The organism is Dyadobacter soli (assembly GCF_900101885.1).
Taxonomy (GTDB): Bacteria; Bacteroidota; Bacteroidia; order Cytophagales; family Spirosomataceae; genus Dyadobacter; species Dyadobacter soli.
The window spans coordinates 55,657-113,327 of sequence record NZ_FNAN01000018.1 but is presented as its reverse complement, the minus strand read 5'-3'; the positions used below and the strand labels follow the sequence as shown (position 1 = coordinate 113,327).

General features: G+C 49.9%; 52 protein-coding genes and 1 riboswitch (2 of these 53 only partly in view). Of the genes, 29 read left to right on the top strand and 23 right to left on the bottom strand.

The window, feature by feature from the left end; genetic code table 11:
* The 3 genes in view from uxaC to BLQ88_RS26930 are tightly spaced (at most 17 nt apart) and all read right to left on the bottom strand, a layout consistent with a single transcriptional unit that may run on beyond the window.
* Positions 1–90, bottom strand: the beginning of a protein-coding gene (uxaC, locus tag BLQ88_RS26940; protein WP_090156111.1) for a glucuronate isomerase. Its footprint begins 1,338 nt before the window's first position; only the first 90 of its 1,428 coding nucleotides appear in the window; the start codon lies at positions 88–90; the stop codon falls past the left edge of the window.
* A 17-nt stretch (positions 91–107) separates the two neighbouring features.
* The gene (gene uxuA, locus BLQ88_RS26935; RefSeq protein WP_090156110.1) at positions 108–1,295 is read right to left on the bottom strand and encodes a mannonate dehydratase; all 1,188 of its coding nucleotides are present in this window, start codon (positions 1,293–1,295) and stop codon (positions 108–110) included.
* A gap of 14 nt (positions 1,296–1,309) precedes the next feature.
* Positions 1,310–1,921: an RNA polymerase sigma-70 factor gene (locus BLQ88_RS26930; RefSeq protein ID WP_090156109.1), complete on the bottom strand. Its 612-nt coding sequence runs from the start codon at positions 1,919–1,921 to the stop codon at positions 1,310–1,312.
* A gap of 281 nt (positions 1,922–2,202) precedes the next feature.
* On the opposite strand from BLQ88_RS26930, the gene BLQ88_RS26925 reads away from it, so the two are divergent.
* Entirely contained in the window at positions 2,203–3,225 is a 1,023-nt protein-coding gene (locus tag BLQ88_RS26925; RefSeq protein ID WP_090156108.1) for a LacI family DNA-binding transcriptional regulator, read from the top strand.
* 25 nt (positions 3,226–3,250) lie between these two features.
* On the opposite strand, the gene BLQ88_RS26920 is transcribed toward BLQ88_RS26925, so the two are convergent.
* Positions 3,251–4,531, bottom strand: a complete 1,281-nt coding sequence (locus tag BLQ88_RS26920) for a DUF349 domain-containing protein (RefSeq protein ID WP_090156107.1) — start codon at positions 4,529–4,531, stop codon at positions 3,251–3,253.
* Between the two features lie 72 nt (positions 4,532–4,603).
* Here BLQ88_RS26920 and ettA point away from each other — a divergent pair, with 72 nt between their 5' ends.
* The 5 genes from ettA to BLQ88_RS26895 all read left to right on the top strand — a co-directional run bounded on the left by ettA (position 4,604) and on the right by BLQ88_RS26895 (position 12,594).
* Positions 4,604–6,271, top strand: coding sequence for an energy-dependent translational throttle protein EttA (gene ettA, locus BLQ88_RS26915; RefSeq protein ID WP_090156106.1), 1,668 nt, complete (start codon positions 4,604–4,606; stop codon positions 6,269–6,271).
* Positions 6,272–6,636: 365 nt separating this feature from the next.
* Positions 6,637–8,904, top strand: a complete 2,268-nt coding sequence (locus tag BLQ88_RS26910; RefSeq protein ID WP_090156105.1) for a T9SS type A sorting domain-containing protein — start codon at positions 6,637–6,639, stop codon at positions 8,902–8,904.
* A gap of 71 nt (positions 8,905–8,975) precedes the next feature.
* A complete protein-coding gene (locus tag BLQ88_RS26905; protein WP_090156104.1) occupies positions 8,976–10,358 on the top strand; it encodes a UDP-N-acetylmuramate--L-alanine ligase in 1,383 nt (460 codons plus the stop codon).
* Between the two features lie 42 nt (positions 10,359–10,400).
* On the top strand, positions 10,401–10,997 hold the full coding sequence (locus BLQ88_RS26900) for an LOG family protein (RefSeq protein WP_090156103.1): 597 nt from the start codon (positions 10,401–10,403) through the stop codon (positions 10,995–10,997).
* Positions 10,998–11,013: 16 nt separating this feature from the next.
* Positions 11,014–12,594, top strand: a complete 1,581-nt coding sequence (locus BLQ88_RS26895; RefSeq protein ID WP_090156102.1) for an OmpA family protein — start codon at positions 11,014–11,016, stop codon at positions 12,592–12,594.
* Here the strand turns inward: BLQ88_RS26895 and BLQ88_RS26890 are convergent.
* The 5 genes from BLQ88_RS26890 to BLQ88_RS26870 form a co-directional block, all read right to left on the bottom strand.
* A complete protein-coding gene (locus BLQ88_RS26890) occupies positions 12,575–13,774 on the bottom strand; it encodes an acyltransferase family protein (RefSeq protein WP_090156101.1) in 1,200 nt (399 codons plus the stop codon). The genes BLQ88_RS26895 and BLQ88_RS26890 overlap by 20 nt on opposite strands.
* 89 nt (positions 13,775–13,863) lie before the next feature.
* Entirely contained in the window at positions 13,864–15,039 is a 1,176-nt protein-coding gene (locus BLQ88_RS26885) for a helix-turn-helix domain-containing protein (RefSeq protein WP_229212884.1), read from the bottom strand.
* A 74-nt stretch (positions 15,040–15,113) separates the two neighbouring features.
* Positions 15,114–15,725: a cytochrome c oxidase subunit 3 gene (locus BLQ88_RS26880; RefSeq protein ID WP_090156100.1), complete on the bottom strand. Its 612-nt coding sequence runs from the start codon at positions 15,723–15,725 to the stop codon at positions 15,114–15,116.
* 89 nt (positions 15,726–15,814) lie between these two features.
* Positions 15,815–16,624 (bottom strand): 4-(cytidine 5'-diphospho)-2-C-methyl-D-erythritol kinase, encoded by an 810-nt coding sequence (gene ispE / locus BLQ88_RS26875; RefSeq protein ID WP_090156099.1) that lies wholly within the window; start codon positions 16,622–16,624, stop codon positions 15,815–15,817.
* A 24-nt stretch (positions 16,625–16,648) separates the two neighbouring features.
* Positions 16,649–18,112: a M20/M25/M40 family metallo-hydrolase gene (locus BLQ88_RS26870; RefSeq protein ID WP_090156098.1), complete on the bottom strand. Its 1,464-nt coding sequence runs from the start codon at positions 18,110–18,112 to the stop codon at positions 16,649–16,651.
* A gap of 306 nt (positions 18,113–18,418) precedes the next feature.
* Between BLQ88_RS26870 and BLQ88_RS26865 the strand changes: the two genes are divergently transcribed.
* Positions 18,419–19,906: a xylulokinase gene (locus BLQ88_RS26865; RefSeq protein WP_090156097.1), complete on the top strand. Its 1,488-nt coding sequence runs from the start codon at positions 18,419–18,421 to the stop codon at positions 19,904–19,906.
* 84 nt (positions 19,907–19,990) lie between these two features.
* Here the strand turns inward: BLQ88_RS26865 and BLQ88_RS26860 are convergent, their stop codons facing one another.
* Positions 19,991–20,335, bottom strand: coding sequence for a single-stranded DNA-binding protein (locus BLQ88_RS26860; protein WP_090156096.1), 345 nt, complete (start codon positions 20,333–20,335; stop codon positions 19,991–19,993).
* Positions 20,336–20,582: 247 nt separating this feature from the next.
* On the opposite strand from BLQ88_RS26860, the gene BLQ88_RS26855 reads away from it, so the two are divergent.
* Together BLQ88_RS26855 and BLQ88_RS26850 are read left to right on the top strand one after the other, a co-directional pair.
* Complete coding sequence (locus tag BLQ88_RS26855) at positions 20,583–20,939, top strand: hypothetical protein (protein WP_090156198.1); 357 nt, start codon at positions 20,583–20,585, stop codon at positions 20,937–20,939.
* A gap of 30 nt (positions 20,940–20,969) precedes the next feature.
* Entirely contained in the window at positions 20,970–21,845 is an 876-nt protein-coding gene (locus tag BLQ88_RS26850; protein ID WP_090156095.1) for an aldo/keto reductase, read from the top strand.
* A gap of 45 nt (positions 21,846–21,890) precedes the next feature.
* Here BLQ88_RS26850 and BLQ88_RS26845 read toward each other — a convergent pair whose 3' ends face one another.
* Positions 21,891–22,475 carry a hypothetical protein gene (locus BLQ88_RS26845; protein WP_090156094.1) on the bottom strand — a complete coding sequence of 195 codons (585 nt, stop codon included), beginning with the start codon at positions 22,473–22,475 and terminating at the stop codon, positions 21,891–21,893.
* Positions 22,476–22,607: 132 nt separating this feature from the next.
* On the opposite strand from BLQ88_RS26845, the gene prfA reads away from it, so the two are divergent.
* Complete coding sequence (gene prfA / locus BLQ88_RS26840; protein WP_090156093.1) at positions 22,608–23,681, top strand: peptide chain release factor 1; 1,074 nt, start codon at positions 22,608–22,610, stop codon at positions 23,679–23,681.
* A gap of 16 nt (positions 23,682–23,697) precedes the next feature.
* Here prfA and BLQ88_RS26835 read toward each other — a convergent pair whose 3' ends face one another.
* The 3 genes from BLQ88_RS26835 to BLQ88_RS26825 all read right to left on the bottom strand — a co-directional run bounded on the left by BLQ88_RS26835 (position 23,698) and on the right by BLQ88_RS26825 (position 24,828).
* A complete protein-coding gene (locus BLQ88_RS26835) occupies positions 23,698–23,928 on the bottom strand; it encodes a hypothetical protein (protein WP_090156092.1) in 231 nt (76 codons plus the stop codon).
* On the bottom strand, positions 23,925–24,104 hold the full coding sequence (locus tag BLQ88_RS26830; protein WP_229212890.1) for a type II toxin-antitoxin system HicA family toxin: 180 nt from the start codon (positions 24,102–24,104) through the stop codon (positions 23,925–23,927). The genes BLQ88_RS26835 and BLQ88_RS26830 overlap by 4 nt, the downstream gene beginning before the upstream one ends.
* Before the next feature lie 121 nt (positions 24,105–24,225).
* Entirely contained in the window at positions 24,226–24,828 is a 603-nt protein-coding gene (locus BLQ88_RS26825) for a thioredoxin family protein (protein WP_090156090.1), read from the bottom strand.
* A 69-nt stretch (positions 24,829–24,897) separates the two neighbouring features.
* On the opposite strand from BLQ88_RS26825, the gene BLQ88_RS37610 reads away from it, so the two are divergent.
* Positions 24,898–24,996 carry a glyoxalase superfamily protein gene (locus tag BLQ88_RS37610; protein WP_374754775.1) on the top strand — a complete coding sequence of 33 codons (99 nt, stop codon included), beginning with the start codon at positions 24,898–24,900 and terminating at the stop codon, positions 24,994–24,996.
* Here BLQ88_RS37610 and BLQ88_RS26820 read toward each other — a convergent pair.
* Complete coding sequence (locus BLQ88_RS26820) at positions 24,993–25,913, bottom strand: DMT family transporter (RefSeq protein ID WP_229212883.1); 921 nt, start codon at positions 25,911–25,913, stop codon at positions 24,993–24,995. The genes BLQ88_RS37610 and BLQ88_RS26820 overlap by 4 nt on opposite strands.
* Positions 25,914–25,978: 65 nt before the next feature.
* Positions 25,979–26,177, top strand: a riboswitch (cobalamin riboswitch).
* Between BLQ88_RS26820 and BLQ88_RS26815 the strand changes: the two genes are divergently transcribed.
* Both BLQ88_RS26815 and BLQ88_RS26810 read left to right on the top strand, forming a co-directional pair.
* Entirely contained in the window at positions 26,168–28,150 is a 1,983-nt protein-coding gene (locus BLQ88_RS26815; protein ID WP_229212882.1) for a TonB-dependent receptor plug domain-containing protein, read from the top strand. It overlaps the preceding riboswitch by 10 nt.
* Positions 28,151–28,160: 10 nt before the next feature.
* Positions 28,161–29,240, top strand: coding sequence for a DUF5074 domain-containing protein (locus BLQ88_RS26810; RefSeq protein WP_229212881.1), 1,080 nt, complete (start codon positions 28,161–28,163; stop codon positions 29,238–29,240).
* 57 nt (positions 29,241–29,297) lie between these two features.
* Here BLQ88_RS26810 and BLQ88_RS26805 read toward each other — a convergent pair whose 3' ends face one another.
* From BLQ88_RS26805 to BLQ88_RS26775, 7 genes are all read right to left on the bottom strand, one after another.
* Entirely contained in the window at positions 29,298–29,921 is a 624-nt protein-coding gene (locus BLQ88_RS26805; RefSeq protein ID WP_090156088.1) for a thioredoxin family protein, read from the bottom strand.
* Positions 29,922–29,927: 6 nt separating this feature from the next.
* Complete coding sequence (locus BLQ88_RS26800; protein WP_090156087.1) at positions 29,928–30,410, bottom strand: TlpA family protein disulfide reductase; 483 nt, start codon at positions 30,408–30,410, stop codon at positions 29,928–29,930.
* A gap of 119 nt (positions 30,411–30,529) precedes the next feature.
* Positions 30,530–31,270: a tetratricopeptide repeat protein gene (locus tag BLQ88_RS26795; RefSeq protein WP_229212880.1), complete on the bottom strand. Its 741-nt coding sequence runs from the start codon at positions 31,268–31,270 to the stop codon at positions 30,530–30,532.
* A gap of 68 nt (positions 31,271–31,338) precedes the next feature.
* Complete coding sequence (locus tag BLQ88_RS26790; RefSeq protein ID WP_090156086.1) at positions 31,339–32,676, bottom strand: DEAD/DEAH box helicase; 1,338 nt, start codon at positions 32,674–32,676, stop codon at positions 31,339–31,341.
* 37 nt (positions 32,677–32,713) lie between these two features.
* Positions 32,714–33,709: a class 1 fructose-bisphosphatase gene (gene fbp / locus BLQ88_RS26785; protein WP_090156085.1), complete on the bottom strand. Its 996-nt coding sequence runs from the start codon at positions 33,707–33,709 to the stop codon at positions 32,714–32,716.
* Between the two features lie 265 nt (positions 33,710–33,974).
* On the bottom strand, positions 33,975–36,617 hold the full coding sequence (locus BLQ88_RS26780; protein ID WP_090156084.1) for a valine--tRNA ligase: 2,643 nt from the start codon (positions 36,615–36,617) through the stop codon (positions 33,975–33,977).
* 76 nt (positions 36,618–36,693) lie between these two features.
* Entirely contained in the window at positions 36,694–38,532 is a 1,839-nt protein-coding gene (locus BLQ88_RS26775) for a sensor histidine kinase (RefSeq protein ID WP_090156083.1), read from the bottom strand.
* A gap of 170 nt (positions 38,533–38,702) precedes the next feature.
* On the opposite strand from BLQ88_RS26775, the gene BLQ88_RS26770 reads away from it, so the two are divergent.
* The 16 genes from BLQ88_RS26770 to BLQ88_RS26695 all read left to right on the top strand — a co-directional run bounded on the left by BLQ88_RS26770 (position 38,703) and on the right by BLQ88_RS26695 (position 56,703).
* On the top strand, positions 38,703–39,545 hold the full coding sequence (locus tag BLQ88_RS26770; protein ID WP_229212879.1) for a T9SS type A sorting domain-containing protein: 843 nt from the start codon (positions 38,703–38,705) through the stop codon (positions 39,543–39,545).
* A gap of 154 nt (positions 39,546–39,699) precedes the next feature.
* The gene (locus BLQ88_RS26765; RefSeq protein ID WP_090156081.1) at positions 39,700–40,272 is read left to right on the top strand and encodes an adenylate kinase; all 573 of its coding nucleotides are present in this window, start codon (positions 39,700–39,702) and stop codon (positions 40,270–40,272) included.
* Positions 40,273–40,295: 23 nt separating this feature from the next.
* The gene (obgE, locus tag BLQ88_RS26760; RefSeq protein ID WP_090156080.1) at positions 40,296–41,303 is read left to right on the top strand and encodes a GTPase ObgE; all 1,008 of its coding nucleotides are present in this window, start codon (positions 40,296–40,298) and stop codon (positions 41,301–41,303) included.
* 76 nt (positions 41,304–41,379) lie between these two features.
* Complete coding sequence (locus BLQ88_RS26755) at positions 41,380–44,565, top strand: T9SS type A sorting domain-containing protein (protein WP_090156079.1); 3,186 nt, start codon at positions 41,380–41,382, stop codon at positions 44,563–44,565.
* Positions 44,566–44,954: 389 nt separating this feature from the next.
* On the top strand, positions 44,955–46,982 hold the full coding sequence (locus tag BLQ88_RS26750; protein WP_229212878.1) for a T9SS type A sorting domain-containing protein: 2,028 nt from the start codon (positions 44,955–44,957) through the stop codon (positions 46,980–46,982).
* A 198-nt stretch (positions 46,983–47,180) separates the two neighbouring features.
* Entirely contained in the window at positions 47,181–47,555 is a 375-nt protein-coding gene (locus BLQ88_RS26745; RefSeq protein ID WP_090156077.1) for an NADH-quinone oxidoreductase subunit A, read from the top strand.
* A 27-nt stretch (positions 47,556–47,582) separates the two neighbouring features.
* Positions 47,583–48,125: an NADH-quinone oxidoreductase subunit B gene (locus tag BLQ88_RS26740; RefSeq protein ID WP_015813533.1), complete on the top strand. Its 543-nt coding sequence runs from the start codon at positions 47,583–47,585 to the stop codon at positions 48,123–48,125.
* A 6-nt stretch (positions 48,126–48,131) separates the two neighbouring features.
* Entirely contained in the window at positions 48,132–48,632 is a 501-nt protein-coding gene (locus BLQ88_RS26735) for an NADH-quinone oxidoreductase subunit C (RefSeq protein WP_090156076.1), read from the top strand.
* Positions 48,633–48,649: 17 nt separating this feature from the next.
* Entirely contained in the window at positions 48,650–49,876 is a 1,227-nt protein-coding gene (gene nuoD / locus BLQ88_RS26730; RefSeq protein ID WP_090156075.1) for an NADH dehydrogenase (quinone) subunit D, read from the top strand.
* A gap of 24 nt (positions 49,877–49,900) precedes the next feature.
* A complete protein-coding gene (locus tag BLQ88_RS26725; RefSeq protein ID WP_090156074.1) occupies positions 49,901–50,398 on the top strand; it encodes an NADH-quinone oxidoreductase subunit NuoE family protein in 498 nt (165 codons plus the stop codon).
* Positions 50,399–50,428: 30 nt separating this feature from the next.
* Positions 50,429–51,769, top strand: coding sequence for an NADH-quinone oxidoreductase subunit NuoF (gene nuoF, locus BLQ88_RS26720; RefSeq protein ID WP_090156073.1), 1,341 nt, complete (start codon positions 50,429–50,431; stop codon positions 51,767–51,769).
* Positions 51,770–51,813: 44 nt separating this feature from the next.
* The gene (locus BLQ88_RS26715) at positions 51,814–53,286 is read left to right on the top strand and encodes an ArnT family glycosyltransferase (RefSeq protein WP_090156072.1); all 1,473 of its coding nucleotides are present in this window, start codon (positions 51,814–51,816) and stop codon (positions 53,284–53,286) included.
* Positions 53,287–53,303: 17 nt separating this feature from the next.
* A complete protein-coding gene (locus BLQ88_RS26710; protein ID WP_090156071.1) occupies positions 53,304–54,419 on the top strand; it encodes an NADH-quinone oxidoreductase subunit G in 1,116 nt (371 codons plus the stop codon).
* Between the two features lie 38 nt (positions 54,420–54,457).
* The gene (gene nuoH, locus BLQ88_RS26705) at positions 54,458–55,537 is read left to right on the top strand and encodes an NADH-quinone oxidoreductase subunit NuoH (protein ID WP_090156070.1); all 1,080 of its coding nucleotides are present in this window, start codon (positions 54,458–54,460) and stop codon (positions 55,535–55,537) included.
* Positions 55,538–55,555: 18 nt separating this feature from the next.
* A complete protein-coding gene (locus BLQ88_RS26700) occupies positions 55,556–56,149 on the top strand; it encodes a NuoI/complex I 23 kDa subunit family protein (RefSeq protein ID WP_090156069.1) in 594 nt (197 codons plus the stop codon).
* Between the two features lie 35 nt (positions 56,150–56,184).
* The gene (locus BLQ88_RS26695; protein ID WP_090156068.1) at positions 56,185–56,703 is read left to right on the top strand and encodes an NADH-quinone oxidoreductase subunit J family protein; all 519 of its coding nucleotides are present in this window, start codon (positions 56,185–56,187) and stop codon (positions 56,701–56,703) included.
* A 124-nt stretch (positions 56,704–56,827) separates the two neighbouring features.
* Here the strand turns inward: BLQ88_RS26695 and gcvP are convergent, their stop codons facing one another.
* A protein-coding gene (gene gcvP / locus BLQ88_RS26690; RefSeq protein ID WP_090156067.1) for an aminomethyl-transferring glycine dehydrogenase crosses the window boundary here: on the bottom strand, positions 56,828–57,671 show its 3' portion. 2,054 nt of this gene lie beyond the right edge of the window; 844 of the gene's 2,898 nt are visible here — the last part of the coding sequence; its start codon lies beyond the right edge, outside the window; its stop codon occupies positions 56,828–56,830.

Below are 57,671 nucleotides of genomic sequence, written 5' to 3'. Positions count from 1 at the left end.
ATCATGGTAAAGGATACGCGCGGTTTCCGAACGGAGGAGAAAATCTTCGGAAATGAAGGTCTTTTGTACAGCGGTGCTAATCGTTTCCATTCTCTTTCTTGTTACAATCACAAACTTCTTTCAATGCCGTATTCGAGTCCGCGCAACTCGGCAAGCCCGCGCAGGCGACCGATGGCCGTGTAACCCGGGTTGGTCCGCTTCGTAGCCGACAGATCATCGAGCATACGGTGGCCATGATCAGGACGGAAAGGCATTCTCAAATCGGTTCTACCTTCATTTTCCCGCCTTTTCTGCTCCAATACCAATGCCCGCATGACCCCGTACATATCCACGTCGCCATCGAGGTGATCGGCCTCGTAAAAGCTGCCGTCGTGCTCGCGCTTGGTGGCACGCAGGTGGATGAAATGGATCCTGTTGCCCAGCCTGTCGACCATTCCGGCGAGGTCGTTATCCGGCCGTACGCCATAAGAGCCGGTACAAAAACAAATGCCATTCGCCTGCTTGTCATATGCTTTCAAAAGCATTTCCGCATCGGTCTCCGTACTTACCACGCGTGGCAAACCGAGGATCGGGTAAGGAGGGTCGTCCGGGTGGATCGCCAATTGGATTCCCGCCTCCTCCGCCACCGGCCCGATGGCCTGGATGAACTGATACAAATGCGTGCGCAATTCGAAATCGCCGATATGCTCGTAGGTCTTCAAAACTTTCCTGAATTGCTCCACTGTAAAGCTTTCTTCCGAACCCGGCAGACCCGCGATGATATTACGGACGAGCTTTTGCTTCTCTTCCTCCGACGCCGTGTCGAGCCAAATTTTCGCAGCACGCTTCTGGTCTTCGGTATACAGCGCTCCGGCCTCCGGCCTTTCTAAAAGATAAAGATCAAAAGCGGCGAACTGCGTTGCATCGAAACGCAAACCAGTTGAACCATCTTTCATCGGCGCATCCAGATCGGTACGCGTCCAGTCGAGAATGGGCATGAAATTGTAGCAGACGGTATCGATACCGCATTGTCCCAGGTTACGGAGCGACTGCTGGTAATTCAATATATGTTTTTCAAAATCACCGGACCGCGTTTTGATCGATTCGTGCACAGGCACGCTTTCCACGACCGACCACGTAAGGCCGGCGTCTTCGATCAGCTGCTTACGCGCCTGAATTTCTGATACTTCCCAAACTTCTCCATTGGGAATGTGATGTAATGCGGTGACGATTCCGGTTGCCCCGGCCTGACGGATATCCTGCAACGAAACAGGGTCGTTAGGGCCGAACCAACGCCAGGTTTGTTCTAATGCCATTGTAATTTAATGCTCTAAGCTACCAATCTATGCTCCGGCACGCGCTCGCGCAGGACTTTCAATGCGCGGCTCATTTGCGTTTCCACTGTTTTGACGGAAATTTCCAGACGCTCCGCAATATCGCGGTAGCGCAGGCCTTCCTCTCGGCTCAAACGGAAAATGAGCTGGCACTGGCGCGGCAATGCCTGGATACAATCTTCTATATGCTCGTAAAATTCGTTGTACGACAGCTCCTCGGCGGGCGAGAAATGGTCGGCGTGGTTCATATTCCACTGCACCGATTCCAGCGAATCCCGCTCATTCTGACGGTGGATACGCAGTTTCAGGTAATCCAGCGCCTGATTGCGCACAGCTCTGTAAATGTAAGCCTGAAATGAAGTATGCACTTCAATCTGCTCACGATTTTTCCAAAGTTTAACAAATACATCGGATACCACTTCCTCCGCGATCTCCCGCGTTACCACCACGCGCATTGCATAGTTGCAAAGCGATCGGTAATGACGTGTGAACAACTCGCGGAAGGCATTATAATCACCGTTAGTCACCACTTTCCCAAACAGGGTCTCCAGTATACTTTTCTGAGAACAGGCTGATGGTAATGTACTGGTAAGTGAGTTTGTCTCCATGTAAACTGAGCTAGGTTAATTATAGAAAATTTCCTGGAATTGTAGTGGTGTTTAGCCCTTTGTCTTCGTCGATGATTTACCTAGTTTAAACACTCAGTCGCTGATACACAAAAATAATTCTTGAAAAAAAGCAATAAATTTACGCAACCGTTCCCGGAACCGTTCCCATTCCCGCAATTTTTCCCGGAACTTTGTGCGAACATCAGTGACTTTGTGCAACATTGACCGTTAGGCTATTTCCGGGAATTTTTAGCAAGATTGTACTATTTCAATATACCCCTATGAAAAAGGTTTCTATCACCATCAAAGAGATTGCAAGGCAACTCGGCATTTCCAAATCGACCGTGTCGCGGGCGTTGCGCGACAGCAGCGAGATCAGCGAAGAAACCAAGCAAAAGGTGATAGACCTCGCCGAACAACTCAACTACTACCCCAACCCGATCGCGATCAGTTTACTCAAAAACCGCACGCAGACGATCGGAGTGATCGTACCGGACATTGCCAACCGTTTTTACTCGTCGGCGATCGGCGGCGTGGAGGATATTGCATACAGCCGTGGCTACCATACGATGATCTACCAAAGCCACGAACTCCTCGAACGCGAGCGCTCGGCAACGCGCCACATTGCATCGCGCCGTGTTGACGGCCTGGTAGTAGCCATTTCGAGCCAGTCCGAGAATATCGATCACTTCGCATCCTTGCAGGAACAGGGCATTCCCGTTGTGTTCTTCGACCGCGTGAGCGATGCCATGCACACGCATAAGGTGCGCGTGGACGACTACAAGGGCGCATTCGACGCGACGGAGCATTTGATCAAGCGTGGTTGCAGGCGCATTGCGCACATTGCCGGGCCGAAACCGGTATCTATTACACGTTTCCGTTTGGAAGGTTATAAGGATGCATTGCGGAAGTACGGGATCGATTTCCAGGAAGAATGGGTGCTGCATAGCGAGATCACCCAGGCAGGCGGTACCGAGCGTACCTACCAGCTCATGGCCCTCCGCGAGCGCCCGGATGCCATTTTCGGGGCCAGCGACCGCATTACCATGGGCATTCACTGGGCATTGCGGCAGCTCGGCTACAAAATGCCCGACGACGTGGCGGTAGTGGGCTTTTGCGACATTGCCATGTCGTCACTCCTCGACCCGCCGGTGAGCTCGGTCACGCAGCCGTCGTTCGAAATGGGCCAGCAGGCTACTTCACTGCTTTTGGACCTTATTGAAAGCAAAAATACCCCGGCCGAATTCGAGACCAGGGTATTGCAATCTAATTTGGTAATTAACAAGTCGTCTATGCGACACTAGCCGGTAAGACATTAGCCTGTGAGCGTCACCCGGTAATAGCTTTCAATTTTCTTTCAAATTCAATGAGGATACGCTCTTTCATCTGAACCTTGCGTTTCTGGATATTGATGCGGCCCACGGCTTGCTTATCCTGTTCGGGATCGCCGGTGGCGGTACGGTCAAATTCCAGCTGTGCAAATTCCAGGTCGCTTTTCTCGCGTTTGGTAAGCCATTCGAGCTCGCGGTATTTGGTACGGAGCTGCTCTTCGGGGCTTTTCATGTCGAAAGCAGGGTATTTGCGGCTGATCACGCGCGCCAGGTAGCTTAGCTCGAATATCTTGTCGCACACCATCCGGAATCGTTCCGCCAGTTCCTTGTCTGCCAGCTTGAACGGGATTTTGATTTCCTTCCATTTGCTGAGCAATGCTTTCGCTTCCTGCGATGCTTCGATAATATCCGGCGATCTCAAAAGTGTTTCCGCCTGGGCCAGCAATTTCTGCTGTTCTACAATGCGCGGGTCAATGCGTACTTTCGGTTCGATGCCTTTGGCTGCATTATACTTGTCGTAGAACAGTTTCAAAAAGTGACGGTAAGCCTTATTGACTTTGAAAAAGCGTTTTGGCGGAACTTCTCCGATATTGTTCCATGCATTCCGGACATCTCTCGCTTTGGCATAGGCTTCGTCGAGATCTTTGGCGTAACTAAGCGTTTTGGTGATTTTGATCAGCTTTTCGTATTCTTCTATACGATACTGGTTCAGTTTGTTTTGCTCGTCGAAATAATCGCGGCGGCGTTGGAAGAAATCATCCAGGATTTGCTGGAATGTAGTTTCAATTTCTTCCTGGTATTCCTTGTCGACCGGACCGGTGCGAATCCATTTGGCTTTGATTTCCTGGATCTGGTCCGTAGCGGTGGCGTAATCGGTAACAGCGGCGGCAACTTTGACGTCTTCGATCAGCGCGCGTTTGATTTCCAGGTTTTTCAGCTGGTTAACTTCAATAAGGCTTTTGAGGTATTCTTCCTTCTCTTCCAGCCTTCTCAGCAATGGCACAAAATCGCCCAACGCATCAAAACTTTTCAACTTGCGTTGTAACTGGATCAGTTTGGTAAGATAGGAGCCCTTATTAAGTGCTTCATCAATTTCGCGTTCCAGCTGCTCTACTTTGTTCAGGACAATGTTAAAACGATTCTTGAAATAATCAATCGCTTCCTGTTCAGTCCTTTTTACTTCTCCAATTTGCCGGTCGGGGAAATCCAGATACCCCTTTAAAAATACTTTGCTGTCCTTAACGTAGCCGTATTCATCATTCAATGTGGCATTTTCCATTCTTTCAATTTTTTTTATCTGCTAAGTGTAGGGATATATAACGATATTTGTTACGCACAAATTAAACAAAAAATGAGTAACGAAACCATTATTTTCTCAATGTCGGGGGTTAACAAAATCATTCCTCCCAACAGACATATTATTAAAAACATTTATTTATCCTTTTTCTATGGTGCCAAAATAGGCGTCCTCGGTCTGAACGGCTCCGGTAAGTCGACGCTCCTCCGCGTCATCGCCGGCATCGACAAAGACATTCAGGGTGAGGTAGTTTTCTCTCCCGGCTACTCCGTCGGAATGCTCGAACAGGAACCGAAACTGGATCCCAATAAGACCGTTCGCGAAGTTGTAGAAGAAGGTGTACAAGAAATTGTAAATCTATTGAAAGAATTCGACGAGATCAATGAGGCGTTCGGTGCAGAAGACGCAGATTTCGACAAATTGCTGGAAAGACAAGGCGAAGTGCAGGAAAAACTCGACGCATCCGATGCCTGGAACCTGGACAACCGTCTCGAAATCGCGATGGACGCCCTCCGCTGCCCACCTTCGGATACCTTGATCTCCACACTTTCGGGTGGTGAAAAACGACGGGTCGCGTTGTGCCGCCTCCTGCTGCGCCAGCCGGATGTGCTCTTGCTCGATGAACCTACCAACCACCTCGACGCCGAGTCGGTACTGTGGCTCGAAGAGCATTTAAGACAATATAAAGGAACGGTTATCGCCGTAACCCACGACCGCTACTTCCTCGACAACGTAGCCGGCTGGATCCTCGAACTCGACCGCGGCGAAGGTATTCCGTGGAAAGGCAATTACACTTCCTGGCTGGAACAGAAGCAGGAACGCCTGAAAAAAGAAGAAAAAACCGAATCGAAACGCCAGAAAACATTGCAGCGCGAGCTGGAATGGGTGCGTTTGGCGCCAAAAGCACGTCAGGCGAAATCCAAAGCGAGGCTGGGCGCTTACGAGAGATTGCTCAGCGAGGAAGGCAAAGAGAAGGAAGAGAAATTGGAGATCTTCATCCCGTCGGGCCCCCGGCTTGGGAACAAAGTCATCGAAGCGCATAATGTATCGATGGGCTTCGGCGACCGGTTGCTGTACGAAAACCTCAGCTTCGCATTGCCTCCGAACGGCATTGTAGGGATTATCGGACCGAACGGTGCGGGTAAAACCACGTTATTCAAACTCATTACCGGCCAGCTCAAACCGCTGACTGGCCATTTCGAAGTAGGTGAGACTGTGCAACTCGCCTATGTAGATCAGGAACACGACAATCTCGATCCGAACAAAACAGTGTACCAAAGCGTATCCGACGGCAACGACTGGATCATGCTCGCGGGCAAGCAGTCGAACGCCCGTGCGTACGTGAGCCGGTTCAACTTCGGCGGCGGCGATCAGGAGAAGAAAGTGGGAACGCTTTCAGGTGGTGAACGCAACCGCGTACACCTTGCCATGACATTGAAAGAAGGCGGTAATCTGTTGCTGCTCGATGAGCCTACCAACGATTTGGACGTGAACACTCTCCGTGCATTGGAAGAAGGTCTGGAAAATTTTGCAGGCTGTGCGGTGATCATCTCCCACGACCGCTGGTTCCTCGACCGCGTCGCGACGCACATTCTCGCATTCGAAGGCGATTCGCAGGTTTACTGGTTCGAAGGCAACTTCTCCGAATACGAAGAGAACCGCCGTAAAAGGCTTGGCAACGATGCTACTCCTACCCGTATCAAATACAAAAAGCTGGCGTAGCAACTGCCGAAATTTACCGTTTACTAAGTGCTTACCTACACAGGTGAGCACTTTTTTTGTGACCGCTTGTAGAATTTATTTTTAAATTTCCTTGAAAAATAGTTTTAATGCTCTACCTTTCTAACGCATTCAAACCATCCTTTATCAAGTTGACATTACTAAATAAATTGAACTGGTAGCCTGTTCAGGCACAAAAACTAAAATTCCTCTTCTGTTTCCATCTTGATTATCAGCAGAATTCTGCAACAGGCTGTACCAATCAGGGCAGTCACTGGGCAGTCAATAAACTTCTATGTCAATTATCGAATAAATTAATGCACCCCGCATACTCTGAAAAACCATAACCGCCCACGAACAAAAACTTTATGCGCTTCAACGGTCTGCCGCTGTCAACCACTCACTTACGTTTATTAACCATCGCATTTTTCGTCGCCCTGCTTCTTGGCAGTCCACCCAGGCTCCTGGCCCAGCGCGAACTGATCCTCAACACCACAGGCTACGGTTTCGACCGAACGGCGCCGAACGGTATCCACGTCGAGCAATGGCAGTACATTCTCAAATTTGCGAACCTTAAACACAACGGAAAGGACGCGAGCCCCACGGCCATCCGGCTGCACATTCAATGGGAGCATTACGAGCCCGCCCTCGGCGATTACCAGCGCGCGAAGATGGCCCAGGCCGTAAAAGCCATTCTGGACCTCAATCCGAATATGAAAGTCGCGCTGCATTTCTCCTACCTGCGGCCGGGTTACTGGAATGACAGCTTCCTTTCGAGCGTCGACGTTGCCCAGCTCTCCAATGGGTCGCTCATGCGCGAGGCCATTTCGAATACTACCCCGTCGGTATTTTCCGAGTATGCGACCGGCCGCTTCCTGGCGTTCGTGGACGATGCGCTTGCCCAGGTACAGCAGTATTCTTCGAGGATTTTGTATGTGGCGATGGGCAACAACGGCTCCGAAGAGTTTTATATGCCCAACAAAGTCATGAACTCCGTCAACTACGCCGGCATGTTCGAAGCGAAAGCGTTGCAGGCATGGCGCACCAGGTTTCTTCCGATACGGTTTCCGGGACAAACCAATGCTACCTGGGGCCGAAACTCCTATCCTATCGCCTCCGCCCCCCAGCCAACCGACGGAAATTACAATTCTGAAATGGGCCGCGACCTGCATCGCTTCGCGGCGTGGGGTTTACTGACACTTTTCAAGGATTTTTACGAAACCGTCAAAAACCGTAATTCTTCCATTAAGGTATTGCATTTCATCTCCGACGTAGGTTCCGTACAGGGCAACAACTGGCATTTGCACAGCAGCACTCTTCCGCTGGCGCTGGAACTGTCGGATGGCATCTACCACACCGACGGCACCAGCCAATGGGACCTTTGGAAGAAAATCATGGGAATCGATGTGATTAAGGGCACTTATCCCAACAAAATAGCAGGCCTGGAATTTGATCCGACCGACCTCGGCCAGCCCAGCGGGGGGCAGGGGCTCAATGGGGGCATTCCCTACGAATGGCTTCCCCGTGCCTACAAACACGGCGCCGATTACGTGCATATCGCCATGCATTTCAGCGATATTGAAATAGCTCAACTCGCACCCACACTCGCATTGTGCCGTGAGCAATACCTTAAACCATCCTATCAGCCACCTGCACGTGCCGAAGCGGTGACGGTCAATATTTTTCCGAACGTATTTACCGGAAACTTCCTTTTTGAAACCTGGAACCAGATCGGCGGTCAGAATTTCGGCCAGTCGGACCTTCAACCCAAATCCATCCGGATGACGGACACGGGCTATTGGGAAAACATCTGGGAGAGCGGCAATTACCTTCCGTGCTCGTTTTCGGTGAATGTCAACACCGCTCCCGCCAAGGTAGTGACAGGGGCGGCCGTGACGCTCAGCATTAATTGCCAGGGGCCGGAATGCAATGCCGCCAACTACGTGTGGAGCGGAGAGGGCGCCACCAACCAAACCGGTAGCTCGATCACGATCAATGCCCCCGACACACCCGGAAACTATAACTATACTGCCAAATCCACACGCAGCGGGTGCAGCGCCAAATCCTCATCGAAAGTGTTGCAGGTGGCCCGCGCATTGCCCGTGAAACTGATCGATTTTACGGCTGTAAAAGAAGGACGGCAGGCATTACTTGCCTGGTCGACATCCGAAGAGGTGAATAGCGAAAAATTTGACGTGGAGCGGAGCACCGATGGCAAAAAATGGGTGCAAATAGGCTCGCTTCCTGCGGGCGGCGATGTATTGAATGCCATTACCCGGTACAATTTTACGGACAGCGACCCATCGGCCGGCGAAAATCTCTATCGCCTGAAAATGATCGACCGCGACCGGACTTTCGCGTATAGCAAGATCGTAAACGTGAATTTCAAAACGATATCGGTCGCCAGCACTTATCCCAACCCGGCCAGCGACAGGCTAACCATCGAAGCGGGTGAATGGGAGAATGTCAAAACGGTAACGATCATCAACACGGCCGGTCAGGTGGTTTACAGCTCCGACGAGCCCCGGAAGGAAATCGATATTCAGGGTTTGCCCTCGGGCTCGTACGTGATCGGCCTTGTACGCGGGGATGGTGCGCAGGAAAATGTCAAGTTCGTGAAGGATGCCGGGAAATAGGACACAGCCGGGATTTGCCCAAAGGCCAATTCTTGCTAACTTTCGAACGGAATCAGTTTTTAGAATTGTCAATGAGTCAATCTTCATCTTTGCATAAAATACATTTCATTTCGATTGGCGGTAGTGTGATGCACAATCTGGCCATCGAACTACATTTAAAAGGGTTCATTGTGACCGGATCGGATGATGAAATCTATGAACCATCATCCAGCCGCCTGGCGCAATACGACCTGCTTCCGCCGGTTACGGGATGGTTTCCGGAGAAAATCACCACCGACCTGGAAGCTGTGATCCTCGGAATGCATGCCCGGCAGGATAACCCCGAGCTCGCGAGAGCGAAAGAGCTGGGGATCAAAGTGTATTCGTATCCCGAATATATTTTTGAGCAAAGCCACGACAAACAACGGGTGGTAATCGCCGGTAGTCATGGCAAAACGACCATTACTTCAATGGTTCTCCATGTTTTAAAATACAATAAAAGAAATTTCAACTACCTGGTAGGCGCTCAGATCGAAGGCTTCGATAATATGGTGAAGCTTTCTGCCAATGCCCCACTGATCGTGATCGAAGGCGACGAGTACTTTACGTCACCCATCGATCCTACGCCGAAATTCATCCATTACCAGCCGCATATCGCATTGATCAGCGGCATTGCCTGGGATCATTTCAATGTTTTCCCAACCTGGGAATCGTACGTCAAGCAATTTGAACTGCTGGCGGATTCACTACCGAAAGCGGGGGCTATCATTTTCGATGAAACGGACGATATGCTGGACGTCATCGGCCAGAAAGGCCGCCCGGATGTTTCCAGCACGCCTTATAATGTACATCCGCACCGGATCGAGGACAACCGCACGATATTGATCACCGCCGAACAGGGCGAAGTGCCGGTACTCGTTTTCGGAAGTCACAATATGAAGAATATCAGCGGCGCACGCGAGGTTTGCGAGCGGCTGGGTGTGACCGACGAACAGTTCTATGACGCGATCCGCACTTTCAAAGGTGCTTCGAAAAGGCTGGAATTACTTGGAATGAATGAAACCGTAAACGTATACCGCGATTTCGCCCATGCGCCTTCCAAAGTGGAAGCTACTACGAATGCGCTGAAAGAGCAGTTTCCGCAAAGAACGCTGGTAGCCTGCGCGGAGCTTCATACGTTCAGCAGCCTTAACAAAGGATTTTTATCCCAATACCGCCGCAAGCTGAAATCGGCTGACGTGGCAATTGTGTATTTCAATCCGGTAACGCTGGAACACAAGCGGCTCGAAAGCCTGTCGGAAGAAGATATCAGAACGGCATTCAAGCGCGACGATCTGAAAGTGTTTACCAACTCGGCAGACCTGGAAGCATTCCTGAAATCGCTGACCTGGAAAGATGCCAATTTGTTGCTGATGAGCTCCGGCACATTCGGCGACACCGATCTTAAAAAACTGGCCGCGGATATTCTGGCATAACCTGCCGGAATACGCGCCCTTCAAATTATATCCGACCATCCGATGCAATCCATAGTTGTATACTGCGGTTCAAACCCGGGAAAGAAAGCGATCTATGCCGAAGCCGCCTACGAATTGGGCGCAGCGTTGGCAAAGCAGAACATCAAACTGATTTATGGCGGCGGCAATATGGGCCTGATGGGCCGTGTGGCCGATGGCGCAATGGACAATGCCGGGTTTGTGACGGGTATCATCCCTAATTTCCTGGCTAAACTGGAAGTGGCGCACAAGACATTGTCGGAACTGCATTTCGTGGAAACAATGCACGAGCGCAAAGCCAAAATGGTGTCGATGTCCGACGGCGTAATAGCATTGCCTGGCGGCTACGGCACTTTGGACGAGCTCTTCGAAATCCTGACCTGGGCACAGCTCCGCATTTTCCACGGTCCCGTCGGGCTATTGAACGTCAACGGATTTTACGATCTCTTAATGCTGCAACTCGATAAAATGGTAGAAGAAGGCTTTTTGCGTGCCGATACCCGCACGCTTTTGGTGGTTGCGGAAGATCCGGCAACGCTCCTTGAAAAAATGGAGGCCTTCCGTTTGCAAAATGCGGAAAATAAGCCGCTGGACGGGTCGTTGTATGTAGATAAAAACTAGCCATCCTGTCAGAACAATGCGTGCATTCTGCCTATTAGCCATTACGGTCGCCACATCCATCTGCGCCTACGCACAGTTGGAAAATCTCGGAAAATCGGTCAATACCGAATACAACGAAATCAGTCCGATCATCTCGCCGGACGGGAAAACGATCTATTTTTCACGGGTAAGCCATCCGCAGAACACGCACGGGCCGAAAGGCAGCCAGGATATTTGGTTTTCAGAGCTCAAAAGCGACAAATGGACGCCGGCGCGGCGTTTGCCTACACCCCTCAACAAGGAAGACTACAATAGCCTTTACAGCATCACGCCCGACGGCAACACCCTGTTAATCAAGGGATCATACAAGAACGGCACCTATGAGACGCGGGGTTTTTCAACCAGTAAAAAAACAGCCCGCGGCTGGTCCGCTCCCAACAAGCTGGATATTCCGGGTTACACCAAACTCAGCAAAGGCCAGTTCGACTGCGGTTATCTTTCCAATGACGGCAAAACCCTGGTAATGTCGTTCAGCGAGAAGAAAAACAGCAAAGTCGACGATCTGTACGTGAGTTTCAAGCAAAAGGACGGTACTTGGTCCAAACCATTGAACCTGGGCGCTGAAATCAATACCGCGGATTTTACCGAAACCACCCCATTCCTCGCGCCGGATGGCGTGACGCTCTACTTTTCCAGCGACCGGAAAGGCGGGCAGGGCAGCAACGACATTTATTACAGCAAGCGGATCGACAAGTCGTGGAAAAGATGGAGCCGTCCGGTAAACCTCGGCCCGGCCATCAATACCGAAGGTTATGATGCCTATTATACCATTTCCGCATTGGGTGATTTTGCTTATATGGTTTCTTTCAAAGATACCGAAGGCAAAGGCGACATTGTCCGCTACAACCTGCAACCCAAAACTTCACCGGCCGATTCTACCGAAGCACCGGTGGCTGCTGTTGTACCACCGTCAGACCCGGTTGTGATGATCAGCGGAAAAGTGATCGATTCCAAAACCGGCAAACCTGTCGAAGCGACGATCGTTTATGAAGACCTCGCGACCGGCGAAGAAGTGGGTACCGCTACCACCAACCCTACCACGGGCGAATACAAACTCGTGCTGCCATACGGCAACAAGTACAGCTGGCGGGCAGTTGCGCCTAATTTTATTGCCGAAGGTGAAAATATCGACCTTACCGACTCGACTAATAATGGCAATAAAGGCTTCAAAGAAATCGCCAACAAATCGTTGAAACTAATCCCGATCGAGGAAGGGCAGATCGTGCGGCTAAACAATATCTTCTTCGCCACCGGAAAAGCGACGCTTCGTGAAGAATCTTTCCCCGAACTGAACCGCATTGCCATTTCGATGGAAGAAAACAAAACGCTTGCCATCGAACTCGGCGGGCATACCGACAATACCGGTAGCGCGGAATTCAACGTGACGCTGTCGCAGGCGCGGGCCGATACCGTTCGCGAGTATCTCATCGGCAAAGGCATCGAACCCGACCGCATCGCGAGCAAGGGTTACGGTGAAACCAAGCCTGTCGCTAAAAACGATACGCCCGAAGGCCAGCAGCAGAACCGCCGTGTGGAATTCAAGATATTGAAGAAATAGGCGCCACAGTTTCTCCGGCTTTCCGTCGTTTTACTGCTTTCATCCCAAATAATACCCGCAGGACGTTGCTCCGGCGGATCAGAAAATGGTATGTACCCAGGCATACCACGAATGTGGCTACGCATAGGTACACAAACTTCACAAACCAATGCACCGGCGCATTGATCAGCGGATAAGCCAGGCAAATTATCACTGTCTGGTGCAGGATGTAAAACGGGTACACCGCCTCGTTGGCATATTTCAGGAATGGATTGGTGAATTGAAGGTAAGTGTAGCCGTATCCAAAAAACGAGAGCAGAATGCACCACGCATTGGTGGTCTTGATAATGTCGTACACCAGCCATTCCGTCGCATTCATATCCCGGTCGACGGTCCAGTAGTAGGCATACAGCGCAATCGTCAGGGTGATCCAGATGCCTAAGGTAAGGCGGCGATGCTTTTGCAGCGTTTCCCAGAAGCGGGTTTGCGTACAAAGCACAAAACCCGTCACGAATAGTGTAAAATCGTGAAAATGCTCGTTCCAATCCCTCACCAGATTATGCGTGGTCGGAAATGGCTCCGATAGTAACATACTTCCTCCAACATGCCACAGCACCGGCAGGATTATCAACGCCCAGGGATTGGCGAAGAATGCCGCTACACGCTGCGTAAAGCCGACCGAGCGGCGGAGCAAAAGCAACAACGGAAGCCCCAGCAACGAATAGCAGAAAATATACACCAGATACCACAAATGGTGCCAACTGAAACTGCCCTGCGGATAGGGTACAAACTGGAATACTGTTTTGTAAAAATCTCCGTAACCATATGTTTGCCCTTGCGTAAGCCGCTCGAAGAATATCTGCGGCGGGACGATCACGAACATGCCGAAAGCCAGCGGTATGAAAATCCGTACGAAACGTTCTTTCAGAAAAGCAGCGGGTCCACGATTTCCTAGCGCGAAATAAACGCCCGCACCGGAGATCATGAATAGCAGCGACATTCTCCATTGGCTGCTGAACCGCATCGGCCATTCAACGGCGTGTGTGACGACATTGTTTTTAATGTGCCAGTCCCAGTGATTGAAAAACATCCCGACGTGGAAAAAGATCAGGATTGCGAATGCGATGACGCGGAGCCAGTCGAGGTCGTACCGGCGGATGTTGGTGGATGCGGGATGAAATTGATCGGGCTTTGTTTCCATGACGAATAGCTTTGAGTGATGCCCAAAACTAGCGTCCCAAACTCCTCAGAAACGACCGTCCTGATCCGTTCGAAGTTCTTCCCGATAAGTCAGAACTTCTGGTTGACGTACTTTTTGCGGTATTCCGAGGGTGTCAATCCTGAAATCTTACGAAAAGCCGTATTGAATGCCGACTTTGAATTATAGCCTACCATCTGTCCTATTTCCTCAATTTTGATGTACGCATTGCCCTCGTCCGCGAGCAACCGCTGAGCCTCCTGAATGCGGTATGCACCGAGAAAATCGAAAAAACTCTGCTTCAATTCCTCATTGAGTATTTGAGACAAATGGTGTGTAGACACGCCGAGCTTTTTGGAAAGGGCCGGCAGGGAAAAGCCCGGATCGAGGAATGGCTTTTCTTCCAGCATTACCGCTTGGAGTTTGCGGAGCGTCGCGGATTGTATTTCCTCGGTTAGGGAAGATTTTTCATACTTCCGGGTGATCCGCTCAGCCGGTTCGTGGAAGAACAGCGACCTCCTTAACACTGTAAAGCTCGTAATGTAAATGATCAGGGAAATAAATGCGGCGATAATGTGGTCGCCCAGATCGTGGCGGAAGGAAATCCGGACGATAAAGAAGACCAGCACCAGGAATGTCAGTTGCAGCGACATATCCCTGAACCAGGTGAGCGAGCTCTTTTCACCGGTAAAAAAAGAAGTACCGCGATTCCGGAATGCCCTGGTAAGCGCCACGAAACTTGCGATACTGTAAATGACCATACTCGCAAAAGTAAGGTCGTTGATATGCCATTTTGGATAAAACATCCAATCGCTGCCATACCTTGTGGCTGCAATTGTTGCCATTTCAGGATGAAAAGAGCCAATGTTTGCATTGTACTTGAATGCAAGGCCTTGTGGGTATACAAGCGCGCACATGTACGCGAGGTAAATGATCGCAGGAATAAAATGCAACCATGCGCGCCTGGCAATCCGCTGGTTAACACCTGTTTGCGTGTACAGGAATGCCGTCGGGGCCATGACCAGATTCAGTGGTTCACTGAAATCCACCAGCCACAGCACGCGGAACATATAATTGGTATATCCCAGCCACACATCGCTGATAATCACCGACATCGCCAGAATCAGAATTCCCAGAAATAGGTTTGAGCGATTGCTGCCTTTCGTATGTGAGAGGAAAACGTAGGCTAAAATCAGCCCTTGCACACACCCGAGCAGAATGAACAGGGAGAAAAGGTCGGTACGGATCGGAGGTGAAGCGGGGATCATGTGATTACATCTCGGATTCCAAATATACGAATTCGGGAATGCAACTTCGGCAGGTTATCACTGTAAACCAGCTTCTAATAGAGTACAATCAGAAAGATGAACACCACCAGCCAGAGCGCGCCGGTGAAATGCCAGTAGCGGGTGAAAAGCTTAATGCGGAGGCGGTTTGGCGGGTTAACACTGTAAACAAAAGAGTCGACATAACTTCTATTCTTCACAGCCTTCCTGAACAGATAACTCAGGTACAGCACGCCACCCATCATATGAAGCAGGTGAAGGCCCGTCAGCAGGTAAATGAACCCTTCCGAAGTATTCACGCCGCTGAAAACGCCCGAATTGACCATTTCCATCCATCCGCCTGTCTGCAACATGATGAAAATAAACCCGAGCAACAGCGTAGCACCGAGAAATACCCGGTAATGCAGGAAACGTTCGTTGGTGAAAGCGAGGTTTGCTTCGTGAAGTGTAATGCTACTGAACAAAATGACGAGCGTACTCAGCCAAAACATATCCGGCAATGCAACCAGATGGGCCGTTTCTTTGTGTGCGCGTAAAAGGAAAATGACGAAGATTGAGGTAAAGAGCACCGAGCTGCCTGCAACTCCCAACCAAAGCATAAAGCCAAGCGGCTCACGACGTTTGGTGAAGGGGTTTTCGGTTTGCTTAGTTGTGTGCTTCGGACTCATCTGCCTATCATTGATATCTTCGAAAAGCGCAATTCAAAGTGAATATAACGACTAATTTACACCTTAATACATAACCCGAGGGTTAAATTTTACTTAAGAAATCCCTGCCACAGACGAAAATCGGGGAAATGGTGTTTTACATTTTGTTCCTGCCCGAAAATACCGAACAGCGTTGATCCCGAACCGCTCATGGCCGCATACTCCGCTCCAAGGCCGTATAATTTTTCTTTCACTTCCCCCAAAAGAGGATATTTTTCAAAGAGCGTTGCTTCAAAATCGTTCCGCACACGGCCTTTCCATTCTGTAATTGGCTCCCGAAGTATATTACGTAAATTTTCGCTGCTCCGTTTCGCGACTACGCCGGAATATGCTTCAACGGTCGAAATATGAATGCCCGGGTTTACGAGCACGATCCATTTTCCTGAAATATTTATGTCTATGCTATCGAACCGGTCGCCTTTTTCGAAGCAGTACATGGGTTTGTTCCGGATGAAAAACGCGCAGTCGCTGCCGATGAGCCGTGCATATTTTTCCTGCTCTTCAATGGAAATACCGAGCTCAAACAACTGGTTCAGCGCCTTGATGGTAAAAGCCGCATCCGCAGATCCTCCGCCCAGTCCCGCCCCGATCGGCACCGTTTTCAATAAATGTATTTTGACGGGAGGCAACTTAAAATTCGTCCTGAGCATTTCGTACGCTTTCGTGCAGAGGTTATTTGCCGCATTGCCGGGAATTGTGATCCCGTCGGAATGAAAGGAAAAATTCTCCGCCAAAGTAATTTCCAACGCATCCGACCAACCTACGGGATAGAAACAGGACTCGATGTTATGAAACCCGTCCGGGCGCTTTTCGACGATATTTAAACCGATATTGATTTTGGCATTCGGAAATACTAGCATTGTACTTTCAATTGCGGCAAAAGCTTACTGTTCCCAGCGCCACTCCTGTCCGATAATCAGTTCTTCTTTCAATCCTTGCGATATCAGATATTCACGGGTTTTCTGGTCCGACAATTTCTTCACCGCGATATTCTCTGCATTGGACAATGCGTAAAGGTACATGGAAGCAATGCGAACCGTATTTTCCAGCTGGTCTTTGTTTACCAGGCTGAAATCGTCGCAGTCTGCGTGATAGCATTGCAGCACATTGGGATCGAGGTGCCCGGATAGACCTGCAATCGGAACGCCTTCCAGCATAAAAGGCTGGTGGTCGCTGTGCAAGCCTGCCCGATTGGCTGTCTCATTCTTATAGTCATGATCCACAGACTGGATCGCCTGCCCGACCGTCGCAAAAAACTCCATCATTTCATCCCGCCCGAACGTGTTGGCTCCGTTCGGATCGTTGGTCATATCGAGGTTCATCATATAGGATATCTTCTCGATCGCACCGGATTTTTTCAGCTCGCTTACGAAATGTTTTGAACCTAGCAATCCCTGCTCCTCGCCCATAAACAGCACGAACTGAATGGTCCGCTCCGGTTTTACTTTCAATGCTTTGAATGCCCTGGCCACGTCCATTACCGCAAAAGACCCGATTCCATTATCAATCGCGCCGGTAGCCAGGTCCCACGAGTCGAGATGGCCACCGATAATGACTTTTTCATCCGACTTCCCTTTCAGCGTAGCGATCACATTACGGGCTTTGATCGGCTTTGAAATGTTGTGCATATCAATATGCGCCTCCAGAGGACCTTCGTCCTGGATCCATTTCCGGATCTCGTGGCCGCTTTCATTGGAAATACAAACCGCCGGAATGGAAATGATCGCACCCGTTACCGACGCTGTGCCGGTAAGCAGGATCTTACCCGGTGCGCCGTTGACCATAATCATTCCCCGCGCGCCGTATTTGATCGCCAACGCCGTCTTCTCCGACCGGTGCAGGTTCTTTTTGCCTGCTGCACCAACAAGGTTGATGTTGGCCATGGCGATTTTGCCTTTTACTTTGTCTTTCAGGGCCAGAAAATCTTCTTCCAAGCCATTGCCGACATCCACAATTTCACCTTGCAGATTGGATTCGACGGGCGAGTGCGCGAGGGAAACCACGGGAACGTCACGGAAGTTGTCACTGCTGCCAGGCGCGATGGACAGCGTAACGGTGTCGCGCATCCATGCTTCTACTTCAAACGGCTGATAAACCACATCCGTGAAGCCGTAGCTTTTCAACAGCTTGAATGCATATTCCTCCGCCTTTTCACCATTTACGCTTCCGGTAAGCCGGTGCCCGATGGTTTTGGTAGCGTCGCCAAGTGTTGTATAGGCCTTACTATTCTGCCTGATCTCCTTATCAAGACGTGAGAACTGTTTCTCCCACTTTTTGTCGACAGGACGAAACTCCGAAAACAACAGAAACAGCCCGCCAATGAGAACGACTTGTACAACTTTCTTCATAATTCCCGATAAAGGATGTCAGCAACTTGAAATTTTCCTCAAATATCGCATAGATATTTGACCTCTTGCAAGATAAACACAAAGGAGACCCTAAAATCAACCCTTTAGTTTCATCAGGTCATCAATATACCTCAATTCCGGGTGAACTGACATCACTTTCTAATCTGCATTCGGCACATTCATATTTAAGTGTAAAATTTACACTTATTATGTTTCTTTTCTTAAAGTTATTTGAACATTTTTGTACTTTTTAGCACTTATATTTAAACATTGAAGCTCTTTAAATCAAAATAATCATATTTCGCAATGTATTTCCTTGGATTCGATTTAGGCAGTTCGTCCGTCAAAGCTTGTTTGATTCACGCAGATACCGGGGCAGTTGCCGCCTCCGCATTCTATCCTGAAAGGGAAATGACCATTGCAGCTCCCAAGCCGGGCTTTGCCGAACAGCAGCCGCAGATGTGGTGGGAAAATGCATGTCTGGCTTCAAAAGCGGTTATCCAAAAAGCAAACGTGTCCCCCGACGAAGTGGGTGCCATCGGTATATCTTACCAGATGCACGGGCTCGTGGTCGTGGATGAAAACCTGAATGTCCTTCGCCCGTCCATCATCTGGTGCGACAGCCGTGCCGTCGAGGTAGGTAACCAGGCGATGGAGGCATTAGGCGAAGAATATGTACTGCCGCATTTGCTTAACTCACCTGGTAATTTCACCGCCTCCAAACTGGGTTGGGTGAAACAGAACGAGCCGGAAGTTTACGCGAAAGTCCACAAGTTCATGCTGCCCGGCGACTACCTGGCCGCGCGTATGACAGGCGAAGTGGTTACTACGCCATCCGGACTTTCCGAAGGTATATTCTGGGACTTCGTCAACCAACGCCCGGCCGATTTCCTGTTCGATCATTTCGGTTTCAGTCACGATATCCTCCCCGAAGTGCTTCCGACTTTCGCGGAGCAAGGCAAAGTTACTGCTGCCGCTGCTGCTGAGCTGGGCCTGAGGGCAGGCATTCCTGTTACTTACCGCGCCGGCGACCAGCCCAACAATGCATTTTCACTCAATGTACTCGAACCGGGCGAAGTAGCGGCAACTGCCGGAACTTCCGGGGTCGTATACGGCGTGAGCGACCAGATCAAATTCGATCCGAAATCGCGTGTCAACACATTCCTGCACGTAAACCCGATTTCTTCCGCATCGCGGTACGGCGTTCTGCTATGCGTGAACGGAACCGGAAGCCTGAACGGCTGGCTGCGCAATGCACTATTCCAGGGCAATATCTCTTATCCGGAAATGAACAACCTCGCGGCGCAAGCGCCCGTGGGATCCGATGGATTGTTCTGTTTACCGTTTGGTAACGGCGCCGAGCGAATGCTCGAAAACCAGGACCCGGGAAATACGTTCAAAGGACTGCAGTTCAGCCGCCACGGACTTAGCCACTTTACGCGCGCCGCGCAGGAGGGCATTGTTTTCGCACTTTATTATGGTATGGAAATCATGGAAACCGTGGGCGTATCTCTTAAAAACATCCGTGCAGGCGAAGCCAATATGTTCCTCAGCCCGGTTTTCAGGGAAACATTTGCCAATGTCTCCGGCGCCACCGTCGAGCTTTACAATACCGACGGCGCACAAGGTGCTGCACGGGCTGCCGGCTTCGGACTCGGTTATTACAAAAACCGCGAAGAAGCATTTACCGGTCTGACCGCATTGCGTACGATCGAGCCCGATGCAACTCATACGCAAGCAACGCGCGAGGCTTACGGCAACTGGAAAGCTACGCTCGAAAAAAGCCTTTCATAAGCAAAACATAGGCCTCATGTCGACCAAGGCATGAGGCCTGCCTTATATTCTTCTTCCCGATACATTCCTTGCCTGCGACGCGCGCTAGCCTTCTACACCCGCCGACTCCTGCCTTTTGACATACTCTTCGACCTTGTAGGCCGTCACTTCCGACCGTCTGACATTCCGGCCATCTTTGCTCACGTATTGCCGGTAACTCAGCCGTCCTTCGATAGTAACCATTTTCCCGGTCGTCAGGAACGTTTCGCAACGCTCGGCCAGTTCTCGCCACACCACTACCTGATGCCATACCGTGTTTTTGACTTCCTCCTTATTCTTGTTCAGATATCCTTCGTCCGTCGCCAGTGAAAAACTGAGCATTTTACCGCCTTCAAACTCCTTTACATTGATTTCGCGGCCTACATTTCCGATTAACTTTACCGAGTTCATTTTACAAATGTTTAGATGATAAATATTGGTACCGGACCGAAATGCGAACCGGTAATGCAAAGGTGTGATGGCCGCAAAAATGGAGCCGGTTTTTAAATGCTTATAATCGGATATAAACGTTTGTAGTCGTTTGCAAACGGATAAATGTGGGTTCTTGAACCCTGCAAGCGATTTTTACTATATTGCAACTCAGGAAAATCTATGCACACTGCCAAGCTTCAACGAGTCTGGCGCAAACGAAAAAGACATGAAGAATTGCCAGGAATGCGGTGAACCTATCATGGGCAGAATGGACAAAAAGTTCTGTTCCGACCTGTGCCGGAACAGCTTCAACAACCGCCTCAATTCGAATTCTCACAATGTTGTGCGGAACATTAATAACCAGCTACGGAAGAATCGCAGGATCCTGGAAACGCTTTGTCCGGACGATAAATCCAAAACCACCAAGAACGTTTTACTGGCCAGCGGCTTTGATTTTAACCACATTACCCATATCCGCCCGACCCTCAAAGGCAGCATTTACCACTTCGTCTACGACTACGGCTACCTGGAACTGGACAATGATTTTTATCTGATCGTTAGGGATAACCGAATGGAGAAATAGATATTTTTGCAGGAATTCAAACTACCACCGATGAAAAAAGTAAGCCTCAGCGATTCCGGCCCGAAAGTTTCGGAAGCAATTTATGGTTTTTGGAGATGGACCGATGAAGGTGCCGTCACCACCGCGCAAATTGAAAAAACGGTCAATCTCTGCCTCGATCTGGGCATCAATACATTCGACCATGCTGACGTTTACGGCGACCATACGATTGAAGAGCATTTCGGCAAAATCATTGCCAACAAGTCGTTCAAACGTGAGGACATCGTCCTGTTCAGCAAATGCGGCATCAGGCAGTCGGAGGATAAATCATTGACGTACTACGATAATTCGCGTGAGCACATTATCAACAGTATCAACGGTTCACTCAAACGGCTTAAAACCGATTATCTGGACATTTTCTTGCTGCACCAAAGCGATTTGCTCGCCGATCCGGAGGAGACAGCCATGGCATTGGCCGAAATCGTGACTTCCGGCAAGGCAAAACACATCGGCGTTGCCAATTTTACGGTGTTCCAGCACCAGTTGCTCGCGTCATACCTTCGCATTCCGATCGTTACGAACCATATCGAACTGAATTTGATGAATACGACGGCGATCGAAGACGGCCGCATTGATTTCATCAAACAGAGTTTCAGCAAACCCCTCGCATGGGCGCCGCTCGCAGGCGGTAAAATCCTGAATGGTACCGATGAAAAGGCCATTCGGTTAAGAACAAAACTGGAAGAAGTCGGTAAAAAATACGACGCCAATATCGAACAAACGGCCGTCGCCTGGCTTATGAAACTGGGCACATTACCCATTATCGGATCGCTTTCCGAAGCCCGCATCCGCAATGGAGCCAGCGCTTCGGATGTAAAACTCAGCCGGGAGGATTGGTATGATATCTATCAGGTTGTAGGGAAGTAAAAACTGGAAAGGGTATCGTTCTTAACGAATAATACCCTTTCTAAATCAATCCTTCAACTGCTTGGCATCCAGCTTTCTGATGATTTCTTTCTTGTTGAAAAGCAGCCGCCAGACGGCGAAAGTAGTGTCCTGACCGGCCATGCATTTCTTGCAAATAACGCTCTCCGCTGAAACGGGGGCGTTATAGACCAGCAGGGTGTCGTTGAGTAGTTGCAAATTATCTCCTGCCTGCGTGTTGCTTTTGGCACTGTAAGCATATGCGTCGAGTATTTCCCGTTCCTTGGCGTGCAGGTCGGGGCGCTTCACGTCGTTAGTACCGAACAATTCGACTTTAACGCCATATTCCTTTTCCAAAGCAGCAATTACCGGAATGCCGCTCAGGTCACGGCAATGTGGCAACCCGGCGTCGGGATTCTTTTCGAGTTCGCCTTTCAATGCTTTTTCAGCGATCTGCGCGATTTTCTTTCCCCATTCATCCGCTGACGATATCAGTTGCACGTTGGTAACGCGCTTGATCTGCGACGCTTTTATTTCGCGACTCAGCTCCTTGGTGTTTTCAAGTCGGCCACTTTTAAAATCGCAACCCACCAGTATGCCTGCCAGTATTGCGATACCTATTATTTTTTTCATTGTTCTAAATGTTAGTTTAATCCAGCAAACGGTATCTAGCACAGCATGCGGCCAGCCCCTTGAAACCATTCATTTAGCTAAAATGCGTATCTTTGTGCCCCGAATGCGAGATGCCAAAGATATTCAATAAAGATGATCGATAAATTAGAAGCTATAAAAGAACGGTTTGAAGAGGTTTCTCAACAAATCATACAACCGGAAGTGGTCTCCGATTCTACGCGTTATTCGAAGATCAGCAAGGAATATAAGGACCTTGGCAAGATCGTGGAGCAATATGCGCTTTATCAGAAGTTGCACAAGGACATTGCAGGCACCAAAGAACTTATAGCGACTGAAAAAGACGAAGATCTGCGTGAAATGGCCAAGGAAGAGCTCGACGACCTGGTTCCTAAACTGGCAGAGCTGGAACAGGCAATTAAAGAGCTGCTGATTCCGAAAGATCCCAATGACAGCCGTAACGTTATCCTCGAAGTTCGCGGTGGTACGGGTGGCGACGAGGCAGCTATTTTCGCCGGTGATCTTTTCAGAATGTACCAGCGCTTTTTCGAAAAAATGGGCTGGCGGTCATCCGTAATGGACTACACCGAAGGCACCAACGGTGGTTATAAAGAGATCATTTGTAAAGTCGAGGGTGAGGATGTGTATGGCAAAATGAAGTTCGAATCGGGTGTGCACCGCGTGCAGCGCGTTCCGCAGACGGAATCTCAGGGACGCATTCACACGTCGGCTGCTTCGGTAGCCGTTCTGCCGGAAGCCGAGGAAGTGGATGTGCAGATCAATATGAATGATGTTCGTGTCGATACTTTCCAATCGTCAGGTGCGGGTGGACAGTCGGTTAACACGACTTATTCCGCGGTTCGTCTGACGCATATCCCGTCCGGGCTTGTTGTGAGTTGCCAGGATGAACGTTCACAGCTTAAAAATAAAGATCGCGCATTGAGCGTACTACGCTCGCGCCTGTACGAGATCGAGTTGAAAAAGCACAACGACGCCATCAGTTCTCAGCGGAAATCCATGGTCGGCAGCGGCGACCGTTCCGACAAAATCCGGACCTACAACTACCCGCAAAGCCGCATTACCGATCACCGCATCGGATACACGGTATATAACTTGCCCGCCGTAATGGAAGGAGATATTGCGGAACTGATCGAAAAACTGCGCATTGCTGAGAATGCGGAAAGAATGCAGGAAGGGGAGGCGGTTTAAGAAACTAGCCTTCTAACTAATGAAGCGAACTTTCGGGTTTTTCAATAGGCAACCTTAATTCGATTTCATCCATATTATAACTGAAACCATCCTCGAAGAAGCTCAGATTGACCACTTCGAGGATGTTTTGTTTTAGCTCCTCCATATCATCACCCTGCGTGCCAATGAATTTGTCGGCAACGTCGCCAACGGCGCTAAACCCCTCCTCTTCCCTGATGACTTCCAGAACAATTTTTGGCTTTTTCATCTCTTATTGGTTTTTATATCTGCCTTCTTAAACAACGCTGCCAACAATCCCTTCTTCACTTCTTTCGAACCATGATAAGGAACCGACACCTGTCCCTTTTTGGTAGGATGCCGCATAATAACATGACTGCCTTCTTGCCTAACAATAAACCAATCATCATTTTTCAGTATTCTCATAAGCTCACTGCACTTCATATAAATTAGTTAAGTTAATAACAGGACACAGTTTTGAGAGCATCAAACCTGAAACTGCCGATTAATGACTATTTATAAGGAAGTTGAGTGAGTTAACTTATAGCTACTTCGCAGGGTACAAACTACCGTAAGTCTTCGCCTTATAGCTTTCGAAATCCTGCTTTTTGTGGTAATCATCCCCAAAGAATGTGATGATCTGGTGGAATTCCTTGGCTTTCAGGTACCCTGGCAGCGGCTGGATCATGTTGAATTTATCGTCCAGGAAGACGGTGGTGGGATAGCTTGGTTGGTTGTTGGTTAATGCCAATGCGATCTCGTTAATGCCCCGGCCGCCCTGGGCGAGGTATTTGAATTCTTTATCTCCAAGCTTGATTGTTCCTTTTTGCTCTGCGTCGAGCTTTACGGCGTAGAATTTCTTATTGATATAATCGGTTACGGCTTTGTCTTTGAACGTTTCGCGGTCCATCACCTTGCACCAGCCGCACCAGTCGGTGTAGACGTCGATCAGGACTTTGCGGGGCTCTTTCTGAATCTTGGCGAATGCTTCTTCGATGGTCAGCCATTGGATGCCTTCCGCAGGCTCGGCTTCTGCCAGCTTTCCTGCGCCCGGTTTTTCTTCGGGTTTGTTAGCGGTATCGGCTTTGAAACCGGTCTGCAATGTCAGCATTACCGGAAATATTATCAGCGATGACAGAAGTCGTTTCATGGTAATTTTTTAGATTTCTTCTCTTAAACAAATCTCAGCCACAAATCATTGCCTCAAAGCACAATCGACATGGAGGTCAGCAAAGTCATCCCAATTTTACGCATTTTTGACGAAACCAAAGCACAGGAGTTTTACATCGGCTGGCTTGCATTCAACGAACGGCTTTAAGCTTTTTTGGTTTTAGCCAAAGACACCAGAATGCCGCCGGTAATGATCAGCAACATACCCGTCAGCATCGAAAGCGTCGGGATAGCTTCTCCCATCAGGAAGCCGATCAATACCGAAAAAAGGATATTGGAATAGCCAACAGCGGCGACGCGCCCTGCTTTATCGTAGGTGAACGATTGCGTCAGCATTCGTTGCCCGATAAGCGCGGTAAGGCCCAATGTGAGAAATCCCAGCCATTGCCAGGCATTCTCCGGCCATTTGAATGTGCCTATCAGAAAATCCAGATGCTCCATTGGATAATAGGTACCGACCAGCATCGACAAAATGGGCATAACGATACCACTGAGCATAAAAGAAAGAATGATCGCGCGCGTATCATACACGACGCCGAGCTGCCGGATCGACAAATAGGAGACGGCCGTCAGTAATGCATTGCCTAGTCCCAACGCATTGTCGCGGAGGGAAGACGAGAGGTCGGGCCGGAAAACGAACAGAATACCCGTAAAACCCACGAATATGGCCATCCATTCCTTTCCATTGAGCGTCTCGCCGATAAGTAGCCATGAAAAGAGCGCAAGGAAAATCGGATAGGTATATTGATAGGTAGATGCGCGGCCGAGGCCGAGGGTCTGGATGGCGTAAAAGAGCATGTAAAGCGATAACGTACCCACTACTCCCCTGAAAATGAGCAGCCCCAACTTTCCACCTTCCTGCCTGAGAGGACGATTCCAGATGCTGCTGATGATAAATACTACCCCCACGATATTCCTGAAAAATACCAGTTGCACGATGTGGAATTCGCGGCCGAGCCATTTCGATATCGCAGACGTGAGCGAGAAGAAAAATGCGGCTCCCAGCATGAGGTAAATGCCTTTCAGGGAGGATGTGGTCGGAAAATTATCAGTAGAAGCGGCCAAAAGCAATCGTAATTTGGCGCAAAGATAGCGGTTATCCTACACAACAGAAAGTCGGGGGAAATGCCTAACTTTGCACCCGCTTGGTGCCATAAGCTGCTTCTAATCAGCAATTAGGCTTAATAGGGAATTCCGTGAGAACCGGAAACTGTCCCCGCAACTGTAAGTCTGCCCATTTGCGTCCCATCTTCATGCCACTGTTTACCGACGGGAAGGCACAGGACGCGAAAGACGAGCCAGGAGACCTGCCAGAGCATTTGATCGGCCCGTTTTCGGAGGAAAAGCGCAAGATCGACGCCAATCATTGCGATTTGAAAGTGTTTACCGACCGGAGATTTGTGGGATACTGGGTATTGTGGGCGAGTTTTGCACTCACATTGCCGGGTTATGCACAAAACGACTCCATTGCCCTCGAAACCGTAGTTGTGCGGGGCTTTGTACCGGAAAAATTCATGAGCGGCCTAAAAATTCAGGCCATCGACTCAGCTTCCCTCACACAGCTGAGGTTCCAGAACATCAGCGATGTTCTTTCTGCATTTACACCCATTGCATTCAGGAATTACGGCCCCGGCCAGCTTAGTACCGCCTCATTCAGAGGTACTTCCGCCAACCACACGGCTGTTTTGTGGAACGGACTCAATATCAATGCCCCTACCCTGGGTCAGACCGACTTCTCAACGATTCCCGTCGCCGGTTTTGATCAGCTCTCCATACAATACGGTTCCGCGGCCAGCATTGTGGGGTCGGATGCGGTGGGAGGAAGCATTTTACTGGGAAGTAAAGCGCCGGATAAGCCGCTTTCCGTAACCGCCGGGGCACAACGGGCGAGTTTTAACAATTACCAGGTGCAGGAAACTTTCCGCTATTTCACGCATTTGAATGAAAAATGGGAGTTTTCTGGAAAAACGGCGGTTTACAATGGCAAAATGAACAACGATTACCGGAAACCCTTGCGGCGGGGTTATCTGCTTTTGCCAACTGAAACCGCACAGAAAGGCATTGTCCAGGATTTGTTTTTCCGGGCGAAAAACGATCGGGAAATTTCCGCGCACATTTGGCTCACGGACAATAACCTCGTGCTCATTCCCGACGACGAAATGGGTCGCGAAATGACGCGTACCACGGCCTATCGCACGATGCTCCGCTACCAGGCAGGCTCGCTCGCTATGCGTACAGCCTGGGTAAGGGACATTATCGATTATGCCAAAGGCGACCTTTCCCGGCCCGACCATTCGGTAACGGATAAATTCGCTTCGAGAATTGAAAAGGACTTTATGCTAAATCTTGGAGACAATGTAAATCCTGTTTCCATCAAAGCCGGGGGCGAATGGACGCATTACCGCTCGCGCGTGCCCGGGTATGCGCAATCGCCCGTGAGCGAGAACCGCACGGACCTGTTTCTACTGACCCGCTGGCAGCCGACTGCGAGAATAATCACTTCTGTCAACCTCAGGCAAGGTTTGGTAACCGGCTACAATCCGCCGTTCACGCCTTCCGTGGGTTTGGAATATGGTTTGGTTCAAAAAATAAGGTATGATCTCAAAATCAAAGGTTCGGCCGGGCGCAGCTATCGCGTACCCACGCTGAACGAGCGCTATTGGAAAGATCTCGGGAATCCGGGTATCCGGCCGGAAACAGGCTGGAACAAGGAAATCGGCCTGGAACAGGCATTCAGAAGAGCGATTGGCGGCTCGTTGCGCACCTCAGCGACTTTTTACCATAACCGTATCAAAGACTGGACTTACTGGAACCCGTCGAGCGGCTTTCGCGTCGAGAACCTGCAACAGGTGCTGGCGCGGGGTATCGAGCTACAATTGAACTACCAGCGCCAAATCGGCTTCTGGCATACCGGCCTGGATGCCGGCTATGCATTCAACAAAAGCAGCCAGGAAAAAGCCTATGATAATTATTCTCAGGATGTTGTGGGTAAGCAACTGGTTTTCGTTCCGGAGCACACGGCGAATGTCAATATGTTCTTCCAGTATAAATTGACGCGGTTTACCACCCAGTTCCAGGCCGCCAGCAAGCGTTACTCCACTTCCGATAATATTCAATTCCTGGACGGTTACGGGCTGGTGACCCTGATCGGCGAGACGACCTTTCGGTTCGATGAGTTCAGGATGCATTTGCAGGCGCAGATCCGTAACGTTACCGACACGTTTTATCTGAATGTCAGAAATAATGCGATGCCGGGAAGAAGTTTTGCATTAAGTTTAACCTTTAGTTATGATTCCCAATAAATCAATGAAAATGAAAAAACAGTTAGCCAGTTCATTAGCAGTAGCGTTTTCTGCCGCATTGCTGTGGTCTTGTAACCAAAGCGACCCGGCTCCCAAAGGCGATTACGTAAGTGGTGTGTTTGTGTCGAATGAAGGCAATTTCCAGCAGAACAACGGTGCAGTATCCTTTTTCCCGCGTGAAAGGACTACCGCCGACCTCGATATTTTCGCCGCTGCCAATGGTACTGATCTGAAAGGCGGCGTGCAGGATTATACCGCATCCGAAAAACAGGGCATTATCCTCGTCGATAACTCTGCGGCGGGCCAGGACAGGGTACAGTTCGTTGAACGATACACTTTCAGAGATGAAGGTACCATCGGTGCACCGGACATCGAGAATCCCCGCGAAGTAGCGATCGCAGGCAGCAAGGCATATGTTTCCTGCTGGGGAACCAATGCAGATCAGAAATACTCGACCGGGTACATCGCGGTGATCGACCTTACTACTAAAAAGGTGACGAAGAAAATCAATGTTGCCAATGGTCCTGAAAACCTGGTCTATAATAATGGAAAACTTTACGTAGGAACTACGCAATGGGGTGCAGGAAACAGCCTGGCGATCATCAACACTACTTCCGACGAAGCAACATCGCCGATTTCGACACCTGGAATCGCCAATCCCGTGGGTATCGATGCAAATGGGAAGCTTTGGGTGAGCGCGGGTGATAAGGTGCTGCGCATTAATACAGAAAGCAATGCTACCGAAGCAACGATGACCATCGCTACCGGCGGCACCAAAGCAGTGGGTAACTTTGCGTTCAGCAATGATCTGAAATCTATTTTCTTCGTGCTTTCGTGGTTTGATGATGCCTTTAAGGAGCATGGTGCGACCTATAAATTCTCCATTTCCGATACGCAAATCGCGGTAGGAACACCGCTGATCCCCCGCCACTTCTCCGGCCTTGCCGTTGATCCGTCACAAGGGTTGCTTTACGGGGCTGTGAGCCCGTCGTACACGCAGGCGGGATACGCAGTGCGCTACCGCACGGACGGAAGTGTAGTCGATTCTATTAAAGTAGGCGTTATCCCAAGCGGATTCTTCTTCCAGTAATGCTAAATGTCAAACTGAGCGTACATCGCTGGTTCGCTCAGTTTGACATCATATTTTTTAAGCATTCTTCCATTTAATACCACATCCCACCGCTCTTGCCGATGGCGTGGTGACGGCTGTTTTACCTGCCAGAAGTTCATTCACTGCATTCTCCACATATTTCTGACTAGCGGCTTGCGGATCGCCCTGGTTGTTGTCGATCGCGCCGATGTAGGCTACTTTAAATTTCTCACCTTCTTTTCTTACCACAAACATGTGCGGGGTATTCGTCGCACCGAAGGCTTTGGTGATATTCTGCGTCTCATCCGACAAATACGGGAATGTATAACCCTTCGATTTAGCACGTTGCTGCATGGCCTGGAACGAGTCGCCGGGCGAAGCATTCACGTCATTCGGCTGAATGGCAATTACCGGATAGCCTTTTGCGGCATATTTTGCATTTAAGGCGATGATCCGGTCTTCGTAAGTTTTCGCTACCGGGCAGGTGTTACAGGTGAATGCGATAATGTATCCCTTTACTTCCTTCTGACCACTTAGCGACACCATTTTACCATCAATTCCCTTCAAACTGAAATCCTGAACCTCGTCGCCAACCTTGTAGCCGTCGGCCTTAAATGCGGTACCCTGAATGCAAAACGCCAGTAACAGCGCCAGAAACGATGCGGTTTTTACCTTTTTCATAAGCGTTTATAATTGATTGATAATGGATTGCAGTTCTCCTTCCTTCACGGGTTTACCAATAAATTTCCTCACCTGATTCTTCTCGTTCACGATCAGCGTCATTGGCAATGCACCCGACCATTCGGGCACCAGCTTATCGACCCAGGTATTCAGATCGGGCTCATTCAGTAAAACGACTTTCGATTTCAGTTTCCGCTGTTTCACGAACGGCTTCACTTTGTTATCCAGCGTTTTCACATCATCCATGCTCACGAGGAGCACCCTCACTTTTTTCGAAGCACCGGTTTTATTCAATGCCTCAAACTGCGGCAGCTCTTTCACGCAAGGCCCACACCAGGTCGCCCAGAAATTGACGACATTCAAAGTGTCGTCCTTTACCCGTACAAGCCGTTCCAGATCCTCGTATTTGACCACTTTTACCGACTGCGCGCGAATAGTCAGAGCCAGCAAGAAAAGCGGAATGATAAGATACCAGCGTCTTTGTTTCATGACCTAGTGCTGCACAAAAATTGTACCAATTTTTAGATAACAAAATGATTATGAGCAATATAAATAAAACAAAAAAGTCTCCCAAGCGGGAGACTTTGCAATTTCGGAACCATGCCACCTTATTTGAAAAAACCTTGCGGGTCGGGCATCTTCGCTTTTAATAGTTCAACAAAGTCGAGGTTAAGTTGACTGAAATCCAGCGTCCGGCCCTTGTGCAAATGATCCCACGACTTGTCGAGTTCGTTGAGATTGTAATGCAGCAATGCCAGGTTATACTGGCCGAGCGCGTAAGTAGAATCAATGGAAACAGCATGTTTCAGCAATTCGGCCGCCTCGTCCAACTCCTCTTTCCGGCTGGTGATTGCGAACAGTTTGAGTTCAACTGTCGACAGATCCACCAGCAGCGGTACATTGTCTCCTTGCAGGCTCACGCCCTTACTCAGCATTCTTTTCGCATCCACCCAGCTTTCGCGCTGGTACGATACAACTCCGAGCCCCCAGTAAGCTTCCACATTCTTGTCGTTCAACAGGTGGGCGAGATTGAAGCGGTAGCAGGCTGTGTCCAGAGAACCTTCCTGCAAATATTCCCACGCACGGGTCGCGAAAAAGCTGCTGGCCTCTGTGCGGCTGGAAAATGATTTGTCGCATTCACTCAGGAATTTGATCTCTTCATCAATCTGCTCCGATGTCTTGCTCACTTCCCCGAAGAGCGGGGTAACGCGCCTCTCTTTTAAATCGAGGGACTTTTTGGGGGCAACGTTTGTATCTGTGCTTGGACCCGCGCTTGCCAGATGCGTGTTTTGAGCGAAGCTCAGCACAGGTATCAAAAGGGCAAGCCAAATTACAACAGACTCTTTCATAATTGACTTTAATAGAAGAACAGGTTTCTATTGTCCAAGTTAAACGGATTTATTGGAATTGTATTGCATTACCTTCGTTTACTTCTTCCCGATGCTTGCCTGCGTCCCCTACTGGTATTCCCCGCGCCTTTCTTCGCCGGCGGATAGCTGTGTTTTTTCTCGTGAAATGCCCCTTTGAAGGTCGGATCTTCCTTCCGGCGCTGGTTATCGATTTCCCGAAGCATGTCCTGCCGCTCCTGGAAGGGCGTCTCGGCAATGTAAACATCGTCCGGGAACTCCGCCCTCGGAATTTCCATACGGATCATCGCTTCGATTTTCCGGATGTGGTATTCGTCGGCGATGGTCATAAAAGTGATCGCATTACCGATTGTATTAGCCCGACCGGTCCGGCCAATGCGGTGCACGTAATCTTCATAAATCAGCGGCACATCGAAATTGACCACATGGCTCACTTCGGTAATATCGATCCCGCGCGCTACGACGTCCGTCGCCACCATTACCCGGATATTTCCCTCGCGAAATGCTTCCATGGCATTAATGCGGGTATTCTGGCCCTTGTTTGCATGGATTACGCGTAATTCGGCTTCGGGGACTACGCGGCCCAGCAAATTCTGGTGCACGAGCCCGGCCACCTCGCGGCTGCGCGTAAACACGAGTACGCGTGTGAGGGTCTCTTTATCCTCTAATAAATAGGATAGTAAATTGATCTTGGTGCGAAAATTGGGCACCTCGTACAGCACCTGGGTTACCATTTCTGCGGCGGTAGCCTGCGGGGTAACCTCAATGCGGGTCGGGAATTCGAGGAATTCGTGGGAAAGGTTTTCGACTTTGCCGGAGAATGTCGCGGAGAAAAGCATATTCTGTCGTTTCCGCGGAATGATTTCAAGCAGCTTGCGGATTTGAGGCATAAAACCCATATCCATCATTTTATCGGCCTCGTCGAGCACCATTACATTCAGGTGCTTCACAACTATTTCTTCCTGGAAATACAAATCCATAAACCGCCCCGGGGTAGCCACGATAATGTCCACGCCTTTGCGCAATGCTTCGATCTGCGTTTTCGGGCCGACGCCGCCGTACAATACCACTGTGCGAATGTCGGTATACTTTCCGAGCTGCGTGATGGCTTCGGAAATCTGCATAGCCAGCTCGCGCGTGGGGGCCAAAATCAATGCCCGGGGATGCTGTCCCTGGGCATATTTGATGCGCATTAATAGCGGTAATGTATAAGCGGCGGTCTTGCCGGTACCGGTTTGAGCGATGCCCAGAATGTCCTGCCCGGCAAGCGCTACGGGTATTGCCTGTTCCTGAATGGGGGTTGGTTCGGTATAACCTGCTTCTTCAATTGCGTTGAGCAATTGCCGGTTGAGCTTGAACTGCTCGAATGAGTTTTGCGTCTCTTGCATTCGGCAAAGGTACGAAAACTAAAACGGTAGCCGGTTATCAGCCTTTCACAACGTCGTCCACAAGCTCGGAAGAGCCAATGTACAGCGGAGAACGCTGGTGGAACGACTGCGGCACAATGTCGAGAATGCTGCCAAAGCCGTCGCTCGCCTTACCGCCCGATTTCTCGGCGATGAATGCCAGCGGATAGCATTCATAAAGCAGCCTCAGCTTGCCTTTCGGGTCTTTTTTGGTGGATGGATAAAGGTAAATGCCGCCTTTGAGCATATTCCGGTGAAAATCGCCGACGAGCGAACCGATGTAACGCGCGCTGAAATTCCGCGACTTGCATTGTGCCACATATTGCTGCACAAACGGCGGGTAGCTGTGGTAATGCCCTTCGTTCACAGAATAGATTTTGCCATTAGCCGGCGTACCGATGCTTTTGTGTGATAAAATGAACTCCCCTAGCGAATGATCGAATGTAAAACCATTCACGCCATCGCCAGTTGAATACACGAGCATGGTCGACGAGCCATATAATATGTACCCTGCCGCTATCTGCTTGCGACCGCCTTGGAGAAAGTCCTCCATCGAAGCCGGGCCGTTAATGGGCGTTACCCTTCTGTAAATGGAGAAAATGGAGCCGATCGACACATTGACGTCGATATTCGAAGAACCGTCGAGCGGGTCCATGGCGACTACGTACTTGCCGTGGTCGTTGCCTGTGTGTATAATGTCCTCTTCTTCTTCGGAAAGGATGGCACAAACCTCCCCCCCATTCTTCAATGCACGAATGAACCGTACGTTGGCGACGATATCGAGCTTCTGCTGGTCCTCTCCCTGCACATTTTCGGTACCATTTCCACCCGCAATGTCGATCAGCCCCGCGCGGTTGATTTCCCGGTTGATGATCTTTCCGGCTAATGCAATGTCGCGCAGCAACTGCGACAATTCGCCCGTCGCGTAGGGGAACGCGCTTTGGCTGTGCATGATAAAACGGTCGAGCGTCACGCCCACCGGCACCACCAGGTCCTGTACTGTTTTCGTCGCCATAGTCAATTGAGTGTCATAAGATTGGCGGGAAATTTACACCCGGTTTTTTCCTATTTCCAAACAGTTTGAACTAATAAATTTTTTTAAAAATTAATATAATTTTATCTCCATTAATTCATGATTTAATCCTAAGGGTGAGCCATTTACGTGGTCGTCCCGTTGCACTTTTTAAATGTCGACGAGACATTAATCCGTATTCGTGCATAATAAAAAAGCACAAGACGCTCATGCCTTGTGCTTTAAAAAAGAGTTGTATTTCTGACGCTTATTTGAGTCTTGCCAATGCGTCGGTCAGTGTCGCGATCTTCGCTTCGGCGTCGGCTTGCTTCGCTTTTTCCTTTTCCACGATATCACCTTTCGCATTGGCGACGAAACGCTCGTTCGAAAGCTTTTTCATGACTGAGTCGAGGAAGCCTTTGGTGTATTCCAATTCACGGAGCAAATTTTCGCGTTCCGCCTCCACATCCAGTTCATCGGCCAGGTTTACAAAAAACTCATCCGACTTCACGCGGAACGAAGTTCCTTCCGCTTCGCCGGTCACATAGCTGATGCCTTCCACATTCGCCAGTTTTTCGATCAGCGGGGTCAATGCATTGTAGCGCTCGCTTGAATCGGTACGGATTGCCAGCGGTAATGCAGTTTTAGGGCTGATACCCTTCGAATTGCGCAGGTTGCGGATCGAAGAAACGAGTTCGAAGAGAATATCGAAGTCGTTCAGCATTGCCTGGTCAAACTCGGCGGCTTGCGGGAAATGTGCGATACAAATCGATTCCTTTTCGCCTCTTTCGATAATGTTCTGCCAGATTTCTTCCGAAATGAATGGCATGAACGGATGCAACAGGCGCATCTGGCGATCGAAGAAGTCCAATGTCGAATCGTAGGTCGAGAGGTCAATCGGCTGCTCGAAGCCCGGCTTGATCATTTCGAGGTATTGCGCGCAGAAATCGTCCCAGATCAGCTTATACACCGAATTCAATGCATCCGAAATACGGAATTTCGAGAAGTGGTCCTGTACTTCGGCCAAGGTCTGGTTCAGCTTGCTTTCAAACCATTGTACCGCCAGTTTCGAACCCTCGGGAACAGGCAGCTCGCTATCGACCGTCCATCCTTTCACCAAGCGGAATGCATTCCAGATTTTATTACCAAAATTCCGGCCCTGCTCGATCAGCTTCTCGTCGTAAGGCAAATCGTTACCTGCCTGCGAGCTGAAAAGCATGCCGGTACGGATGCTATCCGCTCCGTATTTCTCGATCAAATCAATCGGATCGGGCGAGTTACCGAGCGATTTCGACATTTTACGGCCCTGCTTGTCGCGCACGATGCCGGTCAAATACACATTCTTGAACGGATACTGGCCGCGGTATTCGTAACCCGCGATGATCATCCGCGCCACCCAGAAGAAAAGAATTTCGGGTGCGGTAACGAGGTCGTTGGTCGGGTAATAGTAATTCACATCCGCATTATCCGGCTCTTTGATACCATTGAAAACCGAAATCGGCCACAGCCACGACGAGAACCAGGTATCCACCACGTCGGGGTCCTGGGTAAGGTCTTCTTCGGTCAATGCAAAAAGCTGCAAATCGTGCTGGGCTTTGCGCAATGCCTCGCGCTTGGATTTGGCTACGATAATGGTGCCATCGTTCAGGTAGTACGCCGGAATACGGTGGCCCCACCAGAGCTGGCGGCTGATGTTCCAGTCGCGCACATTCTCCATCCAGTGGCGGTATGTATTCTTAAATTTCGCCGGAATCAGCTGCACCGTATCGTTCATCACATTGTCGAATGCCGGTTTGCTGATTTTCTCCATTTTCAAAAACCATTGCTCCGAAAGCCGGGGCTCGATCACCGAATCCGTCCGCTCCGAATGCCCTACATTCGACCGGTACTCCTCCACTTTCACGAGGTTACCCGATTCTTCGAGTAGCTTAATGATCTTCTTGCGGGCAATGAAGCGATCTTCGCCCACCAGGATCTGCGCCCTTTCATTTAATGTACCGTCTTCATTCAAAAGGTCGATAATGGGGAGGTTATGACGCTTTCCAAGCTCGTAGTCATTGGTATCGTGCGCAGGCGTCACTTTCAAACAGCCTGTACCGAATTCCATCTCCACATAATCATCCGCGATAATCGGAATAGCCCGGTTGATCAACGGAATGAGCACTTTTTTACCAATCAAATGCTGGTAACGCTCATCCGCAGGATTCACACAAATCGCCACATCGGCCATAATGGTTTCCGGACGGGTTGTAGCAATAGTAACGCCTTCCTCCATGCTCCCTCCTCCATTCTCCCCTTCCAAAGGATAGCGCAGGTAAACCAACTTTTGATTCACCTCCTTCATGATCACCTCCTCATCCGACACGGTCGTACGTGCCTGCGGGTCCCAGTTCACCATGCGGTGGCCGCGGTAAATATCACCTTTATTATAGAGGTCAATGAAAACGTCGATCACCGAATCGTACAAATCCGGCTCCATCGTGAAGCGCGTGCGGTCCCAGTCGCACGAGGCGCCGAGTTTGCGGAGCTGTTTCAGGATAATGCCGCCGTATTTGTGCGTCCATTCCCAGCAATACTCGATGAATTCGTCGCGGGTAATGTCGCGCTTGCTGATGCCGCGCTCTTTGAGCATCGCCACCACTTTGGCCTCGGTAGCAATGGAAGCATGGTCGGTGCCGGGTACCCAGCACGCCTCTTTGCCTTCCATCCGCGCCTTGCGCACGAGAATGTCCTGAATGGTATTATTGAGCATATGCCCCATGTGCAGCACGCCGGTGACGTTCGGCGGCGGGATCACGATGGTGTAGGGTTCTTTGTCCGGATTGGGTTTCGACTGAAAGAACTTGTTCTCGATCCAGTAGGAGTACCATTTATCCTCTATCTCCTGAGGGGCATAAGTTTTGGAAATCATTGCGTGTAGAAATTTACCGTAACTGTCGGTTAGTCATCTTAAAAAGACGGCAAGTTAGCGGTTACGGGCGATATTTCTAAACTATTTGCTCCTCTTTGCGGACCGGCAGCCAGATCGTAAATGTGCTTCCCTCACCCGGTTTGCTTTGCAGGCGAACGGTGCCTTCATGCGCTTCGACCATCTTTTTAACATAACTCAATCCGAGCCCGAAGCCTTTCACGTCATGCACATTGCCCGTAGGCACGCGGTAGAACGTGTCGAAAACGCGTTGCTGCTGCTCGCGGCTCATACCAATGCCCTTGTCGGCGATGGATATGGCAATGCCGCCGTTTTCATTTTTGGTATTGATGGTCAAATGCAGCTTTTCGGGCGAGTATTTGATCGCATTGTCGATGAGGTTATTCAAAATGTTGGAGATGTGCACCTCATCGGCGGCCACTACGTCCTCTTCCGCATCGAAGTTAAGGTCTACTTCGCCTTCCTTCTGCTCGATTTGCACGCTCTGGCCGTTCAATGCGGCGCCGATTAGATCATGCAGGTTGGTCTCAGTGATTTTAAGTTTAACATGCCCCTTATCGAGCAGCGCCATTTGCAAAACCTTCTCCACATGCGTGCCGAGCCGCTTGTTCTCTTCCCGGATAATGCCCAGGTAGCGGTCCAGCCGCGCGCCTTTCGGATTATCCATCAGCGAAGCCGAGTTTTCGTGCGCCATTTCCGCAGCCAATGCAATGGTCGAAATAGGCGTTTTGAACTCGTGCGTCATGTTGTTGATGAAATCGTTCTTAATATCAGAAAGCTTTTTCTGCCGCAGAATGGTCGTGACCGCCATGTAGAAGCAGGCCATGATCACAACAATTAGAATGCCCGAACCACCGAACATCACGCCCATATTGCTGAGAATGTAGCGTTGCTGGTCGGGGAAGAATACATATAATGCATTTTGCGCGGTCAATGTCTCATTGGGAAAAAGGGCCGCTTTGTAAGACCGGTCCTCCCATTCGCCCGGACGCATACTCACGGTCGAGAAAATGAGCGTGTCCGCCGACTGGCCAAGTACCGCGCCTCTTACCGCAAATTCGTACGGTAATGTAACACCATTCTGAATCAGCTGCTTTTTCAACAATGTATCCAGCAAAAAGCGGTTCACGCGCTGCTCGATGGGTCTTTTGGTATAAATAAAATCCTTCATTACCTCTTTGAGCAACTCGGCGCGGTCGGGTTCACCGGTGCTTATCAATGCCCGGGACTTTTGTTTGCCGCCCTTCGCATTATCGGGTAATGCCACTTTGCGGTTCGCTACATTCCGGGCAACGGAGTCCCTTTTTGAAAATTCACCTTTCCGGCGGATTTCCGAATCGGCCATACCGCGCATTGCATTTCCCAAACGGCGCTCATCATCCATCCTGCGGCGCATAAACTCGTCGATCCCGGCCATACCATATTGTTGTGCCTGGAAAAACTCTTCCATAATGCGCTGCTGATGATCGACCATCACCCTGAAATTAGGGCTCAGCACATCGGTAGGAACAGCTTCGGTGATGATCTGGTAATGTATTTCCTCGCCATTCGGGCCAATGGCGATCTCCATGCGGGGCTGCACGCGCGGCACCATTTCCTGAACGGGCGTTTTGGGTTTCGGAGGTGCGGTGCGCTTCACGGGCATTTCACGCAGCTGTGCAATGCGGTCGAGCTTGCTTTTTTGCTGCTCGGCCTCGATGCGGCGCTGGAGAAGGTACATCATTTCCTGCTTTTCCAACCGGTGCACCACTTGTTGTACCGACTCGGAGACCTTCTGGTTGAACTGGTCGTTCCGGATCGCGATTGCTTCCCTGATCCAGTACCATTGAAAGCCGATAAGCCCGATCAATGCGAGGCACATCAGCCCTACGATAATTTGTATTTTCCTTTTGGTCATAATTTCCGCTTCCCATGTGCAACGCGGGCCGTGCTTTGCCCGACATTTTGCCAAGAACAAATTTAATGTTTCGCCCCCGGCCAAAGGTGTTTTTAACATTATTTAACAGCGCCCCAAGCAACATAGCCATGGTTTTGCAATTCATTCAGACTCAAAACAAAAACTACTTTATGAAAACTGTTTCAATTCAAAAACTAACATGGTCGCTGCTGCTTGTGGCGGCACCCGCACTGCTATCCGTTGCGCAGGCACAATCCGACAAAAAACCTAAAAAGGATGACGATGCCCCGAAAACGAGCATAAGGATCCGGGTTACGGAGGATGACAATGGTAAAACCCGCGACATCGAGAAAAGCTACAAGGTTGGTGCGCTGAGCGATGACGAAAGGCAGAAATTCGTAGATAAAGTGCTCGACTCGCTGAATGTCGACAAAAAACGCAAGCAAACTATTTCAATCACTGTCAATGACGGCGAAGACGGCAAGATCGCAGCCAAAAAGCGCAAAAAAATGGTCATCGACCATCGTGACCCACGTGAACCGATGGTGTTTCACTGGGACGGCGATTTCAAATACGACCTGGATTGGGATTCGGAGAAATTCAGCAGGAACATGAAAAAGATGGAAAAGAATTTCAACGAAAATTTCCATCCCAAAGCCAAAATGATGATGCGCGACATGGAGGATTTCGGAAAGAATTTTAACAAAAACTTCGACTACGCCTGGGACAGCCGTGATAACAATGCAAAGGCGGCGAGCATTCGCTCACTGAATGCCTACACCAATAACCCTGCCGACGATGTGCTCAACCTGCGTTTCAGTGTTCCGCAAAAAGGCAATGTGACGGTAACAGTGACCGACACGAAAGGCAAGGAAGTGGGCAAAAAGGAAATCCACGAGTTCGAAGGCGAGTATGTAGGACAGATCGAACTTAAGAAAAATACAAAAGGAACGCTGTTCGTAACGGTGGTTCAGAATGAAGATGGAGCGGTGAAAAGGGTGGTTATCCCTTGATTGGAGCCACTTTTACGATAGCGATCCCCTTTACCGGAAACAGTGAAGGGGATTTTTGTTGTAAAAATTATGCAACAATTTCGCGCACATATAGTAAGAGTTGTAAATTTGCCAATTGTTCACCAATACCGCGACATCAATTTTTGAAGCTACTATGCTGAATCTTATACTGTTTGGCCCTCCGGGCGCCGGGAAAGGTACCCAAAGTGAAAAAATAATTGCAAAGTACAATTTGATCCACCTCTCGACGGGAGATCTGCTCCGCTCGGAAATCCAGGCAGGAACAGAACTAGGGGTGCAAGCCAAAACACTGATGGACAAGGGTATCCTGGTACCGGACGAAGTGGTGATCGGCATGATCGAGAACAAGCTGAAAGAGCACCGCAACGCGGCAGGTTTCATCTTCGATGGCTTCCCGAGAACAGTGAAGCAAGCCGAAGCACTTGACACCTTGCTGACCAGCTACAATGAAGGCATTTCGGTAATGGTAGCATTGTCTGTCGACGACGACGAGCTCCTGGCCCGCCTTCTGAACCGCGGCAAAACTTCCGGCCGTCCCGACGACCAGAATGAAGAGCTGATCGCTAAACGCATCCAGGAATACAACAGCAAAACAAAACCCGTTGCCGACTACTACCAGGAACAAGGTAAGTTTGTCGCTATCAACGGAATAGGCGAAATCGATTTCATTTTCGGGGAAATCTCGAATGCGATCGAAGCAGCCTGATTTCCATTTGTCACTATACCCACATGGCCTCCTCTAACTTCATCGACTACGTAAAAATCAATGCGCGCTCCGGAAACGGCGGTGCCGGCTCCTTGCATTTCAGGCGTGAAAAACACGTCGAAAAAGGCGGTCCGGACGGCGGTGACGGCGGGCGCGGAGGTCACGTGATACTGAAAGGCAATACCCAGCTCTGGACATTGCTGCATTTGAAATACACCAAACACGTAAAAGCATTCGACGGCAAGGGGGGCGAAGGCGGACGGCGGACAGGTGCGATCGGAAAGGACATTGTCCTGGAAGTTCCACTGGGCACGATCGCTAAAAATGCCGAAACCGGCGAACAGCTTTTCGAAATCACCGAAGACGGGCAGGAAATGATCCTGCTTCCCGGAGGCCGTGGCGGAATGGGTAACGACCATTTCAAATCTGCCACCAATCAGACCCCCCAATACGCCCAGCCCGGCGAACCCGGCAAGGAAGATTGGTTCATCCTCGAACTGAAAGTATTGGCGGACGTGGGTTTGGTTGGCTTCCCGAATGCGGGCAAATCCACATTGCTCTCGGTCGTTTCGGCTGCCAAGCCCGAAATCGCCGATTACCCCTTCACTACCCTCGTGCCTAACCTCGGCGTAGTGCCCTACCGCGACTATAAATCCTTCGTCATGGCCGACATTCCGGGCATCATCGAAGGCGCTTCACAAGGCAAGGGACTTGGTCTGCGATTTTTAAGGCACATCGAACGCAACTCCATCCTGCTTTTCATCGTACCTGCCACCAGTGAGGACATTCAGGCCGAATACCAGACGCTGGTGCAAGAGCTACGCTTATACAATCCGCAACTGCTCGATAAGAACCGCGTCCTGGCGATCTCCAAAATGGATGTACTCTCTGACGAAGAGCGGCTTACGTTACAGCAAAATCTACCGAACGGTATCCCGACACTTTTAATTTCTGCAATAACTCAAGAAGGTATTGAACAATTAAAAGACAAAATATGGGATTTGATCAATTCGCCGTTTCCCGTACAATAATAATTTCTTGTAACGAGGCAACCTTTCGATGCAACTTGTGTGTCCAAGCAGTTATTTCAAAGAATTTACAGTCACCATGAGACACTATCTACCGTATTTCTATTGGGTAGTATTTAGCATTATCTCCTTTACCGCACACGGACAAATCAGTGTCGATTTCCCTTCCGACCGCGCCGTTTTCCAACGCGACAAATCCAACAACGCCAACCTCCACATTGCCGGCAGCTACACCAAACCCGTCGATCGCGTAGAAGCCAAAGTGTCCGCATTAGTGCCGGGCCAGGGTTCCGATAAGGATTGGACGACCCTCAGTGACGCGAGTATCCAGGGAGGCTTTTTCTCAGGATATATTCCCGTACAGGGCGGCTGGTATCGCCTGGAAGTCAGGGGCTGGAAAGGTGGCCAGCTCGTGGACACCAAATCCGTGGACCATGTGGGAATTGGCGAGGTTTTCCTGATTGCGGGACAGTCGAATGCACAAGGATTTAACGACGGCAGGTTTAACAACCAGGGTGCACAAGACGATCGTGTTAATTCTATCAATAACTACGAGATAGGCGATTACCCGTTTGAACTGCCGGAACGCCCGTCATTCCATCACGTCGACGCTCAAAGCAGCATTTCTCCCCGTGGTCCCGCTGCATGGTGCTGGGGACGCCTCGGTGATCGCCTCGCTGCGAGGCTTAATGTCCCGATTTTGTTTTTCAACACAGGCTGGACGGGAATGGCTTCGCGTAACTGGAAAGAGAGCATTAATGGTAACACCATGTCTGTGTACGCCCCCGTTTGGATTCAACCCGACGGTATGCCATATGGAAACTTCCGGAATGTAATCCAACGATATACACCGATTACCGGCCTGCGTGGAGTGCTTTGGCTTCAAGGTGAGGCGGACAATTTTAAAGATACCCCGACCGACAGGTATTTTGATGAGTTGAAAACCATCATTGAAACCAGCCGGAACGAATCAGGCAAGAACATTTCATGGATGGTCTCCATTACTTCTTATGATGACGACCACGGCAGCGATTCGCAGGTCACGGACGGGCAGAGACGAGTAATCCTTAACGTGCCCAATGTCTTTGAAGGCCCCAATACTGACCTCATTCAGGTTCCTCGTCTTGGTTTTGATAACGATGGTGCCCACTTTTGGGGAGATGGCCTTATCCAGCTTGGCGATGCCTGGGCCAACTCGCTTACCGACGATTTCTTTGCCCGATCGGAGCCTTACCAGGCACAGCGGCCTCTCAGGATTACGGCAAATTGCGCCGGAAACGGCAATATTACCATTACGGCAGATCCGGTCGGACTCAACTCGTTTAGCTGGAACAATGGACAATCATCCAGCAGCGTCGTAGTAGGAAATGGAACCTATTATGTGAAGGCACGGGACGACAGGGGCAACTACATTTTCTCGCCTGAAATCCGCGTGAATGAGCAGATCCAGCCCAACCAGCCAACTGTAACGATCGAAGGCAGCAACCCCGTGTGCCTAGGCAACACCGCTACGCTCGTATCGAGCACGGCAGACAATGCAGTCTGGAACACCGGTGCTACGGGCGACAGATTGCCGGTGACAGCGGGCGGTGAATATTTTGTTACAGTTAAAAACATTTATGGCTGCGAGGCTTCTTCACAGAAAGTGGCCATGCAGGTGCTCAACTCACCGCTTCCCGACAAACCCAAAATTACGGCTTCCGGAGCGATTACTTTTTGCCAGGGCGGCGAAGTGAACCTGATCTCGGATTCAAAAGTAAAAAGTGTCTGGTCCAATGGTGCCAACAATGCCACCATTACAGTGGTGAGCTCCGGCGATTACCGGGTGAAAGCATTGGATGACGTGGGTTGCTTCTCCCCTGAATCAGATCCTATTAGTGTGAAAGTAAATCCGCTGCCGGAAAAGCCTGTTATTGCTTTGAGCGGAGAAACGACCTTTTGTGATGGTGGTAACGTCACTATGACTTCCAATTACGATTCGGGAAACATATGGAGCACCAACGCTACCACAAAAGCCATTGCGGTAACTACTACCGGCAAGTTCACTTTGAAGCAGCGCGACGGAAATGGCTGTGAATCGACCTCGGATGAGGTGAATGTGAAGGTTAATGCGCTCCCTGCGACGCCTACCGTGACCGCGCTGCGCCCGACCACATTCTGCGAGCGCGACTACACTACATTACGCAGCAGCGAGGCGTACAACTATCAGTGGAGCAACGGCTCAACCGACCGTGAGATCGAAATCCGGGCGTCGGGCAATTTTACAATTTCAGCAAAAGATGAAAACGGCTGTGTTTCCCCGGTTTCTCCGGTGGTAGCCGTGGTAATGAACCCGCTGCCGTCAACACCGGTCATCACCGCCGATGGCCCGACGACATTCTGCGCCGACCTAAGTGTTCAACTGACCTCAACCACAGCCACTGGCTATTTGTGGAGTGACGGATCATCCCAGCAAAGCCTGAAAGTGACCGTCGCCGGCACGTACTCGGTACAAACGATCAACCAGTTTCAATGCTATTCGGATCCGAGTAACCAGATTTCAACCCAAACCCTCGCGCTCCCTTCCGCACCTGAGATAACGGCACGGCAGGCCACTACTTTCTGCGATGGCGACACCATCGTGTTGAAAGCCGCTAATGGAAGTGCTTTTTTCTGGAATAACGGTCTCGAAGGCGACAGCATCGAGGTTTTCGCAACAGGCAGCTATTCGGCTCGCATTCAGGATCAGCAGGGATGTTATTCTCCTTATTCCGCGCCGGTGCCTGTGGATGTGAAGCCGTCACCTAGTGTACCTGTGATCCGCCAGACGGGTGTTTATACCTTGTTCGCCGAGAATAACCTCAATGCGGGTGAACACGTTTGGAAGTACAACAATTCGGTACTAACTGAAACCAGTGCGACATTGAAAGCTGTAAAAGCGGGGAACTACGTCGTGAACAATACGATCGTTTACAGTGAAACGCTAACCTGCTACTCCGATTTCTCGGAACCGTTCCTGTTCTATCTGGATACCAATAACCCGGGCTTCGTAGCTTATCCTAACCCCAACGCGTCCGACAAAGTGACCATCGAAGCATACGCCGACCTGGTGAATGCGGATGTTCAGATCATCGATAGCCGCGGGGTAATTCACCGCACTTTCCGGGTTCAGAAGTTCGATAGACCGCAATATTTCAACCTGACGGGACTCTCTAGCGGGATCTATATTATCCGCATTAATTCACCTGCTCTGAATGCAACACAGAAGCTGGTGATCGTAAGATAAATAGCCGTATTCACACCCGGCAACGAAAGGACGAAGCATTACCGATTTCCCGCTTCGTCCTTTTTGCATTTTAAAGCGCAGCCCCATTTGCGTTGAAACGCGGTGCTTCTGTTACGATTGATCAAAAAAACGGAATAGTGATATTTTAGCGAAAATATTCCGTTACCTTTGTGACCGTTTTGTAATTGAGCAGTTTAACAAAATTATCCTTCGTTAGAGCCCAGAAAACTTTACCTGTATCAGAATTCCCAATGCGTAGTAGATTTATTCTTCCGGTAGTGGCAAAGGCGTTACTGTTGATTTGTATTTTTTCATCAGTAGCATTTTCCCAAGACAAACCTCTATTTAGAATTACTTCTCCTGTTCTACAATCTGTCTACCAGCGTGACATGGCCGGTCAGAGGGAGGTTCAGGTGAACGGTACATTCACGGTACCCGTTGAAAAAATCGAGGTAAGGGCTGTGCCGGTACTTCAAGGGCAGGGCGTGGAAACACCCTGGCAAACTTTGCAAATCGCTCCCGAGGGAGGTATTTTCTCCGGAACGATCACATTGATCGGCGGATGGTACTCCCTGGAAGTTCGCGGTATTTCCGATGGAAAAGTGGTTGGCCGCGATGTGCTGGCCCGTTTTGGTGTCGGTGAGGTGTTTATAATCGCCGGACAGTCGAACGCGCAGGGCCTCAGAGACTATCCCGGACCATCGGCGATGGACGATCGGGTGCTATATGTTTCCAATTACAGCAACGACACTGTCGACAGGCTCACCGACCCTACCCCGCCGGAATTCAAGAAAATAAGCAACAACCTCAATGTTATAGCACCGCGGGGTCTGTCGGCCTGGTGCTGGGGCCTCCTCGGCGATCAGCTCGTTTCCAAATTGAATGTACCTGTTCTGTTCATCAATACCGCCTGGGAAGGTACATCCATTGAAAACTGGGCAAGCAGTGCAAAGGGCCTTCCTACTCAAAACAAGTACGGCGGCTTCGTTTATTCTCCTGAAATGCCTTACGCGAATCTTCGCATAGCCGCGCGCAACTATGCCAACCAATATGGTCTCAGGGCCGTTCTCTGGATGCAGGGTGAAACCGACGCGTTATTTAATACGCCACCGGCCGATTACACCCGCGATCTTCAATTCATCATGAACCGTCTCGGCGCCGAAACCGGGAAGCGTATAACCTGGGTAATTGCCCGCACTTCGCGGACTTCGGAAGGTAGAAATGTCGTATCGGACATCAATCCTAATATCATTGCTGCACAAAACGCCGTACTCAACACTCCTTTCAACCCAACCTACCCAGGTCCTGAAACCGATCCCCTCTCGCCTGACCGTGGCGATGGTACGCACTTCGTAGGAAAAGGCACGGAAGATAAAGAAGGAACAGTAAGAGCACTTACAATCCTCGCCAATGCCTGGGCAGGAACATTGGAAGCCAATTTCTTTTCCACCGTGACGCCAGTAAATCCCGTAGAAGTACCTTCGGTTACTGCCGCCTGCGTTATTGACAACAACGGCGTTACATTGACACTGCCGGCAGGTTACTCTTCCTATGCGTGGAACACTAAGGAGGTTTCCAGTTCTATCAAAGTCACAAAAGCGGGCTCTTACCGTGCCACTGTCAAAGATGCCTCGGGTAACTCCATTCTGACGCCCATCGTCGTCCTGGACAATGATGCGACACCGAAACAGCCGAGCATTATCCAGCAAGGCGAGCAGCAGGCTTGTGCAGATTCATCCTTCCAGTTTTCGGTACAAAATGAAGGCGAAATTTACAGCTGGTATAAAGAAGGCTCTAATACGGCCCTTACGACCGGTGCGACTGCCAGACTTGGCGAAAGCGGAAACTTTTATGTAAAAGCCAGGAATATCTTCGGGTGCGTGTCTGATAACTCTTCCGCTTCCAAATTGACTATTCGCGCCAAGATATCAAAACCGACCATCGAACCGTCAGGGCCTTTCAGCATTTCGGCCAGCATTCCGGAAGGTACAGAGCTGAATGAAAGCTTCATCTGGCGACGTCCGGGTTCCGAGAGCGATACGACTGCTACTTTGCTCAAACTCGTAAAATCCGGTGTTTATACGACCAAAGCGAAAGTTACCTACTCGATCGGCAGCAATAACCTGATTTGCTACTCCGACACGGCTTCGAGGGAATTCAAAACCAATGAGCAGAATGAGGTGGTGATCTACCCTAACCCAAGCCAGGGCGCTTACATTTACATCGAGTCACGGGAGAACATCAAAGACGCGGCCATCGAGCTTTTCGACATACGCGGTAATGTGATCAAAACCACCACTCCAAAGCTGCTCGACAGCCGTATGCAGGTCGATGTAGGCCTTTTGCCTACCGGGAAATACATTCTCCGCGTAACCGGTCAGGGACAGAGCCTTACCAAGCAAATTGTAATCAGATAAATATTTTTTCTTCGATAAGTACTAAATAAGCCCCGCCACAACGGGGCTTATTTAGTATGATACTAATTAGACAAAAGAAAAAGTAAAGAATTTGATTGATAAATTTGCAAAGCCTAATTTTGAGAGACGGGGAGGAATGTAACCCATTGACCACAGTTTTTGGCCGCTTTCCTGACCCTCTGTAACCGGATCATAATAATGAAAAACGAATATCTTCCTTCCGATTATTTGCCCATCATTGTGCAATTTTTGCTCGCCGCCGGCTTCATTGGTGGCACGATGATTGTCACTCACCTTATCGGTCCCAGCCGCAGAAGCAAATTGAAAGACGATCCGTTCGAATGCGGTATCGAGTCAGTTGGTGACGCCAGGACGCCTATTTCCGTGAAATACTTTCTGGTGGCTATTCTCTTCGTTTTGTTCGATGTAGAGGTGATTTTCATGTATCCCTGGGCGGTTAATTTCAAAGGCCTGGGAATGTTCGGTTTCGTGGAAATGTTATTGTTCATGGCACTTCTCTTGTCCGGTTTCTATTACGTGATCCGCAAGGGCGTACTGAACTGGGAAGAATAGGCTTCGAACATTGAAATACAAAGAATTATGAAAGAAGTAAAGATAGTGGAGGCTCCGCAAGGACACAGCGGATCTGGTTTTTTTGCAACTTCATTCGACGAAGCGATCGGTCTGGCACGCAGCTACTCACTCTGGCCATTGCCATTTGCCACTTCATGTTGCGGGATAGAGTTCATGGCTACCATGGGCGCGCATTACGATATTTCGCGTTTCGGTTCCGAACGTCCCAGCTTCTCGCCACGTCAGGCCGATTTGCTGATGGTAATGGGAACCATTGCGAAGAAAATGGCACCGGTGGTAAAGCAGGTTTACCTTCAAATGGCCGAACCCCGCTGGGTAATGGCCGTTGGCGCTTGTGCATCGAGCGGTGGTATTTTCGATACTTACAGCGTTTTGCAGGGTATCGACCGCATTATTCCCGTGGACGTGTACGTACCAGGATGCCCTCCACGCCCGGAGCAGATCATCGACGGCCTGATGCAGATCCAGTATCTGGCTCAGAATGAAAAGCTTCGCCGCCGTAATACCGACGAATACCAGGAACTATTGGCATCATATAACATTCAGTAACCCCCTATGCTTACGAACCAGGAGGTAGCCGAAGGGCTTTTGGAAAAATTCGGCGATCAGGTTTTTGACTTTGAAGAGCCGTATGGCCTGTTGACGCTCTCAACGACCCGCGAAGAGATTATTCCACTGATGGAGTTCCTGAGAGACCATAAAAACTACCAGGTAATATTCCTGACCGACATTACAGGCGTGCAATACCCCGACAATACCGGCAAGGAATTCGTGGTGGTTTATCACATGCACAGTTTCGTGCACAATTTCCGCATTCGCATTAAGGTAGCCATTTCGGAAGCTGATATTCACATTCCGACCGCAACCGGTCTCTTCGCCAGCGCAAACTGGATGGAGCGCGAAACCTATGATTTTTTTGGTATCTTGTTTGACGGCCATCCTAACCTGAGACGCATTCTGAACATTGAGGAAATGGACTATTTCCCGATGCGCAAGGAGTACCCGATGGAGGATGCGACCCGCGAAGATAAAATTGACGCCCTTTTCGGCCGATGATCTATATTGAGTAAGATATGGCAGATATTGAATTATTACCGCATAATGTCCCTTCTCAAAACGAGTTACCCGAACTCGTAGAAGAACTGACCACCCTCAACCTCGGCCCGACCCACCCTGCTACCCACGGTATTTTCCAGAACATCCTCAAAATGGATGGCGAAAAGATCGTTTCAGGTGAGCAGACGATCGGTTATATCCACCGGGCGTTTGAAAAAATTGCCGAAAGAAGGCCGTTTTACCAGATTACCACGCTCACCGATCGCATGAACTATTGCTCCTCCCCGATCAACAATCTGGGATGGCATATGACGATGGAGAAGTTCCTGGGCGTGGAGGTTCCCAAGCGCGCGCAGTACATCCGCGTGCTTATGATGGAGCTCGCACGTATTACCGACCATATTATCTGTAACAGTATCCTCGGCGTGGACACCGGTGCATTCACCGGCTTTCTGTACGTAATGCAGAAGCGCGAGGAAGTGTACGAAATCTACGAGGAAGTTTGCGGAGCACGTCTTACGACCAACATGGGCCGCCTCGGCGGTATGGAGCGTGACCTTTCAAGCACAGCTATCCGCAAGATCAAGGAGTTCATCAAATCTTTCCCGCCGGTACTAAGAGAGCTGGAAAAGCTGCTCAACCGTAACCGGATTTTCATGGACCGTACCATTAATGTGGGTCCTATTTCGGCGGAAAGAGCATTGTCTTACGGCTTCACCGGTCCTAACCTGCGTGCTGCGGGTGTGGATTACGACGTGCGCGTGATGAACCCGTATTCATCGTACGAGGATTTTGAATTCGACGTCCCCATCGGACAGAATGGCGATACTTACGACCGATACATGGTCCGTAATGAAGAAATGTGGCAAAGCCTTCGCATTGTGGAGCAAGCCATCAACAATCTTCCCGAAGGCCCCTACTACGCCGACGCTCCCGAATATTACCTGCCTCCGAAAAACGAGGTTTACCACAATATGGAAGCGCTCATCTACCATTTCAAAATTGTAATGGGCGAAATCGACGCACCGGCCGGGGAAGTATACCATGCTGTGGAAGGAGGAAACGGCGAGCTGGGCTTCTACCTGATCAGCGATGGCGGCAGGGCTCCGTACCGTCTGCATTTCCGCAGGCCAAGCTTTATTTATTATCAGGCTTATCCTGAAATGTGCAAAGGCTCATCACTGTCGGATGCAATCCTGACGATGAGTAGCCTGAACGTAATTGCAGGTGAACTGGACGCTTAAAGTTTGTTAAAGACCTATTTAGAAATGACCGAATCACCTAATCTGGTTGCGTTCACACCCGAACGACTTGAAACAGTAAAAGAAATTATCGCACGTTATCCGGAGGGCCGCCAAAAATCGGCTCTTTTGCCTGTTTTGCACGTGGCGCAGGAACAATGGGGCTGGCTGAGCAGCGATGTAATGGATTATGTAGCAGGTATTTTAAGCATAGAACCCGTTGAGGTTTACGAGGTAGCTTCTTTTTATACCATGTACCACCTCGACCCGGTGGGCAAGCATGTGATCGAATATTGCCGAACAGGCCCTTGCTGCCTCATGGGCGGAGAAGATGTGTACGGGCATTTGAAGCAAAAACTGGGCATTGACGCAGGTGGTACCACCGCCGACGGCCTGTTTACATTGAAAGAAGTAGAATGCCTCGCCGCATGCGGATGGGGGCCGGTATTCCAGATCCGTGAGCAGTTCTACATGAATCTGACCAACGAGAAGGTCGACCAAATCATAGAAGATTTAAGTAAATAAGCTTTCAGGAGCTGAAAATATTATCCTCAAATGGCTAGAAAAATTTTAACGGAGCATATTAATGTCCCCGGTATCGAAACCTTCGATGTTTATCGCAAACAGGGAGGCTATACTGCCGTTGAAAAGGCTATCAAAACCATGACCCCGGAGGAGGTGGTGGAAGAAGCAAAAAAATCAGGTGTGCGCGGCCGGGGTGGTGCTGGTTTCCCTATGGGTATGAAATGGGGCTTCCTGGCCAAGCCCGAGGGCGTTCCCCGTTACCTGGTATGTAATGCCGATGAATCGGAGCCCGGTACTTTCAAGGACCACCATCTGATGAAATGTATCCCTCACCTTCTGATAGAGGGTATGATCATTTCCAGCTTTGCATTGGGCGCCAACAAGTCGTTCATCTACGTGCGCGGCGAGCTCATGTACGTGATCCGCATTCTGGAAAAAGCCATTGCGGAAGCGAAAGCACAAGGGTTTTTAGGTAAAAATATCCTTGGCTCGGGCTATGACCTTGAACTGGTCGTACAGCCGGGCGGCGGCGCTTACATATGCGGTGAAGAAACTGCATTGCTCGAATCGCTCGAAGGTAAAAGAGGTAACCCGAGAAACAAGCCGCCATTCCCTGCGGTGAAAGGACTTTACCAGAGCCCAACGGTGGTGAACAATGTCGAGTCGATCGCAAATATGTCCTGGATCATCAATAACGGCGGTGATGCTTATGCGGCGATCGGGATCGGCAGAAGCACCGGTACTAAACTGATTTCGGCCTCAGGACACATTCAAAAGCCCGGTGTTTATGAAATCGAGCTGGGTGTGAGCGTAGACGAGTTTTTGAATTCGGATGAATACTGCGGCGGTATCCGCAAAGGACATTACCTGAAAGCACTGGTTGCCGGTGGATCGTCCGTACCTATTCTTCCCGCAAACCTTATTACCAAAACAGCAGCCGGTGAAGATCGTCTGATGACATACGAATCGCTTTCCGACGGTGGTTTCGCGACAGGTACCATGCTCGGCTCGGGCGGTTTTATCGTATTCGACGAAACAGCCTGTATCGTACGTAACACCTGGAACTTCTCGCGTTTTTACCACCACGAATCCTGCGGACAATGCAGCCCGTGCCGCGAAGGAACCGGCTGGATGGAGAAGGTCCTCCACCGCATCGAACACGGTCACGGCAGTATGCACGACATCGATCTGCTCGTAGATATTTCGAAGAAGATAGAAGGTAACACCATTTGTCCGCTCGGCGATGCCGCAGCCTGGCCCGTAGCCAGCGCGATCCGCCATTTCCGCGACGAATTTGTGTGGCATATCACCCACCCGCAGGAAGCAACAGCGCCGGGCGCGGTTTACATGGGTGAAATGGTATTGGGTTGATGGGTATTAGGAGCTGTCTCGTTTGGATCAAAAATAGGTCTCTGTTGCTGTCGGTGCTGTTCGGGCTCCTTAGCGCATTGGCTTTGCTGATCGTGAAAATGCAGGCCGTTCTAAGCTATTCACCTGATATTTCGGGCAGTGAAATGAGCGGGATTTCCGCTATTCAGCTGCTGCTGGACGGCGAGGATATTTACACCGATCCCGAGAAAGCGCCATTCAGGCTTACTCAATACACACCACTATATTTTACGATTGTTACATTCCTGGTTAAAATCGTAGGGTTAACAGGCGTAGATGTTCACAAAATATACTTGGCCAGCCGCCTGGTATCCAACTTTTTTACATTATCTGCCGTGAGCATAGCGGGTTATTTCATTTATCGGGTCACAAAACAAAAGATCGCCGCCTTCCTTACCGGGCTGGCGCTTTTTCATGTTTTGTCGTTCTGGTTCCTGACAACCTCCCGCCCCGATAGCCTGCTCGTTTTGCTGACAACGCTGTTCATCGTTTCTGTTTATTACGGATTGGAGAATAAAGACCAAAAGCTCTGGTTTCTGGCTATTTTCATCGGTGTTTCTGCATTTTTTGTCAAACAGAGCGGTGCTATTCTTCCCATTTCCGCAGGCGTATTCTGGCTGGCGCAGCGGGATTTCAAAATGCTTTTAAAACTCACCGCATTTGGGATACTGACGTTCGGCATTTACCTGGCGATCCTGCCCATTAACACCATCCAGCTTTTCTTCCTCAATATTGTGGGCGGAGTTGCCAATTCCGCGAGCTGGGGATGGTTTTACGACTGGACATTGGAACACTGGCTCCTGCAATTTGCACCATTGATGGTCCTGAATGCGCTGGTGAGCTCCTACACGATTTACTATCGCCCGCACGGCTTCCACTTATTCCTCGTGATTGCGTCGGTATTGTTCTTTCTTTTTGCCACATCCACCGCATTTAAAATAGGCGCCGGAGTAGGCTATTACCAGGATTACCTGATCGTGGCTATGATACAGCTGGTGCTGGCCTTCACGCAGACCAACGATTTCACGAATCTAAAAACCGGTTTCGTAAAGTCGGGCGTTGCGTTGTTTATGATGATGGCGTTCCTGCATTGCTCATTGTATATGTATATGAAATACAAATCGGGCATTTCCCGTAATTTTGAGGCACTTTATACAGAAGAACGCAAAGTAGCCGCTTACCTGCGCGAGCAGAAAAACCTGAAACCGACAGAGTACATTTATGTCTGCAATTCGGAGAATTTTCAGGGATCGTATTTGAGTTTCTTTCTATTTAAAAATAATTTGATTCCTTTCCCCGATCTGGTATACCTTGCAGACCAGAACGGTACATTCAACTATGACGAGTTCAGGCGAATGGTTGACGAAAAGGAAATTCGTTTTGTGATTTCACCAAAAGGAAAGGCTCCTGCAAACATTCTGAGCTATAATTTCGGGAATACGCTGAAATATAGTTCAACAATGGGTTCGTATGATATTTACGAGGCCGACAAGAGATAGCTTAATGTATTACTGGCATGGAAGAAGTTAAACCCCAATTACTGAAAATTACATTCGATGGCATCGAGGTCGAAGTAGAGCCCGGCACTACCATCATGCAGGCGGCGCGTAAAATCGCCGAGGCAGATGAGAGCCAGGGACATCTCGTTCCGCCGGCGATGTGCTACTATAAACCGCTTCCGGTTTCCGGAGGTAAATGTCGTGCGTGTCTGGTGAAAGTATCCGCGGGTTCTGCCAAAGATCCCCGCCCGATGCCGAAACTGGTCCCTTCCTGCATTACACAGGTTCAGGATGGTATGGTGGTTGAAAACACCACAAACCCGGCCGTGCTCGATACCCGGAAGAGTATTGTAGAGTTCCTGCTCATCAACCACCCGCTCGACTGCCCTATTTGCGACCAGGCGGGCGAATGCCATTTGCAGGATTTTGCATTTGAGCATGGTTCGGCAAAAACGCGTTACGAGGAAGAGAGAAGGACTTTTGATAAAATCGACATCGGTCCTCACGTGCAGCTGCACATGACGCGATGCATTCTTTGCTACCGCTGCGTGTACACCGCCGACCAGATTACCGACAAGCGTGTTCACGGCGTGATGAACCGCGGGGATGCATCGGAAATCAGCACTTACATCGAAAAAGCGATCGATAACGACTTCTCCGGAAACGTGATCGACGTGTGCCCGGTAGGCGCATTGACCGACAAGACTTTCCGCTTCAAAAACCGGGTATGGTTCACCAAACCGGAAGACGCCCACCGCGATTGCGACAAATGCTGTGGCAAAACGACCCTTTGGTACCGCGGTGATGAAGTGATCCGTGTAACAGCCCGTAAAAACACCTGGGGTGAGGTAACCGACTTCATTTGCAATACCTGCCGTTTTGAGAAGAAAAGTACCAAAGACTGGGTTTTGGAAGGTCCTACCAAAGTGAAGCGCAGCTCGGTGATTTCTGCCAACAAATACCGCAAAGACCTGGTAGCCAAACCGGACTTCGCATTGAAACTGGCCGCATCTCAGTTCAAGCAAATCGACGATTCGCGCCCGTACACAACCGACGAGGAAACGATCCGTCACCAAAGCATCGAGAATAACGATAAGGCCAACCACCGTTCATTGGCGGCCAACAATAATTAAGAGAATAGATTAAAGCAGCCGGATAAAATTGCTTTCAAATGACGTTAGTAGAATTTCTTGTTAAAACCGCAACCATCGTTGCCGTATTCGGGCTGACCCTCGTCATCGCGATGTACTCCACATGGGCTGAGCGGAAAGTCGCAGGTTTCATCCAGGACCGCAGCGGACCTAACCGCGCAGGCTGGGGTGGACTTTTGCAGCCGCTCGCGGATGCAGGTAAAATGTTCTTCAAAGAAGACTTCATTCCCGCATTAGCCAATAAATGGCTCTTTATCGCAGGCCCGAGTTTAGCGATGCTCACCGCATTGCTTGCCAGCGCGGTAATCCCCTTCGGCAGCACATTCCGCATTGCAGGCCATGAAGTGCCATTGCAGGGCGTTGAATCGAACATTGGTATCCTTTACGTTTTCGGCGTCGTGGCGCTGGGTGTGTATGGTATCATGGTCGGTGGCTGGGCTTCCAACAACAAATTTTCACTCCTCGGAGCGATCCGCGCGGCTTCGCAGAATATCAGCTACGAGGTAGCAATGGGCCTTTCGCTCATCGCGATCCTGATGATGAGCAGCTCGCTTTCATTAGGCGAAATCGTAGCGCAGCAGCATGGTATGAACTGGAATATCTTTTACCAGCCGCTGGGTTTCATCATTTTCATTACCTGCTCTTTCGCAGAATGTAACCGTGTGCCTTTCGACCTTCCAGAATGTGAAACGGAGCTTGTAGGCGGTTATCACACCGAGTATGGCAGTATGAAACTCGGTTTCTATCTGTTTGCGGAGTATATCAACATGTTCATTTCCTCAGCCATTATTTCCGTGCTGTATTTCGGCGGTTATAACTATCCGGGAATGGATTTCGTGTACGAGCAGTTGGTTAAATCGCTCGGTACGGAGGTAGGTCACAATGTAGCGACGCTGATTGGAACGGCTGTATTCTTCGGAAAAGCATTGTTCTTTGTGTTCTTCTACATGTGGGTGCGCTGGACAATCCCGCGTTTCCGCTACGACCAGCTGATGAACCTGGGCTGGAAAAAGCTGATCCCTCTTGCTATTTTTAACATCATTATCACCGGTGCGGCCGTGCTTTTCTTGAAGCCCGTGATCACCGCGTGGTTGAATTAATATTAAAATCGTATTGCCATGCAATTGACAAATCGCTCAAAGCAAGTAAGCAATAAACAAATGACGCTGGCGGAGCGCGCCTACCTGCCTGCTATTGCAACAGGTCTGGCGATTACGATCAAGCACTTTTTTGCCAAGAAAGTAACGATCCAATACCCGGAAGTGAAGCGGTACCTGGGACCGGTTTTCCGTGGAAGACATATCCTGAAAAGAGACGCGGATGGTCGCGAAAGATGTACCGCCTGCGGTTTGTGCGCGGTAGCATGCCCTGCGGAAGCGATTTCAATGGTAGCTGCCGAGCGCGTGAAAGGGGAAGAAAACCTCTATCGTGAAGAAAAATACGCGGCGGTTTACGAAGTGAATATGCTGCGCTGCATTTTCTGCGGCCTTTGCGAGGAAGCTTGCCCGAAACAAGCCGTTTACCTGCGTCACGACGAGTTCGTTCCCGTGTTTACAGAACGCGACCAGGTGATCTGGGGCAAAGACCTGCTAGTGGAAGATATGAACAACCGCTATACCCGCGAAGCCTGGACCAAGGAAGAAGCGCGTGCGCTGGATGCCAAAAGAGCGAGCGGTGAAGTTACCAACGTTGTTCCAAGAGCTATTCCCTGATCGGTAAACCAAGACTGTCAGCAGTTACAAACATTATGAATTCAGCAGTATCATTTTTTTACTTTCTATCCTTCCTGACCATCCTGAGCGCGGTGATGGTCGTGGTATCGCGTAACCCCATTCACAGCGTACTGTACCTGATCCTGACGTTTTTTACGCTGTCAGGGCATTACATCCTGTTGAATGCGCAGTTTCTGGCTGCGGTGAACATTATCGTTTACGCGGGGGCCATTATGGTACTTTTCCTTTTCGTGATCATGTTTTTGAATATGAAGCAGGACCATGAGGAATCGAAAACCAATCTAACCAAAATAGCCGCCACGATAGTAGGCGGGACGGTATTTGTGATCCTTTTCGGCGCTTACCGCAAAACGGCCATCGAGCCATTCAATCCACAAACTTACGATTCTCAGATCGGTATGATCGAGAGCCTGGGCCATATGCTGTTCCGTGATTATTTGTTGCCGTTTGAGCTGGCTTCTATCCTATTGCTTGTGGCGATGGTGGGGGCTGTGTTGCTGGGCAAGCGGGAGATTGGCGAGCGGCACTTCTAGGAGTTGAGGAGTTTAAAGTCGAAAGTTTAAAGTACATTAAACTCTAAACTCATAAACTTAAAAGAAATAACAAGGGCGGCCCTCATTACGAGAGCCGCCCTATTTTTATGCTTGAATTTCCGCCTTAGTTCGCTTCCTCTGCTTCCGCATAAGCCTCAACCGGGATACAAGAGCAGATCAGGTTGCGATCTCCGTAGGCGCTGTCCACGCGGCTAACGCTTGGCCAGAACTTATTGAAGCGCAGGTATGGCAGCGGGAATGCTGCTTTTTCGCGGCTGTAAGAACGCGTCCAGTTTTCGCTGAGCAATACGCGGGACGTGTGCGGAGCATTCTTCAAAACGTTATCTGTGCGGTCTGCAACGCCTTCTTCTACCTCGCGGATCTCATTGCGGATCGCGACCATCGCATCACAGAAACGATCCAGCTCTGCTTTCGATTCCGATTCGGTTGGCTCGATCATCAATGTACCTGCAACAGGGAATGAGAGAGTCGGTGCGTGGAAACCGTAATCCATCAAACGTTTTGCCAGATCCTCAGCCTCTACACCGGCAGCCTTGAAGCCACGGCAGTCGACGATCATTTCGTGCGCACAGCGGCCGTTTGCGCCCGTGTAAAGTACTTCGTAGTGGCCGTTCAGACGTTCCTTAATATAGTTAGCATTCAGGATCGCGAATTTGGTGGCATTGGTAAGACCCTCGCCGCCCATCATCGCGATGTACGCGTAGGAGATCGTCAGGATGCTTGCGCTACCGTACGGCGCGGCAGAAACTGCTCCGGCTTGTCCGTTTGGCAGGTACTCAGGCTGCGTGCTGAAATTCACGTGACCTGGCAGGAACGGCATCAAATGCTCGGCCACGCCGATAGGTCCTACGCCAGGGCCGCCGCCGCCGTGAGGGATACAGAATGTTTTGTGCAAATTGAGGTGGCAAACGTCGGCACCAATGCTGGCAGGGCTGGTAAGTCCAACC

Bases quoted from the DNA above. Each gene is read 5' to 3' on its own strand.
- uxuA (WP_090156110.1), bottom strand. From the start codon at position 1,295: ATGGCATTAGAACAAACCTGGCGTTGGTTCGGCCCTAACGACCCTGTT.
- BLQ88_RS26930 (WP_090156109.1), bottom strand. From the start codon at position 1,921: ATGGAGACAAACTCACTTACCAGTACATTACCATCAGCCTGTTCTCAG.
- BLQ88_RS26925 (WP_090156108.1), top strand. From the start codon at position 2,203: ATGAAAAAGGTTTCTATCACCATCAAAGAGATTGCAAGGCAACTCGGC.
- BLQ88_RS26920 (WP_090156107.1), bottom strand. From the start codon at position 4,531: ATGGAAAATGCCACATTGAATGATGAATACGGCTACGTTAAGGACAGC.
- ettA (WP_090156106.1), top strand. From the start codon at position 4,604: ATGAGTAACGAAACCATTATTTTCTCAATGTCGGGGGTTAACAAAATC.
- BLQ88_RS26910 (WP_090156105.1), top strand. From the start codon at position 6,637: ATGCGCTTCAACGGTCTGCCGCTGTCAACCACTCACTTACGTTTATTA.
- BLQ88_RS26905 (WP_090156104.1), top strand. From the start codon at position 8,976: ATGAGTCAATCTTCATCTTTGCATAAAATACATTTCATTTCGATTGGC.
- BLQ88_RS26900 (WP_090156103.1), top strand. From the start codon at position 10,401: ATGCAATCCATAGTTGTATACTGCGGTTCAAACCCGGGAAAGAAAGCG.
- BLQ88_RS26895 (WP_090156102.1), top strand. From the start codon at position 11,014: ATGCGTGCATTCTGCCTATTAGCCATTACGGTCGCCACATCCATCTGC.
- BLQ88_RS26890 (WP_090156101.1), bottom strand. From the start codon at position 13,774: ATGGAAACAAAGCCCGATCAATTTCATCCCGCATCCACCAACATCCGC.
- BLQ88_RS26885 (WP_229212884.1), bottom strand. From the start codon at position 15,039: ATGATCCCCGCTTCACCTCCGATCCGTACCGACCTTTTCTCCCTGTTC.
- BLQ88_RS26880 (WP_090156100.1), bottom strand. From the start codon at position 15,725: ATGAGTCCGAAGCACACAACTAAGCAAACCGAAAACCCCTTCACCAAA.
- ispE (WP_090156099.1), bottom strand. From the start codon at position 16,624: ATGCTAGTATTTCCGAATGCCAAAATCAATATCGGTTTAAATATCGTC.
- BLQ88_RS26870 (WP_090156098.1), bottom strand. From the start codon at position 18,112: ATGAAGAAAGTTGTACAAGTCGTTCTCATTGGCGGGCTGTTTCTGTTG.
- BLQ88_RS26865 (WP_090156097.1), top strand. From the start codon at position 18,419: ATGTATTTCCTTGGATTCGATTTAGGCAGTTCGTCCGTCAAAGCTTGT.
- BLQ88_RS26860 (WP_090156096.1), bottom strand. From the start codon at position 20,335: ATGAACTCGGTAAAGTTAATCGGAAATGTAGGCCGCGAAATCAATGTA.
- BLQ88_RS26855 (WP_090156198.1), top strand. From the start codon at position 20,583: ATGAAGAATTGCCAGGAATGCGGTGAACCTATCATGGGCAGAATGGAC.
- BLQ88_RS26850 (WP_090156095.1), top strand. From the start codon at position 20,970: ATGAAAAAAGTAAGCCTCAGCGATTCCGGCCCGAAAGTTTCGGAAGCA.
- BLQ88_RS26845 (WP_090156094.1), bottom strand. From the start codon at position 22,475: ATGAAAAAAATAATAGGTATCGCAATACTGGCAGGCATACTGGTGGGT.
- prfA (WP_090156093.1), top strand. From the start codon at position 22,608: ATGATCGATAAATTAGAAGCTATAAAAGAACGGTTTGAAGAGGTTTCT.
- BLQ88_RS26835 (WP_090156092.1), bottom strand. From the start codon at position 23,928: ATGAAAAAGCCAAAAATTGTTCTGGAAGTCATCAGGGAAGAGGAGGGG.
- BLQ88_RS26830 (WP_229212890.1), bottom strand. From the start codon at position 24,104: ATGAGAATACTGAAAAATGATGATTGGTTTATTGTTAGGCAAGAAGGC.
- BLQ88_RS26825 (WP_090156090.1), bottom strand. From the start codon at position 24,828: ATGAAACGACTTCTGTCATCGCTGATAATATTTCCGGTAATGCTGACA.
- BLQ88_RS37610 (WP_374754775.1), top strand. From the start codon at position 24,898: ATGGAGGTCAGCAAAGTCATCCCAATTTTACGCATTTTTGACGAAACC.
- BLQ88_RS26810 (WP_229212881.1), top strand. From the start codon at position 28,161: ATGAAAAAACAGTTAGCCAGTTCATTAGCAGTAGCGTTTTCTGCCGCA.
- BLQ88_RS26805 (WP_090156088.1), bottom strand. From the start codon at position 29,921: ATGAAAAAGGTAAAAACCGCATCGTTTCTGGCGCTGTTACTGGCGTTT.
- BLQ88_RS26800 (WP_090156087.1), bottom strand. From the start codon at position 30,410: ATGAAACAAAGACGCTGGTATCTTATCATTCCGCTTTTCTTGCTGGCT.
- BLQ88_RS26795 (WP_229212880.1), bottom strand. From the start codon at position 31,270: ATGAAAGAGTCTGTTGTAATTTGGCTTGCCCTTTTGATACCTGTGCTG.
- BLQ88_RS26790 (WP_090156086.1), bottom strand. From the start codon at position 32,676: ATGCAAGAGACGCAAAACTCATTCGAGCAGTTCAAGCTCAACCGGCAA.
- fbp (WP_090156085.1), bottom strand. From the start codon at position 33,709: ATGGCGACGAAAACAGTACAGGACCTGGTGGTGCCGGTGGGCGTGACG.
- BLQ88_RS26780 (WP_090156084.1), bottom strand. From the start codon at position 36,617: ATGATTTCCAAAACTTATGCCCCTCAGGAGATAGAGGATAAATGGTAC.
- BLQ88_RS26775 (WP_090156083.1), bottom strand. From the start codon at position 38,532: ATGACCAAAAGGAAAATACAAATTATCGTAGGGCTGATGTGCCTCGCA.
- BLQ88_RS26770 (WP_229212879.1), top strand. From the start codon at position 38,703: ATGAAAACTGTTTCAATTCAAAAACTAACATGGTCGCTGCTGCTTGTG.
- BLQ88_RS26765 (WP_090156081.1), top strand. From the start codon at position 39,700: ATGCTGAATCTTATACTGTTTGGCCCTCCGGGCGCCGGGAAAGGTACC.
- obgE (WP_090156080.1), top strand. From the start codon at position 40,296: ATGGCCTCCTCTAACTTCATCGACTACGTAAAAATCAATGCGCGCTCC.
- BLQ88_RS26755 (WP_090156079.1), top strand. From the start codon at position 41,380: ATGAGACACTATCTACCGTATTTCTATTGGGTAGTATTTAGCATTATC.
- BLQ88_RS26750 (WP_229212878.1), top strand. From the start codon at position 44,955: ATGGCCGGTCAGAGGGAGGTTCAGGTGAACGGTACATTCACGGTACCC.
- BLQ88_RS26745 (WP_090156077.1), top strand. From the start codon at position 47,181: ATGAAAAACGAATATCTTCCTTCCGATTATTTGCCCATCATTGTGCAA.
- BLQ88_RS26740 (WP_015813533.1), top strand. From the start codon at position 47,583: ATGAAAGAAGTAAAGATAGTGGAGGCTCCGCAAGGACACAGCGGATCT.
- BLQ88_RS26735 (WP_090156076.1), top strand. From the start codon at position 48,132: ATGCTTACGAACCAGGAGGTAGCCGAAGGGCTTTTGGAAAAATTCGGC.
- nuoD (WP_090156075.1), top strand. From the start codon at position 48,650: ATGGCAGATATTGAATTATTACCGCATAATGTCCCTTCTCAAAACGAG.
- BLQ88_RS26725 (WP_090156074.1), top strand. From the start codon at position 49,901: ATGACCGAATCACCTAATCTGGTTGCGTTCACACCCGAACGACTTGAA.
- nuoF (WP_090156073.1), top strand. From the start codon at position 50,429: ATGGCTAGAAAAATTTTAACGGAGCATATTAATGTCCCCGGTATCGAA.
- BLQ88_RS26710 (WP_090156071.1), top strand. From the start codon at position 53,304: ATGGAAGAAGTTAAACCCCAATTACTGAAAATTACATTCGATGGCATC.
- nuoH (WP_090156070.1), top strand. From the start codon at position 54,458: ATGACGTTAGTAGAATTTCTTGTTAAAACCGCAACCATCGTTGCCGTA.
- BLQ88_RS26700 (WP_090156069.1), top strand. From the start codon at position 55,556: ATGCAATTGACAAATCGCTCAAAGCAAGTAAGCAATAAACAAATGACG.
- BLQ88_RS26695 (WP_090156068.1), top strand. From the start codon at position 56,185: ATGAATTCAGCAGTATCATTTTTTTACTTTCTATCCTTCCTGACCATC.